This is a genomic window from Micromonospora sp. NPDC049275, assembly GCF_043197115.1.
Lineage (GTDB): Bacteria > Actinomycetota > Actinomycetes > Mycobacteriales > Micromonosporaceae > Micromonospora.
Genome location: NZ_JBICSN010000003.1, coordinates 112,489 through 168,799 on the forward strand (window position 1 = coordinate 112,489; position 56,311 = coordinate 168,799).

The following is a 56,311-nucleotide window of genomic DNA, read 5'->3' on the forward strand; positions in this document are numbered from 1 at the left end:
CCGAAGCGGAACCAGTCCGGGTCGAGCCAGTCCGGGCCGACGGTCTCGTTGACCATCACCAGGTACTTGATGGCGTCCTTGGTGGTCTTGATGCCACCGGCGGGCTTCACGCCCACCTGCCGTCCGGTCGCTTCGCGGAAGTCACGAACCGCCTCCAGCATCACCAGTGTCACCGGCAGCGTCGCCGCCACGGGAACCTTCCCGGTGGACGTCTTGATGAAGTCGCCGCCGGCCAGCATGGCCAGCCAGGAGGCACGACGGACGTTGTCGTACGTGGCCAGCTCGCCGGTCTCCAGGATGACCTTGAGGTGGGCGTCACCGCAGGCTTCCTTGGTGGCCACGATCTCGTCGTAGACCTCCTTGTACCGCCCGGCCAGGAACGCGCCCCGGTTGATCACCATGTCGATCTCGTCGGCGCCGGCCGCCACGGCGGCCCGGGTGTCGGCGAGCTTGATCTCCAGCGGCGCCTGACCCGACGGGAACGCGGTCGCCACGCTGGCCAGGTGCACCGCGCTTCCGCGCAGCACCTCGGCCACGTACGGGACCATGGCGGGGTAGACGCAGACCGCGCCGACGTGCGGGCAGGACGGGTCGGCCGGGTCCGGGCGCAGCGCCTTCGCGGCCAGCGCGCGCACCTTGCCGGGGGTGTCCGCCCCTTCGAGGGTGGTCAGGTCGACCATCCGGATCGCCAGGTCGATGGCCTGCGCCTTGGCGGTGGTCTTGATGGAGCGGGTGCCGAGCTGTGCCGCCCGCTGCTCCGCGCCGACCTGGTCCACGCCGGGCAGGCCGTGCAGGAAGGTCCGCAGAGCGGTCTCGGATCGTCCCAGCTCGGAGAGGTCCGACCGGGCCGACGTCGTTGTCGCCGTCATGGCGAGAAGTCTACGCACCGGACGGCTGAGTGATCTTGGTCACGGGAGGCTCGGCGTGAGCGACGTCGCCGGTCCGACCGCACCCGCACCGGCGGGCCGAACGGACCGGTAGGTTGAGCGATCGTGGACGTACACGTCATTGACCACCCGCTGGCCCAGTCCCGCCTGACCGCCATGCGGGACGCGCGCACCGATTCCTCGACGTTTCGGGCGGCGCTGCACGAACTGACCACCATGCTTGTGTACGAGGCGGCGCGCTCGTTCCCCGTCGAGCGGTACGAGGTGCAGACGCCTGTCACCGGCGCGGAGGGCACCCGGCTGGCCAACCCGCCGCTGCTGGTGCCGGTGCTGCGGGCCGGGCTGGGCATGGCGGACGCCGCGCTGGGCCTGCTGCCCGAGTCCTCGATGGGCTTCGTGGGCCTGGCCCGCGACGAGGAGACCTACGAGCCCCGCGCCTACATGGAGTCGCTGCCCCGCGACCTGGCCGGGCTGCCGGTGCTGGTGCTCGACCCGATGCTGGCCACCGGCGGCTCCCTGGAGCACTCCTGCCGGTTGCTGGCCGACCGCGGCTGCACCGACATCACAGTGCTCTGCGTGCTCGCCGCGCCGGTCGGCATCGAGCGGCTGAAGCGTTCGGGTCTGCCGTTGCGCCTGGTCACGGCCTCGATCGACGAGGGGCTCAACGACAGCATGTTCATCGTCCCCGGGCTCGGCGACGCCGGTGACCGCCAGTTCGGCGGCATGCCCCGATTCTGATCGTCCACCCGGTCGGTGCCGGGTGACGGCGGGTCCGCGCGCGTGACGCGTGGACCCGCTACCGTCTCGGGCCATGACTGGTGTTGCGCTCGCCGAGGAGTTGCTGCTCCTCGCCTACGACGACTCGACCGGCAAGGCCACCATGCCGCGGATCAGCCTGGACCTGGGCATGGCGGCCGCGGTGCTCGTCGAGCTGGCTCTGGCCGGCCGGATCGCGTACGACAACGGGAACCTTGCCGTCGTCGACCCGACGCCCACCGGCGAGCCGGTGACCGACGAGGTGCTGGGCCGGATCGCCGCCGACACGCCGCACACGCCGGCCTCCTGGGTGCAGCGCCTGCGGCACGGCCTGCGCGACCGGATCCTCGGTGACCTGTGCCGCCAGGGTGTCGTGCAGGACGTCGACGAGACCGAGTTGGGCTTCATCCACGTGCACCGCTACCCGGTCGTGGACGCCTCCGTCGAGGCGGACACCCGGCAGCGGCTGACCGAGGCGCTGACCGGCGCGGCGGCCCCGGACGAGCGGACCGCCGCGCTGGCCACCCTGGTCGTGGTGCTGCGGATGGAGTCCGCGCTGGGCATCAGCGGTCAGGAGGCCGCCGACGCCCGTCGCCGGCTCCAGGAGATCGCCACCGGCGCGGGATTCTCCGGCGAGGTGAGCACCGACGACTCAGTGGTCCGTCCCTCGGTGGGCCTGGTCGTCGCCGCCCTGGGCATCGCCGTCGACCAGGCCCTCGGCCCGCGCCGCTGACCCTGGGGCTCTACACCCCGAGGGCGGCGGCGATCTCACCGCGCAACCGCGCGATCGCCGCGCCGGCCCGGGTCCGGGCGGCCGCGACGCCATCGTCCACCACCGGCTCCACCACCTCGAGGTACGCCTTGAGCTTCGGCTCGGTCCCGGAGGGGCGGATCACCACCCGGGCCGTCGCGGTGCGCAGGATGACCACGTCCGCCTCGGGCAGCAGGTCCCGGGCACTGTCGAGGGGCTGCGCCAGCAGCGTGGTCGGGGTGGCCGCCCGGATCCGGGCCATCGCGTCGGCGATCTCCCGCAGGTCGTCGACCCGGACGGAGAGCTGGTCGGTGTGGTGCACGCCGAACTCGGCGGCCAGCTCGTCCAGCCGATCGGTGAGCGTGCGACCCTGCGCCTTCAGGCCGGCCGCCAACTCGGCCACTGTCAGCGCGGCGGTGATGCCGTCCTTGTCCCGGACGTGCTCCGGGGCGACGCAGTAGCCGAGCGCCTCCTCGTAGCCGAAGACCAGCGGCGCGCTTCCGCCGCCGGCCCGCACGATCCACTTGAACCCGGTAAGCGTCTCGTCGTAGGGCAGGCCCCGGGCCGCGCACATCGCCCGCAGCAGCGACGACGACACGATGGTGGTGGCGTAGAGCCCGGTCACCCCGCGCCGCATCAGGTGGTCGGCGAGCAGCACGCCCACCTCGTCGCCGCGCAGCATCCGCCAGCCCCGCCCGTCGGCGCCCTCCCGGACGACAACGGCGCACCGGTCCGCGTCCGGATCGTTGGCGATGGCGAGGTCCGCGCCGGTGGCGTCGGCCAGCGCGATCAGCCGGTCCACCGCTCCCGGCTCCTCCGGGTTGGGGAACGAGACGGTGGGGAACGCCGGGTCCGGCTCGGCCTGCTCGGGCACCACGCCGGGGATCGGGAAACCGGCCCGGGCGAACGCCGCCGTGAGCACCGCCGCGCCCACGCCGTGCAAAGGGGTGTACGCCACCGACAGGTCCCGCGGCCCGTCCGGCGCGATCACCGCGGTGGCCCGCTCGACGTACGACGCCACGAGGTCGTCGCCGAGCACCTCGCCGGGCCGGCCCAGTGGCACCTGGGTCAGCGGACCGACCGCCCGGATCGCGGCCTCGATACCGGCGTCGGCCGGCGGCACGATCTGCGCCCCGGCGCCCAGCTCACCGCCCAGCTCCGCGCCGAGGTAGACCTTGTAGCCGTTGTCCTGGGGAGGGTTGTGGCTTGCCGTGACCATGACACCGGCCACCGCGCCGAGCTGGCGCACCGCGTACGCGAGCACCGGGGTGGGCAGTGGGCGGGGCAGCAACAGCGCCGGCCGGCCGGCACCGGTGGCCACCTGGGCGGTGCGCTCGGCGAACTGGCGGGAGCCGTGCCGGGCGTCGTACCCGATCACCAGAGGGCCGGTGCCGCCCTGGGCGGCGAGCCAGCCGACCAGCCCTGCGGCGGCCTGGGTGACCACGGCGAGGTTCATGCCGTTCGGGCCGGCGCGCAGCGGGCCGCGCAGGCCCGCGGTGCCGAAGGTCAGCGGACCGGCGAACCGGTCGGCCAGCTCCGGCGCGCTCGCCGGCAGGCGGTCGAGCACCGCCGTCAGCTCGTCCCGGCTGGCCGGGTCGGGGTCGTCGGCCAGCCAACGTCGGGCTTGCTCGCGAATGTCGTCGATGTCAGTGGTGTCCGCCGCCATGCCCCTTGATAGCACGGCGGCGGTCCACCGCTGTCGGTTCCCTCCGGCTCAGCCGTTCCCGGTGAGCTGGAACGTCTTCACCATCTCGTCGAAGATCGGCTTGCTCTCGGCGAACACGTCCTCGGTGGCGGAGAGGTAGAACGAGTACGACTTGCCGTCCTTGACGACCGCGCGCCACACCCCGTGGCGCATCTCGCCACCGGAGCCGCAGGTGTACTCGAATTCGACGCCCGGGCTGCCCGCCAACTGCTGCTCGGCGATGGCCACCTGCTCGTACGGCTTCTTGCAGTTGGTGCTCTTGGTGCGGAGGAAGTTTTGCGCGCTCTCCGCCCAGCGGGTGGGCGTCCCGGTCCACTTCTCGGTGAGGATCCGGATCTTGCGACCGTCGTCCTCCGGGTCGATGTAGTCGGTGTACGAGCCGCCGGTGGCCTTCTTCCAACCCTTCGGCACCATCACCTGGACGCCGCGGGCCGTGTGCTCCTGCATCTCGACGGCCGGGCCCGCCGGGGCGGACGGGGTCGGCTGCGCCTGCGGGGTGCTCGGGGCGGGGTCGTCCCCGCCGGACAGCGCCACGATGCTGATCAGCAGCAGCACGGCCAAGCCACCGGCCGCGGCGAGCTGCATCTTGCGCGGCCAGCCCTTCACCGTGGTGACGAGTTGACCACCGGTCGCGCGGACCTTGTCCAGGGCACTGCCGCTGCCGGCGGCCGGGGGCGGCGTCGTCGTCCAGGGCTGGCCGGTGCCCGGCACCGACCATTGGTTGCCGCCGCCGTAGGTGCTGCCGCCGATGCGCTGGGTGGCCTCGGGCGCGCCGTAGCCGACCGGCTGCGTGGCGTCGGGCCGGCTGCCGTAGGTGACCCGCTGGGTGGCGTCGGGGTGCGCGCCGGCGTCCACCCGCTGGGTGGCGTCCGCGCTACCGCCGTAGGTGCGCCCGGCGGTGGGACGGCCGGGAGCGGGCATCGCACCGGTGGGCGTGTGCAGCGGACCGGCGAGCGCGTCGGCGCTGGTCTCGTCCAGAGCGGCGGCAGCGGCGGCGGCGGCCGTGCCGGTCGGCTGTGGGCGTTCGCCCCGGCGCAGCGCGGCGAGCCGGTCGGTGAGCGACTCACCCGGGGCGAGCATGGCCCGACCGCCGATCTGGTCCTCCGGCTTCGCCTCCGGCTGGGCAGGCGGGTGCACGGGGGCCGGGCGCTGCTGCACCGGCACCACTGCGTACGGGTCGGTGACCGAGTGCACGGCGGTGGCGGTGCTGCCCAGCGGGCCGGCGAGCAGCTCCCGCAGCATTCCCCGGGAGGTGTGCACGTCCAGCCGGCGGGCCGGGTCCTTCTCCAGCAGACCCATCAGCACCCGGGTCAGGGCGCCGCTGCGCTGCGGCGGGGCCGGCGGGTCCTCCACGACGGCGTGCATGGTCTCGATGGGGTCGCCCTTGTCGAACGGCGGACGCCCCTCGACCGCCGTGTAGAGCGTCACGCCCAGCGAGAAGAGGTCGCTCGGCGGGCCGAACTCCTGGCCCATGGCCCGCTCGGGCGAGATGAAGTGCGGCGAGCCGAGCACCATGCCGGGGGTGGTGAGCTGCACGTCGGTGGGCATCCGGGCGACACCGAAGTCGGTGAGCACGCACCGCCCGTCGGAGCAGATCAGCACGTTGGCCGGCTTGACGTCGCGGTGCAGCACGCCGATGGCGTGCGCGACCTCCAGGGCGCCGAGCAGCGCGATGCCGATCTTGGCGACCGCGCGGGGCGCGACCGGACCGTCCTCGATGACCATGTCGGCGAGGCTGCGGGCGTCCAGCAGCTCCATGACGATCCACGGCCGACCGGCCTCGGTGACCACGTCGTACACCTGCACCACGGCCGGGTGCTGGATGGCTGCGGCCGCGCGGGCCTCGCGCAGCGTCCGCTCGTACATGGCGTCGCGGTCGCTGGGCGCCAGACCCGGGGGAAGGACGACCTCCTTCACCGCCACGTCACGGCGCAGCAGGGTGTCTGTGGCGCGCCACACCGTGCCCATGCCGCCGTTGCCCACCGCGGACCGCAGCGAGTACCGGCCACCGATGGTGGTGCCGGGCGCCGCTCGTCCGCTGGCGGGACTTACCTGTCCGCCGCTCCACGTCGGGATCTGAGTCACAGAAAAGCCACCGGGGGAAATCGAGGGGGGCTGGGACACAACCCCCCTATCTTGCTGGTTCCGACGCCCGATGCGAAAGCCGACGCGGCGGACGTTTACCGAAGACCACAGATCGTGTCCAACCGTTCACCTCCCGTCGAGGTGTCGGGACGCACTGTGCGGTATCCCTCACGCGACCTTGAGCCGGCGCGTCCTACCATCCGGGGATGAGTGAACGGCGGTCGAGCGAGTCCGGTTTCCCGATCAAGGGCGTCTACACGGCGGCTGACCTTCCGGAGGACCTGGACTCCCGGCTGGGCGGCCCGGGCGAGTTCCCGTACACCCGGGGGGTCTACCCCACGATGTACACCTCCCGCCCGTGGACCATGCGCCAGTACGCCGGCTTCGGCACCGCCACCGAGTCCAACGCGCGCTACCACCAACTGTTGCGGGCCGGCACCATGGGTCTCTCGGTCGCCTTCGACCTGCCGACGCAGATGGGGTACGACTCCGACGACCCGATCGCGCACGGCGAGGTCGGCAAGGTGGGCGTGGCCATCGACTCCATCGAGGACATGCGGCTGCTCTTCGCCGACATCCCACTGGACCGGGTGTCCACCTCGATGACCATCAACGCGCCCGGCTCGGTGCTGCTGCTGCTCTACCAGCTCGTCGCCGAGGAGAACGGGGTGCCGGGCACGGCGCTCAACGGCACCATCCAGAACGACATCCTCAAGGAGTACATCGCCCGGGGGACGTACATCTACCCGCCGAAGCCGTCGTTGCGCCTGGTGGCCGACACCTTCGCGTACTGCCGCAAGGAGGTGCCGAAGTGGAACACGATCTCCATCTCGGGCTACCACATGGCCGAGGCAGGCGCCACGCCCGCGCAGGAGATCGCGTTCACCCTGGCCAACGGTGTGGAGTACGTCCGCGCCGCGCTGGCCGCCGGGCTCGCCGTGGACGACTTCGCGCCCCGACTGTCGTTCTTCTTCGTGGCCCGGACGACGCTGCTGGAGGAGGTGGCGAAGTTCCGCGCCGCCAGGCGGATCTGGGCTCGGCTGATGCATGACGACTTCGGCGCCAGGGATCCGAAGTCGATGATGCTGCGGTTCCACACCCAGACCGCCGGTGTGCAGCTCACCGCCCAGCAGCCGGAGGTGAACCTGGTCCGGGTCGCGGTGCAGGGGCTGGCCGCGGTGCTCGGCGGCACGCAGTCGCTGCACACCAACAGCTTCGACGAGGCGATCGCGCTGCCCACCGAGAAGGCCGCCCGGCTCGCGCTGCGCACCCAGCAGGTGCTTGCGTACGAGACGGACCTCACGGCCACCGTCGACCCGTTCGCCGGCTCGTACGTGGTGGAGGCGATGACCGCCGAGCTGGAGGCCGCCGCCGTGGAGCTGATGGAGCGGGTGGCCGACCACGGCTCGGCCGTCGACGCGATCGAGGCCGGGTTCCAGAAGCGGGAGATCGAGCAGTCGGCGTACCGGATCGCTCAGGAGATCGACTCCAGCGAGCGGGTGGTGGTCGGGCTCAACCGGTTCGCGATCGACGAGGAGGAGCCGTACGAGCCGCTGCGGGTCGACCCGACGATCGAGGCCGCGCAGGCCGAGAAGCTGGCCCGGCTGCGCGCCGAGCGGGACGCGGACGCGGTGACGCGGGCCCTCGCCGCGCTGCGCGCCGCCGCCGAGGGCTCGGACAACGTGCTCTACCCGATGAAGGAGGCGCTGCGCGCCCGGGCCACGGTGGGCGAGGTCTGCGGGACGCTGCGCGAGGTCTGGGGTCTGTACCGGCCCACCGACCGGTTCTGACCGGTTCCGACCCGGGTGTGTCCACCCGGCTTTACGGGTACGCCGACGGGGTGCGTGCCGGAACGCACAGGGTGTGCGGTCGTGGTGGGCGGGCGTATGTGAGCGTCCTGTCCGGCCCGTTGCGGAGAGTGGTCGGCTTATTGTCGGAGTGTCAGTTCATCACCCCGACTAATGCGACAATTCGCAGCGTGCGGTCCACGGGTCGCGTCTCGATTCGTGGCCACCCGGTCCGGTTACGCGTAGTAGGAGGTGAGGGGGCGGATGACGGCGTTCGAACGCGATCTACCTGCGGTCCCGCACCTTGACGAGCGCCCTCAGCAGGGCATACGTGACGCTACGCGGTCCGATCATCACCATAACGAGGTTGCGCAGCGTCACCGCCGGAGGTCTAGGCTGTCTGCTGTCCCCGATGATCCATCCATCTCTAGTGATCGAGAATTCGACGTGACGAGTGCGTTGACGCTGCCCACCGGCGGCCAGCTGGCGTCGTCCTGGCCGGAGACTCCGCCCGGGTCCCAGCCCCTGCCCCGCGACCTGGACCACCTCCTCGCCCTTCGTGTACCGGGGCTCATCGCCACGCGCCGTCACCTCCACTCGCACCCCGAGTTGTCCGGCACGGAGTTCGAGACGGCGGCCCTGATCGCCCGGGAGCTCTCCCTGGCCGGCCTGCACCCTCGGCTGCTGCCCAAGGGCAACGGCGTGATCTGCGACGTCAACGGCCGCCCCGACGGCCCGATCATCGCGCTGCGCGCCGACATCGACGCCCTGCCGCTTGACGACCCCAAGGACGTGCCGTACCGCTCCACCGTCGAGGGCGTCTGCCACGCCTGCGGCCACGACGTGCACACCACGATCCTGCTCGGCGTCGGCATGCTGCTGGCCCAGCTCGCCGACCTCGGCGAGTTGGACGGCCGGGTCCGGCTCATCTTCCAGCCGGCCGAGGAGATCCTGCCCTGCGGTTCGCTGGAGGTCATCGAGGCCGGCGGCCTGGACGACGTCGTGCAGATCTTCGCGCTGCACTGCGACCCGAACCTGCCGGTGGGCCAGGTCGGCCTGCGGGTCGGCCCGATCACGGCGGCCGCCGACAACGTCACCGTCCGGCTCTCCGGGCCGGGCGGCCACACCGCCCGCCCGCACCTGACAGTCGACCTGGTGGACGCCCTCGGCCGGTTGATCACCGAGGTGCCGGCCCTGGTCAGCCGCCGGGTGCCGGCCAACAGCGGGCTGCTGCTGGTGTTCGGCCACGCCTCGGCCGGCACCCGTTACAACGTCATCCCCTCCGAGGCCAGCGCCTCGGGCACCCTGCGCGTCATGGACCGCGACACCTGGGAGCAGGCTCCCAAGATCGTGGCTCAGGTGGTGCGGGACGTGATCGCCCCGACCGGCGCCACAGTCGACCTGGAGTACCTGCGCGGCAGGCCGCCGGTGAGCAACGACTCCCGCGCGATCCAGGTGCTGACCGCCGCCACCGGCGCCGCGCTCGGGCCGGAGGGGATCGCCGAGACGCCGCAGAGCATGGGCGGCGAGGACTTCAGCTGGTATCTGGAGTACGTCCCCGGCGCCCTCGCCCGCCTCGGTGTGGGCCGCGCCGGGCCCAACGTCGACCTGCACCGCGGGTCCTTCGACGTGGACGAGCGGGCCATCCCGGCCGGCGTACGCGTCATGGTGCAGACCGCGCTGCGGGCACTGGCGGCGGCGCGCTGACCCCGGCGGTGAGCGCCGGCGACTTCCGTCGCCGGCGCAGCACCAGCAGCAGAACCGCCAGCGGTACGCCGAACGCCACCAACCACGGCAGCAGCGCGCCCAGGACGGTGAGCAGGATCGTCATCGAGGTGACGAACGCCCCCCAGCCACCCTTGAGCCCGACCAGGAAGCCGGTCTCGGCCTTCTCCTCGCTGGTCTTCGCCGCCGGCCCGGCCAGTGACACGGTGATCGTGGACAACGCGGTCAGGTCGGCCAGCCGTCGCTTCTTGGCCTCCAGCGAGGCCAGGTCCGCCTCCCGGCGACCCAGCTCGTTCTCCAACGACACCAGGTCGGCGATCGAGCTGGCGCGGGCGAGCAGCCGCCGTGCGCTGTCCACGCGCGCCCGCTGAGTGATGATCCGGGCCTCCAGGTCGACTGTCTCCTCGGTGACGTCCTGGGTGTTGATCTCCCGGCTCTCCTGCCGGCCGAGCTTCGCGACCTCCTCGACGACCCCTGCGAACTTCGCCGCCGGCACGCGTAGCTGCAACTCCGCCACCGCGTCGGCCTCGGCGCTGCGCCGCTGGTCACCGCCGATGAAACCGCCGGCCCGAGTGACCACCGCGCTGACCTCACGGGCTGCGTCGTCCACATTGGCCACCTGCACCCGCATCGTTCCGGTGTAGATGATCGCCCGCTGGTCGACCCGCAGGTCGGGAGCACCGGCCCCGGCCCCCGCGTCCGCGGCGCGGCCCTTGTCGGCCGCCCCGCCCTCCGCCAGCGGCGCCTTGGCCGCCGGGGCCGCCGAGTCCGCCGACCCGCTGTCGCCGGCGCTGCATCCCGCGAGGGCCAGCGCCGCCGCGAGTGCCCCTGCCGCCAGTAGTGCGCCGCGGCGCCGTCCTGTCCGTCCGTCCATCCCCGCTCCCATCGTCGTCAGCTTCAGTGGCGATAGCTCGGACGTGACGCGCCCGCCGGCTGGTTCCGGCAGACTGCGCTGAGGACATCACGATTCGACAGCCGAGGAGTCACGATGCGGCTCACCAAGTACGCCCACTCCTGTCTGCGGGTGGAACACGACGGGGGAGTGCTCGTCATCGACCCCGGGATGTTCAGCGATCCCGCCAGGGCGTTGGACGGTGCGGACGCGGTGCTGATCACCCACCAGCATCCCGACCACCTCGACCTGGCGGCGGTGCGCCTGCAACTGGACCGGCAGCCGTTCCCGATTTTCGGGCCCGCCGCGCTCACCGAGGCCCTGGGCGACGCGGCCGAGGCGTTGCGCCCGGTCGACGCCGGCGAGTCGTTCACCGCGGCCGGGGTCGCCGTCCGCGCGTACGGCGGGCGGCACGCGGTGATCCATCCCGACATCCCGGTGGTGGACAACCTCGGCTACCTGATCAACGACGTGGTCTACCACCCGGGAGACTCCCTGGTGGTGCCCGACGAGACACCCGTCGACACGCTGTTCGCGCCGATCCACGCCCCCTGGTCGAAGTTCTCCGAGGTGGTCGACTTCATCCGCGCGGTCGCGCCCCGACGCGCGTACGCCCTGCACGACGCGTTGCTCAACGACAACGGGCTGGCCGTGCTCGACCGGCAGTACGCCGCGCTGTCCGGCACCGACTACCAGCGGCTGGAGCCCGGTAGCCGGGTGGACGTCTGACGCGATGCCGGGCCCCTCCACGGAGCTGGTGCAGCAGCTCTACCGCACTCCACCGGACCGGTTCGTGGCCGCCCGGGACGCCGCCGTGGCCGACGCCCGCCGGGCCGGCGACCCGACCACCGCCCGGGAGCTGGCCCGGCTGCGTCGCCCCACGGTCGCCGCCTGGCTGGTGAACCTGCTCGCGATCCGACGTCCCGAGCTGGTCGCCGACCTGGTCCACCTCGCCGACGCCCTGCGCGCCGCCCAGCGGGAGCTGCGCGGTTCCCGACTCCGGGAGCTGTCCGCCCAGCGCCGGGCGGTGGTCGGGGCACTGGTCGCCGAGGTCCGCAAGCTCGCCGCGGCGGAGCCGGAGGCCCCACCGGCCGGTCGACTGCCACTCGCCGAGGTGGAGGCGACCCTGAACGCGGCGCTCTCCGACGCCGAGGTCGCCGAGCAGGTCCGCGCCGGGCGGCTGCTCCGCTCGGCCAGCTACGCCGGCTTCGGTGAAGTGCCCCGACCGCAGCTGCGGCTGGTCACCGGCGACGAGGAGGAGCCGGAGGCCCCGCCCCCCACCCGTCGGCCCGGCGTCCAGCGCGAGGGCCGCGGCGCGGCCCCCGACCGGGCCGGGGAGCGGGCCGCGCAGGCCGAGCGTGCGGCGCAGCGGGCGGCTCGGGCCGAGCGCGCCCGCCGCCGCCGGGCGCTGGACCGCGAGTGGGATCGCGCCCGGGCCGACCAGCAGCGGGCCGAGGACGAGTTGACCGAGGCGACCGGGCAGGAACGCGACGGTGTCGCCGTCCTCGACGGGATCGAGACCGAGCTGGCCGAGCTGGAGCGACGGCGGGCGGTCGCCGAGCAGGACCTCAGCCGGGCCAGATTGGCCCGGCGGGCAGCCGAACGGGCGGTCACGGTCGCGCGGCGGCGGGCGGGCGAGATCGAGGCTGCCGTCGAGGCGTTGGCGGCCGAAGAGGGGGATGCGGACGCGGGCGGTGGCGCGGCAGACTGACGATCGATGGACGACGACGAGCGGGCGGGCCGTCCGGGGCCAGCCGACCCCGAGCGGAGCGCCGCCGCCGTGCCGCGACGCCCACGGGCGGCGCCTCGATGACGCCGGAGCAGGTCGCCGCCGCCAGCAAGCCCGTCATCCTCGATCTTGGCGACGGGTTCAGCAGGTGCCCGAGCACGCTGCGCCGGGCCCGACAGCTCGGCATCTCCGGCTGGGCCTTCTACATCACCGGTCGGGCCGGCGCTCTCGGAGACGTACGGGCGCAGACGGCCGCCGCCGCCATCGGCTTCGTGGCACCGGACGCCGTCGCCGACGGCTGGGACGCGGCCGCCCGGGTCCTACGACCTGCCGAGGTGGCAGCCGCGAGTCTCGTCGAGTGCTGCCGGTGGGGGACGCAGCAGCTCGAGGTGCTGCCGGGGGTCGAGCGCCTGGCCGGCCTCGTCGAACGGGCCGTGGCCGCCGCGGACGCCAGCGGCATGCCACTCTTCGCCGCGTGGCGGGCCATGCCGCTGCCGGATCTCTCCCCGGGCGCCCGGAGCGCCGCCGGGCTGCGACTGCTGCGTGAACACTTCACGGGCGCCTACCTGCTGGCGGTGCGCGCCTCCGGCATGACCCCGCTGGAGGCGGTGCTGGCCGGGCCGGAGGGCGAGGCCGGCGCGGTGGCGTGCGGCTGGCCGCCGCCGTACCCCCCGATCGGGCCGTTGGTGCGTCGGCGGCTCTGGGCGGAGGCGGTGACCAACCGGCTGGCCGCACCGGCGTTCGCGGCGCTCGGCCCCGCCGACGGTGGCGAGCTGGTGGAGCTGCTGCACCGCACCCGCGCCGGCCTCGCCGGCTGAGCCGCCCCGGCGGAAAATGGGCGGCGGCGTCGGCCGGCGGCTGCCAGGATCTTCTGCCGTGACGCTTCCCGCCGGCTGGACCACGCGCCGCCCCACCCTCGACGACGTACCGGCGATCCTCGCGGTGGTGCACGCGGCCGACACCTTCGCCATCGGCCATCCCGACTTCGACGCCGACGACGTCGAGGCGTCGCTTACCGCCCCCCACTTCGACCCGAGCCAGGACTCCTGGCTGGCGCTCGACCCGGACGGCACAGTGGTCGCCTGGGCGACGGTGGACAACCCGACCGGGGTCGGCCGGGAGTTCGTGGAGGTCTACGTCGACCCGCAGCGGGCCGCCACCCTCCGCGCGCCACTGCTGGCCCGGCAGCTCGACCGGGTCGCCGAGCGGGCCGCCGAGCGGCGACTGCCGGCGCTCACCGTCCGGTGCGCGGTGTGCGCCCCGGAACGCGACTGGGCCCGCGACCTGCGTGCCACCGGATTCACACTGGCCAAGCGGTACGTCCGGATGCGCCGTTCGCTTGCCGACCTGCCGGCCGAGCCGTCGCCGCCGCACGGGGTGACGGTGCGGCAGGTCCGCCCGGACGACGAGGCCGAGCTGCGGGAGTTCCACCGGATCCAGGACGTCGCGTTCGGCGACACCCCGGACCACGAGCCGCTGTCGTACGAGCGGTGGCGGGCCCGAATCGGTGACGTGACCGCCTGGGACGAGTGGTTCGTCGCCGAGGTCGACGGGGTGCTCGCCGGCGCGTTGCAGTCTTCCGACCAGGCGCTCGACCAGCAGCAGGGCTGGGTGAAGAGCCTGTCGGTGCTGCCCGCGTACCGCCGACGGGGTGTGGGTGTGGCGCTGCTGCGCCGCGCTTTCGCCCGCTACGCGGAGAAGGGGCGGACGTCGGCCGGTCTGGGGGTGGACCTCACCAACCCGACCGCCCCGCTGTCGCTGTACGAGTCGGTGGGCCTGCGGGAGACGCTCTGGACCGACATGTACGAGCGGGTCGTCCCGGCCGCCGGTGTGTGATTGACGACCCCGGCCGGGCCCGACGGGCCACGCGAGCCGCGACGGTTGCAGACTGGGGGCGTGGGATACGCGCTACGGGGACGCGGTGCCGGTGGGACGGGACCGCAGCTCGGTGACGTAGTCGTCAGGTGCGCCCGCCTTCTCGGCGGCGTTCGCGATCTCGGACAGGTACCACGAGGTCGGCAGGCCGCCCTCGTACCCGTCGAACACGTAGACCCACGCGGTCACGTCGCCGTCGAGGGTCGAGATCCGGACGTGCAGCTTGCGGTACGTGCCGGCGGTAACCCCCTCGATCTCGTCGAGCTGGGCCGCGTCGTACGGGTGGATGTCGTAGATCGCCACGAAGACCCGGTCGCCGGGGGACTCGACGACGGTGCTCACCGCGCCCTCCCAGCCGATCACGTCGGCGCCGGCGAAGGTCAGCCGCCACCCCTCCAGCCAGCCGGTGCCCACCATGGGCGAGTGCGGGCAGTAGGCCCGCATCCGGGCCGGGTCGAGGTTTGAGCCGTAGGCGGCGTGATGACGCACGGCGATGACGATAGCCCGGCGAGTGGGTGGGGGAGAATACGACTGTGCGTGTCGGACGCGTTCGGGAGAAGAAAGTCACTGTGAGAATCGATCGGGGGGCGAACGTGGTGAGCGCGAGGAGTGCAGCGGAGCGGAGCCCCGCAGTCGCGAGCGAAGGGATGGCTCTGTGAGCCGGATCGTGATCATCGGCGGTGGGCCGGCCGGGTACGAGGCGGCGTTGGTCGCCGCCCAACTGGACGCCGATGTCACAGTGGTCGAGGCCGACGGCGCGGGCGGGGCCTGCGTGCTCTCCGACTGCGTGCCGTCGAAGACGTTCATCGCCAGCTCACAGGTGGTCACCGGTTACCGGGACACCGAGGAGTTCGGGGTGCACTCGGACGGCCTGGAGGCGGTCACCGTCGACGCGCAGGCCGTGCACGAGCGGGTCAAGCGCCTCGCGCTGGCGCAGTCCGCCGACATCCACGCCAAGCTGCTCAAGGCAGGCGTCACAGTCGTGGCCGGCACCGCCCGGCTGGGCGAGGACGCCCTCGGGCACACCCACCTGGTCATCGTCACCCCGGCCGACGGCGGCGAGGAGTACTCGATCGCCGCGTCCACCGTGCTGGTGGCGACCGGTTCGACACCCCGCCAGCTGCCCACCGCCGTACCGGACGGGGAGCGCATCCTGACCTGGCGTCAGGTGTACGACCTGCCGGAGCTGCCCGAGCACCTGATCGTTGTCGGTTCCGGCGTGACCGGCGCCGAGTTCGCCAGCGCGTACCTGGCGATGGGGGTCGAGGTCACCCTGGTCTCCAGCCGGGACCGGGTGATGCCGCACGAGGACGCCGACGCGGCGTCGGCGATCGAGCGGGTGTTCCGTAACCGGGGCATGAACATCCTCAACAACTCCCGCGCCGACGCGGTCCGGCGTACCGCCGACGGGGTCGAGGTGGAGCTGTCCGACGGTCGCAAGGTCACCGGCTCGCACGCGCTGATCGCGGTCGGCTCGATCCCCAACACGGCGAACCTGGGCCTGGCCGAGTACGGCGTGGAGCTGGGCCGGGGCGGCTACGTCACCGTCGACCGGGTCTCCCGGACGAACGTGCCAGGCATCTACGCCGCCGGTGACTGCACGGGCGTGCTGCTGCTGGCGAGCGTTGCCGCCATGCAGGGCCGGATCGCGATGTGGCACGCCCTCGGCGAGGCGGTCCGTCCGCTGCGGTTGCGGACCGTCGCGGCGAACGTCTTCACCGACCCCGAGCTGGCCACCGTCGGTGTGTCGCAGGACGAGGTGGACGCGGGCAAGACCCCGGCCCGGCAGGTGATGCTGCCGCTGTCCGGCAACGCCCGCGCCAAGATGGACGACCTGTCGGACGGTTTCGTGAAGCTGTTCTGCCGGCCGGCGAGCGGCCAGGTCATCGGCGGCGTGGTGGTCGCACCCAAGGCCAGCGAGCTGATCCTGCCGATCACCATGGCCGTGGAGAACAACCTGACTGTCAACGAGTTGGCCCAGACCATCACGATCTACCCGAGTCTCTCCGGCTCGATCACCGAAGCAGCCCGCCAGCTCATGCTGCACGAGCTGGAGTGAGCCGTCGGGTCTGGATCACGGCGACGGTGGCGAGGACGGCCACCTCGGTGAGGATGAGCAGCCGTTCGGCCAGGCCGATGAGCACGCGCCCGCCGGGGTAGGCGGACCAGACCATCGCCGCCGCCAGGGCCAGGCTGAGCAGGGTGAGAGTGCGCAGCGTCCGGGCGGCACCCGCCAGGTCCGGCCGGCGGGCGAGCAGCCAGCCGCCGACCGGCAGCGCCAGGAAGGCGACCACCGACGCGTACCGATGCAGGTACGCGGACGTGGTCATGGCGGTGCCCGGCTCGTTCGTCGGCACCACCGCGGCCAGCAGCAGCCCTGCCGCCCACGCCCCGAGCAGCAGCTCGGCCGTCCGAGCGGTGCGCGCCCGGGGTGCGGGCCGGCGCAGCCCGTACAGCAGGGCGAGGCTGGCGAGCGCCAGCACCACCATGGCGACGTCGATGACGCCACCCCGGTCGGAGACCGCGAAATCGCTGATGGTCAGCGCCCACGGATTGAGGTCGTCGTTGACCTCGAGGTGACCGATCACGGTGAGCAGCGCCGCCAGGGCGATTCCGCCGAGCGCCAGCAGGCCGGTGTTCCGGGTTCCAGACATGCCTCAGCCTGGGGCCGACGGCACCCGAACCGAATCGGGGAAGCCCACTGAAATCGCCCGGAGGGCCCACCCCTAGATGAATGGGCTCGAAGAGCGCAGTGGATGTCCTGCCCGCCATCCGTGCCGCTCCGACGTACGATCTGGGCTGGGAGGTGGATAGATGGCCAGCGAATATGGAGCCCCCTCTGGGTCACGCTACGTGGACCAGCGGCACTTCGTGGTCGCCGAGTCTCTGTCCGGCCTGCGCGGCCCGGTCCGCGGAGTGGTGACGCTCGACCGCTGGCTCGACTGGTCCGGTGACAGCACCTACGACCTGGACGACGCCGGCGACCTGCAACTGATGTACCAGACGGTGCTGAACCAGGCTGGTTCGGCCGCAGACCTGAACCGATGGTTGCACGGACCGACTCTGCGTCACCTGTGGCCAAGTCTTTGGCTTCCGGCGCGGCTGCGAGCGCTGTGGCTGGCACGCTTTCCGGAACTGGCCACGCCGCCGCAGGCGCTGGCCGGGTAGGGATGGATGACGTTCATCTTCGCTTGGCGGAGATTGGGCTGCGGGTCGCTGCCCGTTACGGGTTCGCGTTGGCCGGCGGGTACGCGGTTGCCGTCCACGGCATCTTGGATCGGCCGAGCGAGGACGTTGACCTGTTCACGGCATGGGAACGTCGCGGCGAGTTTTCCGCAGCAGTGGACGCTGTGGTGGACGGTTACCGCAACGGCGGATACTCCGTTGAGGTAACGCAGCAGTTCGACACCTTCGCCCGGCTCACGGTTACCGATTCAGCTCTGCCCGAGCATCCGTACAAGGTCGAACTGGCGGCCAACTGGCGCGCGTTGCCGCCGGTGATGATGGACATCGGTCCGGTGCTGCACGCCGACGACGTCGTCGCGGGAAAGATGTCCGCCCTTTACACGCGCGCCGAACCCCGTGACTTCCTGGACATAGACGCGGCGCTGGTGTCCGGCCGCTACACGCGGACGCGGCTCTGCGAGTTGGCCGAACAAGCCGATGCGGGGTTCGATCGACGGATCCTGGCGGATCTGTTCGGCATGTTGGAACGTTATCCAGACCGTCGTTTCGCCGCCTACGGTGCCGCCGAGGTCCACATTCACGAGATGCGCAAGCGCTTCGCGCAGTGGTGCGAAGAACTCACCGACGACCTGCCGTAGAAATCCCTTACGAGGCGTTGGAACCGTCACCGTCGGATTGATCAATCTCTTCGGTGCGCAACGATTTCAACAATTGTTCACGCTGCTGAGCCCGGCGGGCAGCTCGGTCCGGATGGTCCCATGACGAAGGTTCCAGTGCCCGGGCTTTCGCCCGGACATCTCGCCAATCAACTCCGCTGAGCATCGTGTGCCTCCTTCGGGCCGGTGAGGTTGCGGCTCAGTCGATCGGGATGTCGGTTCCGGCGGCGGTGCGGGCGTGGCGGGCGCTGACCAGGGTCATGGCCCAGCCGGCCGCGGCGAAGCCGGCCGCGGCGGCGGTGGCGATGATGGCCAGCCGCCAGGCGGACTCGGTCAGCGCGGTGCCGCCCAGGTGACCGACCAGCGCGCCGTAGGTGGCCCAGCCGAGGGCGGCGATCGCCTCGTAGAGCGCGAACAGCCGGTACGGATAGCGGCTGCGGCCGGCCGAGAAGCAGGCCGCCATGCGTCCGCCGGGCACGAAGCGGCAGAGCAGGATGACGAGCGGCCCGGGTTGGCGTAATCCCTGCGTGACCCGGCTCGCCATCCGGCGGGCCCGGCTGGGCTCGGCGTGCCGTGGCGCCCGCCGGTCCGGGGCGCCACGTCCGAGCAGGTAGCAGGCGAGGTCACCGGCGAACACTCCGAGCGCGCCGACGGCGATGGTGACCGGCAGGCTGAGGCCGCCGTAGACGGTCAGCGCGCCACTGGTGATCATGACGATCTGGGTGGGTATCACCGGAACGAAGGCGTCCGCGACCAGGAGGCCGAGCAGCACCAGGTACGCCCACGTCGGCGACGCGACGTCAGTCAGTAGTTCGGGCACGCCTGCCACCTCGCCGGATGCGGCCGATTGGGTGTCTTGAGCCTGACGGCGTGGCCGGCATCACCGTGGACAGCCCCGTCCCGTCGTGACCGCCGACACCACTGGGCCACCCCGGTCCAACGAGGCGAACACCCCTCGGGTGACGGGTCGGCGAGCGTCCCACAGCGGCCCGAGGCGGTCGGCGGATCGGCGTCCGTCGGCGTACCGTTGTCGGCGCGGCCCAGCCCGTCGGGTCCCCCGTTCCTGACGATTGGGCTCGCCCAGGGCCGCCGGCGGGTCCCGCGCCGGCGGCCCGCCCCCTCTCCCACAGTCGCAAATCCGGGTGCGTCCCCGACCGCCCGAGGGCTACCGTCGCCGTATGCGCAGCGCGGTAGTGATGACGACGACGCCGGGTGTCCCCGGCGTGCCGCTCTGACGTAACCACAGTCGACCAGGCCCCGGGGCGATCCGCCCCCGAGGGCCGCGCGGCGTTCGGTGTCCAGGTCGCCTCCGGGTCGTCCCCGATCCAGGAGCCCGACATGATCGACCACCGTAGGCTCGGCCGTGAGCTGGACCTCTTCGTCTCCGATCCGCTGGCCGGCGCCGGCCTGCCGATCTGGCTGCCGGCCGGCGCCGCCGCCCGGCACGCCGTCGAGGAGTACGTGCGGGAGTTGGAGCGCCGCTCCGGCCACCAGCACGTCTACTCGCCGCCGCTGGGCAAGCGCGAGCTCTTCGAACTCTCCGGCCATCTCGGCTACTTCGCCGACGACATGTTCCCGCCGATGCGGCTCAGCGCCGACGACGAGTTCGTGCTCCGCCCGGCGCTCTGCCCACACCACGCGCTGGTGTTCCGGGCTCGGGGCCGCTCCTACCGGGAGCTGCCGCTGCGAATCGCGGAGCTGGGCGGGATGTACCGCTCGGAGCGCTCCGGCGTCCTCGGCGGGCTGTCCCGGGTACGTGCCATCTCGCTCAACGACGCGCACACCTTCTGCGCCCCCGAGCAGGTGGGTGCGGAGGTCGTCGAGATCCTCCGGCTGATCCGCGAGGCGCACGCCGCGCTCGGCGTCCGCCCGGCCGGGCTCCGACTGTCGTTGCGCGGACCGGGCGGGAAGTACGTCGGCGACGACGCGCAGTGGGCCCGCGCGGAGGACCTGCTCCGGGGCGCGCTGGACGGGGTGGACTACGTCGAGGCGCCCGGGGAGGCCGCCTTCTACGGACCGAAGATCGACATCCAGATCGTGGACGCGGCCGGCCGCGAGTCGACCATCTCCACCATCCAGGTGGACTTCGACAAACCCGAGCGGTTCGACCTGTCGTACACCGATTCCGACGGCAGCAGGCGTCGGCCGGTCATGCTGCACCGCAGCCTGGTCGGCAGCATGGAGCGGCTGTTCGCGTACCTCATCGAGGTGCACGAGGGCGCGTTCCCGGCCTGGTACGCGCCGGTGCAGTTGGTGCTGCTGCCGGTGGACGACGGGCAGGCCGGCGCGGCGGCCGAGCTGGCCCGGAGGGCCGTCGACGCCGGCCTGCGGGTCGAGGTCGACGCCGCCGGCTCGCTGGGCGCCCGGGTCCGGGACGCGGCCCGTCGCCGCGTCCCGTACCTCGGGGTGCTGGGTGCCCGGGAGGCGGCCGACGGACGCCTCGCGCTGCGCCTGCGTGGCGGCCGCGCCCTGGACCCGATGCCCGCCGCCGCCGCGCTCGCCCTGATCGGCGGGCAGGTCGCCGCCCGCGCGGCCGACCTGCTGCCGGCGGACTGACCCGCCCACCGGCCCGGGGCGGACCGTCGTCGATCGTGTGGCGCGCACGGCGGTCCGCCCTCAGACCGACGCCGGCTGGGCCCCGGCGGGCGCGGCCGGTTCCTCGTCGACCGCGGCGCCTGTGAACTGCGAGCGGTAGAGCCGGTGGTACGCACCCTGGGCGGCGAGCAACTGCTCGTGGGTGCCCTGCTCGACGATCCGGCCGTCCTCCATCATCAGGATCAGGTCGGCGTCGCGGATGGTGGAGAGCCGGTGCGCGATGACGAAGCTGGTCCGGTCCGAGCGCAGCGCGGCCATCGCCCGCTGGAGCAGCACCTCGGTGCGGGTGTCCACCGAGCTGGTCGCCTCGTCCAGGATCAGCAGGGACGGTTCGGCCAGGAACGCCCGGGCGATGGTGATGAGCTGCTTCTCGCCGGCGCTGACGTTGCTGCCCTCCTCGTCGATGACCGTGTCGTAGCCCTCCGGCAGGCTGCGCACGAACCGGTCCACGAAGGTGGCCCGGGCCGCGGCGACGATCTCCTCCTCGGTCGCGTCCGGCCGGCCGTACGCGATGTTGTCGCGGATGGTGCCGCCGAAGAGCCACGTGTCCTGGAGCACCATGCCGATGCGGCCGCGCAGGTCGTCGCGGCGCATCGTGGTGATGTCCACGCCGTCGAGCGTGATCCGGCCGGCGTCCAGCTCGTAGAACCGCATGACCAGGTTGACCAGGGTCGTCTTGCCGGCGCCTGTCGGGCCGACGATGGCAACCGTGTGCCCCGGCTCGGCGACCAGCGACAGGTCGTCGATCAGCGGCTTGTCCGGCGTGTACCGGAAGGAGACGTGCTCGAACTCGACCCGCCCGTGCGGGTCGACGACCCGGGCCGGCTCGACCGGGTCGGGGCTCTGCTCGTCGGCGTCGAGCACCGCGAAGACGCGCTCGGCCGACGCCACCCCGGACTGGAGCAGGTTGGCCATCGAGGCGAGCTGGGTCAGCGGCTGGGTGAACTGGCGGGAGTACTGGATGAACGCCTGCACGTCGCCGAGGCTCATCGTCCCGGAGGCCACCCGCAGCCCGCCGACCACGGCGATCGCCACGTAGCTCAGGTTTCCGATGAACATCATCGACGGCATGATGATCCCGGAGACGAATTGGGCGCCGAAGCTGGCCCGGAACAGCTCGTCGTTCTTCGCGTGGAACTCGGCCTCCACCTCGCGCTGCCGGCCGAAGACCTTGACCAGCTCGTGACCGGTGTACGCCTCCTCGATCTGGCCGTTCAGCTCGCCTGTGTGCTTCCACTGGGCGATGAACTGCTGCTGGGAGCGCTTGGCGATGCGCTGGGTGACAAGCACCGACAGCGGTACGGCGACCAGGGCGACCAGGGCCAGCAGCGGTGAGATCCAGAACATCACGACAAGCACGCCGACCACGGTCAGCAGCGAGGTGAGCAGCTGGCTCAGGGTCTGCTGGAGGCTCGTCGAGATGTTGTCGATGTCGTTCGTGACCCGGCTGAGCAGCTCACCGCGCGGCTGCCTGTCGAAGTAGGGCAGCGGCAGCCGGTTGAGCTTCTCCTCCACCTCGGCGCGCAGCCGCAGCACGGTGCGCTGGACCACCCCGTTGAGCAGCCAGCCCTGCCACCACGACAGCACGCTCGACGCCAGGTAGAGCCCGAGCGCCAGCAGCAGCACCCGGCGCAGCGCGTCGAAGTCGATGCCCACGCCGGGAACCACGTCCATCCGGGCCAGCATGTCGGCGAAGCTGTCGTTGCCGCTGGCCCGCGCCGCCGCGACGGCCTGCTCGGTGGTCGTGCCCGGGGCGAGTCGCCGACCGATCACCCCACTGAAGATCAGGTCGGTGGCGTGGCCGAGGATCTTCGGGCCGGCCACGCTGAACCCGACGCTCACCACGGCGAGGGTGATGATCGCGCTCAGGTGCAGCCGGTGCGGGCGCAGCCGACCGAGCAACCGGCGGGCCGACGGCCCGAAGTTCATCGACTTCTCGGCGGGCATCCCGGCGCTCATCCAGGGCGGGCCGCCGCCCGGGCGGCCGGCAGGCAGCCGCTTTGGCGTCGGAGCGCCGGCGCCGGGTTGCTGCGCGTCGCCGCCCGGCTTCTGACTGGGTACGGTCGCGGTCCGCGACTCGTCCGGCTCGCTCATGCCGCCACCTCCGTCGTCTGCTGGGAAGCCACGATCTCGGCGTACGTCGGGCAGGTCTCCAACAACTCCGCATGTCGTCCCACTCCGACGACCCCTCCGTTCTCGAGCACGATGATCTGGTCGGCGTCGACGATCGTGGACACCCGCTGGGCCACGATCACCACCGCCGACTGCGCGGTGACCGGCCGCAACGCCGCCCGCAGCCGTGCATCGGTGCCGAGGTCCAGCGCGGAGAACGAGTCGTCGAAGAGGTAGATCTCCGGCTGCCGGACCAGGGCCCGAGCGATGGCCAGGCGTTGCCGCTGCCCACCGGAGACGGTGCTGCCGCCCTGGGCGATCGGCGCGTCCAGACCGCCGGGCATCTGCGCCACGAAGTCGCGGGCCTGGGCGATCTCCAGCGCCGCCCACAGCTCCTCGTCGGTGGCGTCCGGGTTGCCGTAGCGCAGGTTGCTGGCAACCGTGCCGGTGAACAGGTACGGCCGCTGCGGCACCAGGCCGATGCGCCGCCACAGCTCGTCGGGTTCCAGCTCGCGGACGTCCACCCCGTCGACAAGCACCGCGCCGCCGGTGACGTCGACCAGGCGGGGGATGAGCGACAGTAGCGTCGTCTTGCCCGCGCCGGTGCTGCCGATGATCGCCGTGGTGGTGCCCGGGGTGGCGGTGAAGGAGATGTCGCGCAGCACCGGCTCGACCGCGCCCGGGTACTGGAAGCGCACCCCGCGCAGCTCCAACTCGGCCCGGGTGGGCAGGTCGCTGACCGGGGTGGCGGCGGGGACCACCGAGGAGTCGGTGTCCAGCACCTCGACGATCCGCTCGGCGCAGACCGCGGCCCGGGGCACCATCATCAGCATGAAGGTGGCCATCATCACGGCCATCAGGATCTGCATCAGGTACTGCAGGAACGCGGTGAGCGCGCCGATCTCGATCGCACCCGAGTCGACACGCTGCGCGCCGAACCAGAGGACCGCCACGCTGGACACGTTCAGCACCAGCATGACCACCGGGAAGATCAACGCCAACAACCGTCCGGTACGCAGGGCGGTGGCGGTCAGGTCGGCGTTGGCGACACCGAATCGGTCCGTCTCGTACGGCTCGCGGACGAACGCGCGGACCACCCGGATCCCGGTGATCTGCTCCCGCAGCACCCGGTTGACCGTGTCGATCCGGGTCTGCATCAGCCGGAAGCCCGGCACCATCCGCCTGATGATCGCGCTCAGCGCGACGGCCAGCACCGGCACGCTGACCAGCATCAGCCAGGAGAGCCCGATGTCCTCGCGCAGCGCCATGAACACGCCGCCGACGCTCATGATCGGGGCGGCGACCAGCATGGTGCAGCTCATCAGCACGAGCATCTGCACCTGTTGCACGTCGTTGGTGTTGCGAGTGATGAGCGACGGTGCGCCGAACCGGGCCACCTCGCGGGCGGAGAAGCGGTTGACGTGCGCGAACAGCCGGGCGCGGACGTCCCGGCCGAAGCCCATCGCCGTCCGGGCGCCGAGGTAGACGGCGGCGATCGAGCAGATGATCTGGACCAGGCTGACCAGCAGCATCCAGCCGCCGGTGTGCACGATGTAGCCGGTGTCGCCCCGGGCCACGCCCTTGTCGATGATGTCCGCGTTGAGGCTGGGCAGGTAGAGCGAGGCCATGGTGCCCACGAACTGGAGCAGCACCACTGCCAGCAGCGGTCGTTTGTAGGTGCGCAGTTGACCGCGCAACAGTCGGATCAGCACGACGGTTCCTTCGCGTCGGTGGGTCGTCCGGTCATCCGCGGGTCGTCCCCGCTGGCGATGACCTCGAGCAGGAACTCCCGGATCACCTGGGCCTTCGCCGGGTCGGCGTCGACCGAGGTGATGGGGCGCCCGGAGTGGATCATGGAGGTGAGTCTCGCCAGCCGCTCCCGCCCGGCGGGGGTGATGGCGAGTCGGATGCTGCGCCTGTCGTTGTCGTCGCGCTGCCGCTCGACAAGCCCGTCGCGGGCCAGCGTGTCCACGATGCCGGTCAGGGTCGCCGGGCGGACGAAGCCCATCTCGGCGACCTCGCGGTGCGGCAGCTCACCGTGTCGGGCGAGCGTTATCAGGGTCACCATGCCGGCATGGGTGAGGCCGTGCTCCTCGGCGAGGTACCGGTTCCACCGCTGCTCGACGAGGTGCCCGGCCACCAGCAGCAGCCGGCCGAGCGGCGCGTCCTGGAGGGTCACGAGTTCCACGAGGCGTACCTTAGCTCCCTGATAGTCAGGGGCCAAACGAAATAGCCGCAGCCGTGGCCAGGAACACGATCTGCAGGAGCGTGCGCTGTGGAAGCGGGGTCACCGGGCGTCCGGCGAGGGTCAGCTTCCGGCGGGCGGCCGAGACGTTGGCGGGGAACATCGCGAGCATGAGCAGGCCGAGCCCGGCCGCAGCCAGTCGGGAGGTCGCCGGGATCAGTAGCCCGACGGCGCCCGCCAGCTCCAGCGCGCCGGTGAGGGTGACCAGCAGGTCCGGCTGCGGCAGGCGGGGCGGAACCATCGCGATCAGGTCGGCGCGGCGTCGACCGGCGAAGTGCGCGAGGCCGGTCACCACGAACAGCAGGGCCAACCCGACCCGGAGTGCGGGGTGCCAGCCGTCGAGGGCGGCGACGCCGACCAGGCCGGCCAGCCGGGCCAGCGCGGTGCCGACGATCAGGGCGATCAGGGGTGCCATCGAAATCCTCCTCGGGGAAACTTGTCACTGGCAAGATTGCCCGTCGAGTGGAATCTTGTCAATGGCAAGATAGGATTCCGGGCATGACCGAGACGCGCGGATACCATCACGGGGACCTCCGTCGCACGCTGCTCGCGGCGGCGCTCGACGCCATCGAGGAGGACGGGTCGGCGGTGCTCAGCCTGCGCGACCTGGCTCGGCGGGCCGGCGTCTCGCACGCCGCGCCCGCCCACCACTTCGGCGACAAGGCCGGCCTGCGTACGGCGCTCGCCATTCAGGGCTTCGACCTGCTGACCCAGGCGCTGGCCGCGGCGGGCGACGACCTGCTGGCCGCCGGCGTCGCGTACGTCGATTTCGCGGTAGCGCACCGCGCGCACTTCGAGGTGATGTTCCGGCCCGAGCTGTACCGGGCCGACGACCCCGAGCTGATCGCCGCACGGGGCCGGGCCAGGGCCGCGCTGCGTGCCGGGGTGGCCACGTTGCCCACCAGCGGGACGCCTACCGACACCGACCGGGACGCGTTGGCGGCCTGGTCGATCGCGCACGGCTTCGCGACCCTCTGGCTGGCCGGGGCGCTCCCGGGCCGAGTGGGCGACAACCCCCGGGACGCGGCCCGCGAAGTCCTGAGCCGCCTAGCGCGCGAACCGTTCCAACCGGACCAGCCGATTGCCGGAAAATGATCATCCAGCGAGGGTCATCGCGCCTGATTCCCTCGCTCGCCCCGCGCCGGCAGCCGCTCTGCTCTCGGCTGCCGGCGCCGGCAGCCACCGGGCGGGCGCCCCGAGGCGCCCGCCCGTCCGGGCAAGATCAGAGTGTTTGACCGACTCGGTCGACGATGGCGAGAGCCAGCACGGCCGACGATCCCGCCGACCCACCCACGCCGAGGAAGGCGTAGGTCTCGGAATGGAAGACCAGCACGATCTGTCCCGGGCCGCCCGTCGACGACCAGGCGATCCCGATACCCGATCGGCCTGCGCCGTCCTTGGCGTGCTCCACAGCCCGCAGGCCCGGCGTCGCCGCTGCCGCCTCGTAGAGCGCCGCACGTGATCGAGGGCGTAGGTAGCCGTCGCTGAGGTAGTTGAGGACGTCCTTGCCGGCAGCATTGGCGTCACCCGGTTCACCGCTGCGGTTCTTCGTCAGGAAGGCCCGCATGGCGGCGGCGTCGGTGGGCACGTCGGCACGGTAGGCGGGCGTTGGAATGCACCGCTCGGTCTCGCCCGGCACCACCTGGCCGCCCTTGGTCACCGCGGACCTTCCGTTCCGGCAGCCGGGCAGGATGGTCTCCGTGCGGCCATCGGCAGAGGTCTCGATGATCAGACCGTCCCGGACTCCGTCCACCGACTGCCAACTTTCCCGGATTTCCGCACCCTCCTGGCTGCGTGAGTAGACAAACTGATCCGGCCGGGGATTGACATCGGGCAGCTCCAGCGCAGCGGCCGCCGCGTTCCGGAGAACCTGGGCCGCATCGGCCCGGGCGGCCGGCGTGCTGCCACCGAGCCGGTCCGGGGCAAGGACCAGTACGGCAGTCAGCGACGCAGCCACGCTGGCCGCCGCCACCCCGCTGAGCACGAGCCGCCAAACGGGCTGCCGCGAGCGGGGAGGCGCCGGAAGTACGGTCGTCGAAACGGGTACGGAGGCCAGGGTGGTCATCGCGGTCGTCAGCCGGGTACGGGCCGGCTCCAATCGCTCGATCGTCGGCAGCCCGGTCTCGCCACCGAGTTGCTGGAGCAGCCGCATCTCATCCATTGCTCAGTGCCTCCTTGATCGTGCCGGCCGGTTCGCCGCCCAACCGCTCACGGAGCAGCCGGCGGGCTCGGTTGAGTCGTGATCGCACGGTTCCGACCGGAATCGTCAGAGCGGCGGCAACCTCGTCGTAGGTCAGGTCCTCCCACGCGACCAGCAGCAACACGTCGCGGTCTCCGTCGGAGAGCACGGCCAACGCGTCCAGAAGGAGCCGACGTAGCGATTGCGCGGTCACCACACTGGCGACCCGGTCGGCGTGCTCCGTCTCGCTCGTCGGGGGGACGTACGCCTGCCGTAGCCGGTACTCCCGTTCCTCATTGCGCCAGTGTTGGCTGACGATGTTGGTGGCGATCCCATACAGCCATGGCCGGGCGTTCGAGTGGGTGACGTCGAATCGATCCCGACGACGAAACCCCGCGAGAAACGTCTCAGCAACCAGGTCGTCCGCCACCGGCACGCCGAGACGACGGGCCAGGTAACGATGGATGTGCGGCGCGTGTCGGTCGAAGATGACCGAGAAGATCTCCGGTTCCTGCACGGACCGGGCGATAATCGCTCCGTCCGCCATCGCACCGACATCGACATCATTTGCTCGCCGCAGGTGCCTCATCTGGAGCCTTTCGCGGAGCGGGATGGGTCACCTGTTATCCGCGTCCGGCGGCCAAACGGTTCATGGGCGGCGCGAGCAGCGCCGGCACGGCGCAGGTCGATCCCGCTCGCCGCGCAGCTCTCGGCACGCGGGCGCGTCGTTCATGGAGTGGTGGTGGTTTCACCCATTGCCGCCCGTCGAACGAGGCGGCGCAACTCCATCGTGACGCAGGCGGGGCCGGGGTCACCAGCTCGTGGGCAGGGGCATTCCCTCGGTGAAACCGGCGGCGCTCTGCACGCCGACGATCGCCCGCTCGTGGAACTGCGTCAGGTTGCGTGCGCCGGCGTAGGTGAACGCGCTGCGTACCCCGGCGATGATCTCGTCGATCAGGTCCTCGACGCCGGGCCGGGTGGGGTCCAGATACATCCGGGCCGAGGAGATGCCCTCCTCGAACACCGCCTTGCGGGCCCGGTCGTACGGGCTGTCGTCGGCGGTACGGGCGCTTACCGCGCGCGCCGAGGCCATCCCGAAGCTCTCCTTGTACCGCCGGCCGTCCGGCTCGGTGTAGAGGTCGCCGGGGGACTCGTAGGTGCCGGCGAACCAGGAGCCGATCATCACGTTCGACGCGCCGGCGGCGAGCGCGAGCGCCACGTCGCGGGGGTGCCGGACGCCGCCGTCGGCCCAGACGTGCCGACCCAGCTCACGGGCCGCCGTCGAGCAGTCGAGCACTGCGGAGAACTGCGGCCGACCCACTCCGGTCATCATCCGGGTGGTGCACATCGCGCCCGGCCCGACACCCACCTTGATGATGTCGGCGCCCGCATCGACCAGGTCGCGGACGCCCTCGGCGGTGACCACGTTGCCGGCCGCCACCGGTACGCCCGGGTCCAGCTTGCGGACCGCCCGCAACGCCGAGATCATCCGCTCCTGGTGACCGTGCGCGGTGTCCACGACAAGCGTGTCCACGCCCGCCTCCAGCAGCGCGGCGGCCTTGCCGGTGACGTCGCCGTTGATCCCGACCGCCGCCGCGATGCGCAGCCGACCCCTGTCGTCGACGGCAGGCGTGTAGAGGGTGGCCCGTAGCGCGCCCTGCCGGGTCAACACCCCGACCAGCCGGCCGTCCGCGTCCACCACCGGAGCGAGCCGGCGTCGACCGGCGGAGAGCAGGTCGAAGCCGGTTCGCGGGTCCGCGTCCGCCGGCACGGTGTGCAGCTCGGTGGACATCACGTGCCGCAGTTGGGCGAACCGGTCCACACCCAGGGTGTCCGCCTCGGTGACCACACCCACCGGCCGACCGACCTCGTCGACCACTATCACCGCGCCGTGCGACCGCTTCGGCAGCAGGTGGATGGCGTCGCCGACGGTCTCGGTGGGGCCCAGGGTGATGGGCGTGTCGTAGACCAGGTGCCGCTGCTTGACCCAGGCGACGACGTTCGCGACGACCTCGATCGGGATGTCCTGCGGGATCACGGCGATCGCACCGCGCCGGGCCACCGTCTCGGCCATCCGCCGCCCGGCGACCGCCGTCATGTTCGACACCACCAGCGGGATGGTGGTGCCGGTGCCGTCGCCGGTGGACAGGTCCACGTCCAGCCGGGAGCCGAGGTCGGAGCGGGCCGGCGCCATGAAGACGTCGGTATAGGTCAGGTCGTGCGCGGGGGCCGCGCCGTGAAGGAACCGCACCCGGCCATCATTCCCGGCCCCGGCCGCCCGCGCCCGCCTCGGTGCCGCAAACCACCCCCACCGCACTCCCGGCGGCGGGACGAAGTATCCGGGTCTGGGGCAAAGGCCTCAGGAGATGGTGCAGATGGGCGCCCCGGCGGTGATCACGGCGCCCACCTCGGCGGTGAGCCCGCTGACCGTACCCGCCTTGTGGGCGTGCAGCGGCTGCTCCATCTTCATCGCCTCCAGCACCACCACGAGGTCGCCCTCGGCCACCGCGTCGCCCTCGGCGACCGCGATCTTGACGATGGTGCCCTGCATGGGAGACGTGAGCGCGTCGCCGCCGACAGGTACGCCCGCCGTGGCCCCGCCCCCGCGCCGGGTCGGCTTACGGGAGGTGGGTGCCGCGGTGGTCGTACTCCCGCCGAAGCCGGCGGGGAGGCTGACCTCGAGGCGCTTGCCGCCGACCTCGACCACGACGGTGTCGCGTTCCGCCGGCGCCTCGGCGGCGCCGGCGGCGGCGGCGAACGGCGGCACGGTGTTGTGGAACTCGGTCTCGATCCACCTGGTGTGCACGGTGAACGGTTCGGCGGTGAACGCCTCGTCCCGCACGACCAGCCGGTGGAACGGCAGCGCGGTGGCCATCCCGTCGACGACCATCTCGTCCAGCGCGCGGCGGGCGCGCTCCAGCGCCTCGGTCCGCGTCTCACCGACGATGATCACCTTGGCCAGCAGCGAGTCGAAGTTGCCGCCGATCACGTCGCCGGCCGAGATGCCGGTGTCCACCCGGACGCCCGGGCCGCTGGGCAGGCGCAACGTGGTGACGGTGCCCGGCGCGGGCAGGAAGTTGCGGCCCGGGTCCTCGCCGTTGATGCGGAACTCGATGGCGTGCCCGCGCGGCGTCGGGTCCTCGGTGATCCGCAGCTTGTCGCCGTCGGCGATCCGGAACTGCTCGCGGACCAGGTCGATGCCGGCGGTCTCCTCGGTGACCGGGTGCTCGACCTGGAGCCGGGTGTTGACCTCCAGGAAGGAGATCGTGCCGTCCTTGCCGACCAGGTACTCCACCGTGCCGGCGCCGTGGTAGCCGGCCTCCCGGCAGATCGCCTTGGCACTGTCGTGGATCTGGGCACGCTGGGCGTCGGTGAGGAACGGCGCGGGCGCCTCCTCCACGAGCTTCTGGTGCCGGCGCTGCAGGGAGCAGTCCCGGGTGCCCACCACGATCACGTTGCCGTGCTGGTCGGCGAGGACCTGCGCCTCGACGTGCCGGGGCTGGTCCAGGTAGCGCTCGACGAAGCACTCGCCCCGGCCGAACGCCGCGACCGCCTCGCGGGTGGCCGACTCGAAGAGCTGGGGGATCTCCTCCATGGTCCGGGCGACCTTGAGGCCGCGCCCGCCACCGCCGAACGCGGCCTTGATGGCGACCGGCAGCCCGTGGTCGACGGCGAACGCCATCACCTCGTCCGGGCTGCCCACCGGGTCCGGGGTGCCGGGGACAAGCGGGGCGCCGGCGCGCTGGGCGATGTGCCGGGCGGTCACCTTGTCGCCCAGGTCGCGGATCGCCTGCGGGGTGGGGCCGATCCAGGTCAGCCCGGCGTCGATGACCGCCTGGGCGAAGTCGGCGTTCTCGCTGAGGAAGCCATACCCCGGGTGTACGGCGTCGGCGCCGGCCCGGGAGGCGACGTCGAGCAGCTTGTCGATGCGCAGGTACGTCTCGGTCGCGCTGTCCCCGCCGAGCGCGTACGCCTCGTCCGCGAGCGTCGCGTGCAGGGCGTCCCGGTCGGAGTCCGCGTACACGGCGACGCTGCCCAGGCCGGCGTCACGGCAGGCGCGGATGACCCGGACGGCGATCTCGCCGCGGTTGGCGATGAGTACCTTGCGCACCTTCGTGGCTCCTCCCGGCAGGTTACTGACGGGGAGTGTATCGGCCACGTGTGGTGGCCCTAACGATCGCTCAGTGTGGGATGGGGCACTGAGTTTAGTCAAACTTGCCTATTACGCTTGCTGGGTGTCTGCGACTCGGATGATGATTCTCGGCCTGGTGCGGTGGATGCAGCCCGTGCACGGGTACGACGTGCGCCGCGAGCTGTTGAGCTGGAGCGCCGACAAGTGGGCGAACGTGCAGCCCGGCTCGATCTACCACGCGTTGCGCAAGCTCACCGAGGAGGGGCTGCTCCGCGCCGTCGCCACCGAGCAGGTCGGTGCCCGTCCGGCCCGGACCACCTACGAGGTGACCACCAAGGGCGAGGACGAGTTCGAGACGCTGCTGCGCAACTTCTGGTGGAACCTCAGCGAACCGTCCGACCCGTTCGCGGTGGCCTTCTCCTTTCTGCCGGCCATGCCGCGGGCCGAGGCCGCCGCGGCCCTGCGTAACCGTGCCAATCTGCTGCGGGCCGGCGTCGAGTCGATGCGTGCATCCCTCGAGTCGGACTGGGTGCGTAACCGCAAGCCGGTGCACGTGGGTTGGATGTTCGAGCTGTGGGCGGTGCGGGCCGAGGCGGAGATGGGGTGGTGCGAGCGGATCGCGGAGCGGATCGACTCCGGAGTGTCGTACCTACCTGCTGAGCTGGAGAACGTCGAGGGCTGGTCGGGGTGGAAGGACGGCCCTGAGGCCACCAGGCCGAGCGCGGCGGAATAATCAACGTTGACTAAAAGAGTTATATCGCGTTAGCCTGCTGGCGGCACAGCGGGGGAGTGCGCCGTCCGGCGTCGTCCCACTCGACGGCCGGCACCGCCGGCCCGACCGACCAGGAGCAGAAATGATCGAGACCAGGGGGCTGCGGAAGTCGTTCCGCTCCCGCGCGGGTCGAGAGACGAAGACGGTTGACGCCGTGCGGGGCGTCAACCTCCAGGTCGCCGAGGGCGAGATCTTCGGCTTCCTCGGCCCCAACGGCGCCGGCAAGACCACCACGCTGCGGATGCTCGCCACGCTTATCGAGCCGGACGGCGGCGAGGCCACCATCGCCGGGGCCGACCTCCGCAAGGATCCGGCGGAGGTGCGGCGTCGCATCGGGTACGTCCCGCAGGGCGGCAGTACGTGGGACGAGTCCACCGCCCGCGAGGAGCTGGTCCTGCACGCCCGCATGTACGGCATCGGCAAGGCCGACGCGCAGCAACGCGCGGCTCGCGCGCTGGACGCCTTCCAGCTCACCGAGTACGCCGACCGCAAGTGCAAGACCTACTCCGGCGGTCAGCGCCGGCGCGTCGAGATCGCGCTCGGCATCATCCACGAGCCGAAGATCGTCTTCCTGGACGAGCCGACCACAGGCCTCGACCCGCAGAGCCGCGCCCACATGTGGGACGAGATCCGGCGACTGCGCAGCGACGGCATGACCGTCTTCATCACCACGCACTACCTCGACGAGGCCGACGCGCTCTGCGACCGGATCGCGATCATGGACAACGGCGAGGTCGTCGCCGAGGGCACCCCGGCCGAGCTCAAGCGGGAGATCTCCGGCGACGTCGTGCTCGTCGGTCTCGATCTGGCCGCCACCCCGCAGGCCGCCCAGGCGCTCGACGGCGAGCCGTACGTCAACAAGCTGGAGACCGCCGACGAGGGCGGCCTGCGCCTCTACGTCGACGAGGGCGCCACCGCCATTCCCCAGGTGCTGCGCCGACTCGACCACGCCGGGCTGGAGCTGCGCTCGATCGAGCTGCACCGCCCCAGCCTGGACGACGTCTTCCTCACCAAGACCGGCCGCTCGCTGCGCGAGTCCTGACCACCGGAGAGACGACTCATGAAATTCGCCCGTGACACGTGGCTGATCTTCCAGCGGCAGATCCAGCTCCTGCTGCGCAACCCGGTCTGGGTCTTCGTCGGCGTGTTCCAGCCGGTGATGTACCTGCTGCTCTTCGCCCCGCTGCTCAAGCCCGCCCTGAACGCGCCCACCCAGGCCGCCGCCTACAAGATCTTCGTACCGGGTCTGCTGGTGCTGCTGGCCATCTTCGGCGGCCTGTTCCAGGGCTTCGGCCTGATCGCCGAACTGCGTGCCGGTGTGATCGAACGCTCCCGCGTCACCCCGATCAGCCGGCTCGCGCTACTGCTCGGCCGCTCGTTGCGCGACGTGGTCTCGCTCATCGTGCAGGCGGTCATCATCACCCTGCTGGCGCTCCTGTTCGACCTGCGGGTGTTCATCGGTGACCTGCTGCTCGCGTACCTCATGCTCGCCCTCATCGCGCTCATGACCTCGGCCGTCTCGTACGGCGTCGCACTCAAGGTCAAGAGCGAGGACGCCCTCGCCCCACTGATGAACACCGTGGCGCAGCCGGTGCTGCTGCTCTCCGGCATCCTGCTCCCGCTGACCTTCGCACCGGGCTGGTTGCAGGGCATCGCCGACTGGAATCCGTTCTCCTGGGCGGTCGACGGCACCCGCGCGCTCTTCGCCGGCGACCTGGGCAGCGACAAGGTCTGGCAGGGCCTCAGCATCACCGCGGTCCTCGCCGCGCTGGGGGTCTTCTGGGCCGCCCGCCAGTTCGCCCGCAGCGTCCGCTGACGTCTTTGAACATCGGGGTGCCCCTCGTCCGGGGCACCCCGATTCCATGCTGTCCGGCTGTCGGCGCTCGCTCCGTGGTGCGCGGCGTTCCGCGCGGCCTTTCGGTGCTGCGCGGTGCCGGGCGGTGCTGCGCGGTGCCGGGCGGTGCTGCGCGGTGCCGCGCGATGCTGGGTGGTGCCGCGCGATGCTGGGCGGTGCGGGGTGGTCGCGACGGTCAGTGCACGCGGGCGAGGGTGAGCCCGTCGGCGATCGGCAGCATCACCGGGTCGACCCGCACGTCGGCGAGCACCTCGTCGTTGAAGGCGGCGATCGCCCGGTCGTTCGCGTCCCGCGGGGCGAGCACCCGTCCGCCGCGCAGCACGTTGTCGACGGCGATCACCCCGCCCGGTCGCATCCGGGGCACCAGCTCGGCCCAGTAGACCGGGTACCCGGTCTTGTCCGCGTCGATGAACGCGAAGTCCAGGTGACGCTCGTGCGGCAACTCCCGCAGCGTCTCGCCGGCCGGGCCGATGCGCAGGTCGATGCGATCCTGCACGCCCGCACGGGCCCAGTACCGCCTGGCGATGCCGGTGAACTCCTCGGAGATGTCGAAGCAGGTCAGCCGCCCGCCCTCGGGCAACCCCCGGGCGATGGCCAGCGCCGACAACCCGGTGAACGTGCCCACCTCGACGGCCTGCCGTACGTTCAGCAGCCGGGTCAGGAACGTCAGGAACGCGGCCTGCTCCGGCGCCACCTGCATGGTGGCGTGCTCAGGCAGCACCGACCGGGTCTCCTCGGCCAGATCCCGAATGATCTCGTCCGGTGGGGCGCCGTGCGCGACCAGGTAGGCATGCAACTCGTCGGTGAGCGGGATCGACTTGGTGGTCATGAACGGACGTTACCGAGCGGCTCGACCGATTGACCGCCAGGCGCGACAGTTGTCCACAGGTCGGTGATCTGCAGACCCAGTTCGGCGAGGAGTCGCCGCAGCAGCGGCATCGACAGCCCGACGACAGTCCCCGGGTCACCCTCGATCCGTTCCACGAACGGCCCGCCCAACCCATCGATCGTGAACGCGCCGGCCACCGCCAGCGGCTCGCCGGTGGCAACGTACGCGGCGATCTCGTCGTCGCTGATGTCCGCAAAGTGGACTGTCGTCGAGGCAACCGCCTCCGCGCGCCGCCCGGTGGCACCGTCGATCAGGCAGTGCCCACTGTGCAGGACGCCACTGCGGCCCCGCATCCGCAGCCAGCGCCGGGTGGCGTCCGCCGGATCCGCCGGTTTGCCGAGGATCTCCCCGTCGAACGCGAGCACCGAGTCGCAGCCGATGATCAGCGTCCGCTGCCCGGTCCCGCTGTCGGTGTTGGTGTTGGTGCTGGTGCTGGTGCTGGTGCTGGTGCTGGTGCCTGCCGTGCTGGTGCCTGCGATGCCGGTGCTGTTGGTGGTCGCGGAGGAGGTGGTGGCTGGCCCGTTCGCCGTGGCGGCCGGACTCAGCCGGGCCAGCACTGCCTGGGCCTTGAGCCGAGCCAGTTCCAGGCACAGATCCTCGGCCCGATCGGCCACGACCACGGATTCGTCCACCCCGCTGACCAGCACGTCAGGCTCGATGCCAGCGGCCTGAAGAGACTTGCGACGAGCGGGGCTGGCCGAGGCGAGCACGAGGCGGAGCGGCAGAGAGTCAGACACCCGCCCGACGTTACCGGCTCACCACCCACCACACGGTTCCACCCGGCCGCCTCGCGCGCTCCTCCTGCCCGCGCGACGCCATGCCCTTGATCCAGCGCGACGCCATGCCCTTGATCCACTCCACATCGCCGATATCGGCCCATCAATCACCAACGAAAGCCCCATATCGCCGACATGGAGCTGATCAGCCCACTCTCCCCACCGTGATCCACTCGACTTCCTGGAAATCGCGGTGTCCCGCTCGCCCGGACACCCCGATATCAAGAAACCCGAGTCGATCAAGGCCCGTCGGCCCGATCAGCGACTGATTCTGGGTGGCGGATCATCGCTACGCCGACGGCGGCGGGCCACGAGCGCCCATCCGGCGCCAATGGCCGCGATCGCGGCGAGGGTGGCAAAGCCGCGGACTTGAGCGCCATCATCGCTCGCTTCAGGCCGAGCGTCCGTCGCGGTCGGGCCAGTGCCGGCCGGAGCGCTGACCGACTCAAACCCCAACGGGGGTACGTCCGCCGTCAGCGCCGCGACAAGATCGATCACGCCGTACCCGTACTCGTCGTCCCGACCAGGCGGACCCTTGTCGATGGCCGTGGCCGTGAGCCGGTGCGCCACCTCCTGCGCCGGCAGGTAGGGGTACTTCGACCTGATCAACGCCGCCGCCCCAGCCACAATCGCCGTGGCGCTCGAAGTGCCGGTGCCCTTCGAATATTTTCCGCCGTAGCTAGTGCTGTAGATATCAACCGCTGGCGCGACCACGTCGATCTCTGGGCCAGTCACCGAAACGGCGGCATGCTGTCCGTCCCGATCAACGCCACCAACAGCAATCACGCCTTCTTCGGTCGCTGGAAAACGCACGCCGGTATCAGGCGGCCAGTTACCCGCCGCGGCTACAACGACAATGTCGGCATCCTCGGCGGCCCTCAATGCTCGCTGAAGTCGTATACTCGCACCTGCGGCAGCCGAGATGCTTATGACGTCTGCGCTGTTTGCGATGGCAAACTCGATCCCAGCCGCTAATGCATCAGGATCGCCATTGCCGCCGGCCGGGGTGTCGAGGATTGGTAAGATCTTCGCCTTCGGCGCGATTCCGAGTGCACCTTGATCTTTGTTCTTGCCGTGGCAAGCTATTAGGCCCGCCATAGACGTTCCGTGGCTGTCCCGATCTTGACGCCCGTCACCGGTTCCTCCGGAGATTACGTCAGTGCCTTTCAAGAGGTTATCTCGTAGATCGGGATGAGGGTCAACCCCAGTGTCTGGTACCGCCACGACTACCCCGGAACCCTGACTTATCAAATGCGCATCGGAGGCGCGTAGAAAACGCAGGTGCCACTGATCGGCTCGTATAAGGTCTGCATCTTGCGGTGTGGTCAACGAACCGGCAGGCAGCAGTGTCGCGACTAGAATGAGCCGAAGAATGCCGGATCGGAATGGCCTGATCACCTGTTGAAGCCGATAGCTGGTCCAGGATCGATTGGTCCTTCCTCCTCAGGGGGAAGGACCACCGGTGCGACACCGCGTTCCGTTTCCCATGGATGATCCGGATCCCAGCGGTGCAAATCCTGTTGCCCATCGTGCCGATCCCTCGGTCGGCTGGTGCTTCCGTGCGCTCCCGGGGCCCCGCCGATTGAAAGAGTAGGGCTTCCAACGAGATTGCGCGCCCCACTTGGCCGGCTACCTGCCGCGCCTGTCGGGGAAGTCCCGGCGGCGCCTCCACCGATGACCCCGCCGACCGGATTTACCCGTCGGATCGGGGCAGATTTATCGACGGATGAGCCGGGGATTAAGCCGGGAACCCCTCCGATAAGGCCCCCGGTGGAGGGGGTGGGGCGGATGGGGATGGCAGGGCGGGTGACATTTGTGTCCGCACCTCCGCTGGTCGGCCTGCCTGGGGCACCGGACGGTCCCCTGCGCAATTCTGTTGATGGCCCCATGCCGCCTGATATTAGGGGTGGCGCGGGTGTTGTTCCAGGGCCAACGGGGCTAAGTGACCCGGTTGTTCCCGGTGTCTGAATGCCAGACGGCGTTATGCTGGATGTTGGGAGGTTGGTAGCTGGAGCGCTACCCAATACCGGGCCGATTGGCGGCACCGATGAAGGTGAGGGTGTAATCGGATGTCTCGATTGCGTAGTCGGTGAGGTGTTGGTTGGGGCGGGCAAGGACACCGGTGTGATAGGCGGTATGACGGGCGCTACCACTCCGCCGTACGCATCGGGGTCTTCCGGCTGCCTCGGCGTTCTCGGCATTGCCGGGGGTTTTTGGAGGGTGGCTTGGGCTTGTTGGAGTTCGCCGCTGAGGTTGAACATCATGGACCGCGCCTGAACATTCAGCCGTTCCAGATCGCCGTCCGTCACCGGTGACTCGACGACCCGGTTGCCCATGATCGCTTTCGGGTCGGCGGCTGTGGCGTCGTACGCCTGCTTCTGGTGGAGTTTGGTCGCGTACTCCTCGTGGATTTTGCGAAGCTCGGCGCGGGTGCTGCCGATGGCCTGGGTGGCGGCGGACAGGGCGGCGTAGTTGGCGGCGGCGGCGTCGTGGGTGTGTCGCACCTTGATGATCAGGTCGTCGAGTTGGGCGAGGTACGTGCCGGAGGCGGCGCTGGTTTCCGGGGGCCACGCTTCGGCAAGGCCGCGCCGGTACTCCTGAAGTCGACCGAGGTGGATCTGGGCCAGGTCGCAGACCTTGCGCCAGCCGGCTACCTGTTTCCAGTGGTTGGTGGTGTCGTGGTCCTGGAGGCACGCCCACATGCTGTTGACGTCCATCAGATGCCAGTTGGTCTGGTCGCCGGTGCGGCCGTTGCCCCGTTCGATCATGGCAGGACCACCGGCCTCTGGCTCTCGGGGCCGGTGGGGTCGGTCAGCATCGGCGTCCGGCCGCCGGGCAGGACGGCTCCCGGGTCGGCGAGGGCCCGTTGGACGTCGACGGCGCGGGCGGCGGAGAAGGCGTCGCTGTCGGCGTACTGGGTGGCTACCCGGTCGGCGGCGGCGGCGAGGTGGCCGGTGGCGCCCCGGACGGCGTACACCATGTCGGTGGTGGCCTGCTGCGTCTCGTGGTGGGCGTGCAGGAAGGTGACCAGCTCGATGAACGCGTCGCAGGGGTTGGGCACCTGCGCGGACATGTCATCGGCGATGTACGACAGGTGGGGCGCGTAGTTGCTCTCGACCTCGGCGGCGAGCCGGTCGGCGAACTCGCGGAGCTGGCGGATGTCGGCCTCGATGCCGCCGTAGCCGCGTAGCCAGGGGGCCGGCTGGTCCTCTTCGGGGATCATCGATCCTCCCTATCCGTCACGACACCGTTTCCCTGAGTGAGGTTAACGGTTGGACGCCACTCTGGCAGCCCCCGCCCGGCGGGTCGGTCAGCGGGGAAGGCCGGAGGCGCGCCAGGTGTCGCGCCCGGCCGGCCGGGCGCTGCGGGCCCACGCGGACGTGCTCGCCGCGGCGGGAGCGGCGGCCCGGCGGGATCGCACGATGAGCGCACCGACCAGAGCGGCCAACTCCTCGGCGGTGGGCACGCCGCGAACGACCCGGAACAGGGGCTCTTCGGCAGACATGCCGCCAGCGTACGCGGCCCGAAGTCGTCCGAGGCGCACAGTGGCGTGCCGGCGGTGTGAGCGTCGGCGGGTCCGGGTACCGTCTCACCGATGTCGAACGCGCTTCCCCAACTTGTCGCTGACCGATACCGGCTTCTGTCGCCGCTCGGCCAGGGTGGCATGGGTCGGGTGTGGAAGGCGCGCGACGAGGTGTTGCACCGGGACGTCGCCATCAAGGAGTTGGTGCCGCCGCCCGGCCTCACCGACGAGGAACGCCGCGAGATGCGGGAGCGTTCGCTGCGCGAGGCGCGAGCCATCGCCCGGCTCAACCACATAAACGTGGTCCGCATCTTCGACGTGCTCCGCACCGACGGCGATCCGTGGATCGTCATGGAGTACGTGGCGTCGAAGTCGTTGCAGGACACCCTTGCCGAGGACGGGCCGGTGTCGGTGGCCCAGACCATCGAGATCGGCCTCGGCGTGCTGGGTGCTCTCAACGCGGCGCACAAGGCCGGCGTCATGCACCGCGACGTCAAGCCGGGCAACGTGCTGCTGGGCGACGACGGGCGCGTGGTGTTGACCGATTTCGGTCTCGCCACGATCCCGGGCGATCCGAATGTCACACGCACCGGGATGGTGCTTGGTTCGCCCGCGTACATCTCGCCGGAGCGGGCTCGGGAGGGCACCGCCGGTCCGGAGGCCGACCTGTGGTCGCTGGGCGCGACGCTCTACGCGGCGGTCGAGGGCAAGTCGCCGTACGCGCGGCCGTCCGCGATCGCCACGCTGGCCGCGCTGGCTACCGAGCCGATGCCGCCGCCGAAGAACGCCGGCCCGCTCAAGCCGGTGCTGAACGGGCTGCTCCAGAAGGACCCGAAGGAGCGGATCACCGCCGAGGTGGCCGAGCGGCTGCTGCGCCGCGCCGGGGGCAAGCGGGCGCGCGGCATCTCGCTGCTCGACGGCGTACGCCGGCCGGGGCCGAACGGTCCGCGCGAGCCGCGACCGCCGCTCGTGCCGGCGCCGCGCCCCGCCGAGGAGAGCGCCGCCCGCCCGGTGTCGCCGCCCGCGCCGCGTACCCCGCCGCCGGTTGCCGCCGCCGCGACGCCCGCTGTCGACGCCACGCCGACGGAGGTCGTGCCGGCTGACGCCGAGCCGACGGCGGCGGTGCCGGCCGAGCCGACCGCGACGATCGACCGCCCGTCCGAGGCCGAGTCGACCGCGACGGTGGCGGCCGCCGACGACAAACCCGATGACGGTACGACCCAAGCCGACGACGACGAGCCCACGGCCGTCGACGGCCCGCCGGTGGCACCGGAGCAGCGCAAACCCTCGACTCCCACGTCGGTGATGCCCCCGGTGGGTCCGGCCGGGCGCGCGGCGGTGCCGGCCTTCGACGGTACGAAGCCGAACAACACCCGCCGCAACGTGCTGATCGGGGCCCTGGTGGCCCTGCTGCTGATCGGCCTCGTGGTGATCGTGCCGATGCTGACCAAGGGCGACGACAACGAGACGCCGCAGGTCGCCCCGACGACCGGGGCGGCCGCGTCGTCGACCCCGGCACAGTCCTCGGCTCCGGCGGCCTCACCCAGCACGGGCGCACCGAGTGCGACGCCCTCGGCCACGCCGTCGGCCGACCCGAACGCGCTGCCGGCCGGCTGGAAGCTGCACAGGGGGGCGACCTTCTCCATTCCGCTTCCACCCGGCTGGAGCGGCGGTCAGACCAGCAAGGACACCTTCATCTTCAACCAGCCCAACGGGCCCGGCAAAATGCTGGTCCAGTGGACCTCCACCCCGAAGAAGGACGCGGTCGCCGACTGGAAGAGCAAGGAACGGGACCGTCGGGATCTGGTCACCAACTACCAGTTGGTGGGCAGCATCAAGGCCTGCGACTGGTACCGGACCTGCGCCGACTGGGAGTGGTTGGAGACCCGGGACAACACCCGCATCCATGTGCGCAACAGGGGCTTCGTAACCGCCACCAACCGGGGTTTCGCCATCCGGTGGGAGATCACGGAGAAGGACTGGCAGGCCAACCTCGCCAACTTCGACCAGGTCGTCAAGGGCTTCGTGCCCGACCGCAAGAACTGAGCGCCGCCGCGAGATCCATTCGCATGTTCTTGCGTCGTTCGGGGTATCTGATCTCCGACGACGGAGGGAGGTGCGACATGGGACACCGATACAGGAACGCCCGGCCCCGGCTGGCACTGTGGATGCTCGTCGCACTGGGCGATGTGGCACTGCTGCTGATCAGCGTTGGGCTTCCGGTACTCGTCGCGCTGTTGGGCGTCGTTGCCGTCACCGTTGGCGCGGTGGGCGTCCGGCGGCTCAGCCGGCGGGACGCGCTGGTCCGCGAGGATGTTCCGGTGATGGTGCCGGCGATGAGCCGACGGCGGGCCTGACCCGTACGCGGTGGCGTGGCGGCAGCCGGACCGATTGTCGACCGTTGTGGTGACCGTCGATCCCGCTGCCGCCAACCGCCCGATCAGGTGTTGTTGGCCAACGCGATCAGCCGGGTGCGGTCGCCGTTCCAGTAGTTGCGGTCCACATTGCCGCTGATTCCCGAGACGGCGCCGCTGCTCGTGTACTGCCAGAAGCTGTACACCGACGCGCCGGCGGGCAGGGCGCCAGGCGTGCTCGACCAGCGGGCCAGCCAGAGTGGGTGGTTGGCCCACGGGCCGGTCCAGCTGCCGGTGCACTGGTTCCACCAGCTCGTCGTGGTGTAGATGACCGCGTACCGGCCGGTGCGGGAGCGGTAGGTGTTCAGGAAGTCCTGCACCCAGTTGCGCATCCCGGTGGTGCTCAACCCGTAGCAGTAACCCCCGCTGTACGGGTTGGCCTCGATGTCCAGCGCCGCCGGGAGGGTGCGGCTGTCGGCCGACCAGGCACCGCCGTTGGACGCCAGGTAGTTGGCCTGGGTCGAGCCGGCGGAGATGTTGGGCCGGGCGAAGTGGTACGCGCCGCGGATGACCCCGGCGTTGTACGAGTTGACGTAGTTCGCGTTGAAGGCGGAGTCCTTGACGCTTGTGCCCTCGGTCGCCTTGATGAAGGCGAACTGGATGCCCGCGTTGCGGACGCTCGTCCAGTTGATGGTGCCCTGGTAGTGGGAGACGTCGACGCCGGGCGTGGTGGCTGCCGCCGCCGGGCCGGCGGTCGCGACCAGTGTCGCCGCCGCGGTGGCGAGGACGGTGAGGCCGGCCGCGAGCGCGCGACGAAGCGATGATCCGGTACGGGCCATGAGTGCCTCCAGAGAAGCGGTCTATTGACGACCATCTTTGGAGGTAACTGCCCTAGATCACAAGAGTTGTTGAAGAAAGTTTCATCGACGGGCGTCATTCCTCCAGGTGGCCGGGGCCGGAACAGTCAGCGCAGGATGGCCGGGTCGAGCTGCCAGCGGAAGGGTTCGACAACGGTCAGCGTCTCGCCGGGCTTGGCCACCTGGTCCTCGACATAGTGCTCGCCGTCCAGCCGGTAGAGCCGCAGCGAGTGACCGTCGCCGTCCTGCTCGACAAGCAGGTACCAGGGGATCCGCGCGATGGCGTAGAGCTGCATTTTGACTAGCCGGTCGGCGGCCGCGTTGCCGGGCGAGACGACCTCACCGACAAGCGTCACCTCGGTAGCCTCCACCACCGTGCCCTCGTCGTCGGTCTCCGCGACGACCAGGTCCGGGATCGCAATCCGATCCACCCCGAGCCGTACGTTTACCGCTCTGAAGACCGCGAGGCCGCCTGCGGCACGTTCGACGTGGTCGGCCAGGCGGCGAGACACCAACTGATGCCGCTTGCTCGGGACCGGGCTGAGGAGCAGGCTCCCGTCGAGTAGTTCGATCCGGTCCGGCGTCTCACCGAGAGCGAAGTAGTCGGCCTCGGTCCAGGGGCCGATGTGGTGTTCCAAGGGAACCGGTCTCATCTGCCATCACCTCAGTTCCCGCTCAGTCTGCTGCGTCACGAGCCGATGCCTCGCGAGCGACAGGGAACGCCGCCGGTAGGCTCGCGCCCCATGATGTCGATCGACGGGCTGGGCGAGAAGTGGGACACGCTGTTCGGCGCGCAGCCGGACCCGCCCCCACTGCTGGTGCTGATAACCGCAGCAGTCGCGCTGGTGGTGGTGTCCACCCGGCTGCCGTGGCGGATCGCCCGTAACGCCATCACCATCGCGCACGAGGGCGGGCACGCCCTGGTCGCCCTGCTCACCGGCCGCAAGCTGCGCGGCATCAGGCTGCACTCGGACACCTCCGGGCTGACGCTCTCCGCCGGTCGGCCCACCGGGCCGGGCATGATCCTCACGCTGCTCGCCGGCTACGTCGCCCCGCCGCTCGTCGGGCTGGCCGGCGCCTGGCTGCTCGGCGGCAACCGGATCACGCTGCTGCTCTGGGTGGCGGTGGTGCTGCTGCTCGCCATGCTCGTCATGATCCGCAATGCCTTCGGCGTGGTGTCGCTGCTGGTCACCGGGGCGGTGGTGCTCGCCGTCTCGTGGTACGCCACGCCGCAGGTGCAGGCGGCCTTCGCGTACGCCGGAGTGTGGTTCCTGCTGCTGGGCGGGGTGCGACCGGTGGTGGAGCTGCAACGGCTGCGCTCACGCGGCCGGATGCCCGCCTCCGACGCCGACCAGCTCGCCGGGCTGACCCCGTTCCCGGCGTTCTTCTGGGTGGTCCTCTTCGCCCTGGTCAACCTGGCCGCCCTGGTCGCCGGCGCGCTTCTCCTCACCGGCTCGATTCTCACCGACGCCGGCCTGACGCTCTGAGCGCGCCGACCGGGCCGGGCGGCCCGGGCACGGTCGCGGGTCGACAACGGCCGCGCCGGGCACAATGAGGTCATGCGATACGTGATCATCGGCGCGGGCGCGGTCGGCGGGACCATCGGCGTACGGCTGGCGGAGGCCGACCGGGACGTGACACTTGTGGCGCGCGGCGCGCACCTGGACGCGATCCGGGATCGTGGCCTGACGCTGCGACAGCCCGACGGTGACGTGACCGCCCGGCTCGCCGCCGTGGACGGTCCGGGCGACAGGCCGCTGCCGGCCGACACGGTGCTGGTGCTCACCGTCAAGTCGCAGGACACCGAGGCCGCGTTGGCGGGGTGGGTGGACGCGCCGGTCGCCGGTGGTGGCACTGCCGGCGAACGGCTGCCGCTGGTGACCGCGCAGAACGGGGTGGCGAACGAGCGGGCAGCCCTGCGGCTCTTCGCCGACGTGCACGCGGTCTGCGTCTGGTTGCCCGCCACCCACCTGGACCCGGGCGTGGTGGTGTCCAACGGGCATCCGCACCCCGGGATGCTCCACCTCGGCCGCTACCCGGGCGGGGCCGACGACACCGACCGGGCGATCGCCGCCGACCTGACCGCCGCCGGCTTCGTCGCGCCGGTACGGGAGGACGTGCTGCGCTGGAAGTACGGCAAGCTGCTCAGCAACCTCGGCAACGGTCTCCAGGCGCTGCTCGGGCGGGACGTCCCGGACGCGCTGGCCGAGCGGGTACGCGCCGAGGGTCTCGCCGCGCTCGCCGCCGCGGGCATCCCGCACACCTCCCCGGAGGAGGAGGCGGCCGAACGCGGTGATCGGGTCCAGCAGCGTCCGGTCGACGGCGCGGACCGCTCCGGCGGCTCCACCTGGCAGAGCCTCGCCCGGGGTGCCGGCTCGACCGAGGTCGACCACCTCAACGGGGAGGTCGCGCTGCTCGGGCGGCTGCACGGCGTACCGACACCGGCAAACGTGGCCGTGCAGCGGGCGGTACGCCGGGCGGTCCGGGAACGGATGGCGGCCGGCGCGTTCCCGCTCGCCGAGCTGGAGAAGATGATCGCCTGACCGGGGCAACCGACCGCCCCGCCCGGCGCGTGTTCCCTGCGACCGACACGGGGAGGTAGCGGGTGCCGGACGTCGACGGGTTCGACGAGTTCTACCGGGGGAGCCGACAACGGCTGCTCGGCTTCGTCTACGCCCTCACCGGCGACCGGGTCGAGGCCCAGGACGCGGTGCAGGAGGCGTACATCCGTGCCTGGCAGCGCTGGTCGACGATCAGCGGGTACGACGACCCGGAGGCGTGGGTGCGGGTGGTGGCCAGCCGGATCGCGGTCAGCCGCTGGCGCAGCCTGCGTAGTCGCGCCCGCGCGTACCTGCGGCACGGGGTCACCGAGACCGTTCCCGGGCCGGGCACCGACACGGTGGAGGTGGTGGCCGCGCTGCGCCGACTGCCCGAGGAGCAGCGCACCGCCATCGCCCTGTACTACCTGATGGGCATGCCCGTCGCCGAGGTGGCGCGGGAGACCGCCGCCCCGGTGGGCACGGTCAAGGCCCGGCTCTCCCGCGGGCGGACGGCGCTCGCCGGCCTGCTCGCCGTCTCTGACCTGGAGGAGGCCACCGATGCGTGAGGACGACCTGGCATTCGTCGAACGGGTCCACCGGGACCTGCGCGACGTCACATGGCTGGAGCCGGAGGAGATCCGGGCGAGGGCCCGCAGGCGTCGGCGTCGTACGGCCGCGTTGGCGGCGGTCGCGGTGCTCGCGGCGATGACCGGCCCGGCGTACGCCATGAAGGACCGGCCGGAACCTCCGCCCACGGTGGCCACGCGGGTGCCGGTCGACGCCAGCCCTCCCCGAGCGGATATCCCACTGGACTCCCTGCTGAGGGCCACCGACGTGCCGGTGAAGAGCGGCGTCCAGCTCGGCGATGCTGGTCTCGGCGAGGTCATGCCATTGGACCCGCTGCTCCGAAGGTGCGGCGGCGAGCGGGGCCTGCCGGTGGTCGACTCGTATTCCCGCTACAGCCGGTCGTTGACCCTGCTGTCGCCGGCCGACGCGGGCCGCACCCCGGTGACGGCGGTGCTCAGTCAGGACGTCTACCGGGTCGACCCGGCGGTGGGCAGGCAGTTCGTCGGTCAGCTGAGGACGGTTCTCGACGCCTGCCGTGAGTGGCGGGACCTCACGGTCACCGTCGCGTCCCGCGAGTCGGTGCCGCTTGAGATCGTGCACTCCTGGGCGGTGCCGGCGACCAACTTCGCGGGCGACGAGTCGATGGTCGTGCGCCACGATTCGAGCACGACGCCCGGCTCGGGCGACGGACGGGCGTCGGGGTCCGCCGTACCGGCCGAGATATCCGTCGTTGTTCGGGTGGGCGACCTGGTCACGGTGCTGGTACCCGGCCCAGGCGTCGCCACGGGCCGGGCCGACGGCACCGGATCCAGCCTCGGGTACGTGGACCTCGAAGCGCTGGGCCGCGCGGCCGCCCGGCGACTGTGCCCCGCCGCCCACTCGCCCTGCTGACCCTCCGTGATCCGCGCACCATCGGGGATGTTGCTGCCTCCCGGCGCCGGGAAGCAGCACTTTCCCCGAGGTTGCGCGGATCTGGGGGCCGGCGAGATCAGAGCGGGATGTTGCCGTGCTTCTTCGGGGGTAGGGTCTCGCGCTTGGTGCGCAGGACGCGAAGCGCCCGGACGATCTGGGTGCGCGTCTCGTGCGGCGGGATCACCGAGTCGACGTACCCGCGTTCGGCCGCCACGTACGGGTTGGCCAGGGTGTCCTCGTACTCGGCGATCTTCTCGGCCCGGACCGCGGCCGGGTCCTCGGCGCCGGCCAGTTCGGAGCGGTAGAGGATGTTCACCGCGCCCTGTGCGCCCATCACGGCGATCTGGGCTGTCGGCCAGGCGAAGTTCAGGTCCGCGCCGAGGTGCTTGGAACCCATCACGTCGTACGCCCCGCCGTACGCCTTGCGGGTGATCACGGTGACCTTCGGGACCGTCGCCTCGGCGTACGCGTAGATGAGCTTCGCGCCCCGGCGGATGATGCCGTCCCACTCCTGGCCGGTGCCGGGCAGGAAGCCGGGCACGTCCACGAAGGTCAGCACCGGGATGTTGAACGCGTCGCAGGTGCGCACGAACCGGGCCGCCTTCTCGGAGGCGGCGATGTCCAGCGTGCCGGCGAAGTGCATGGGCTGGTTGGCCACCACACCGACCGGCCGGCCCTCCACCCGGCCGTAGCCGACCACGATGTTCTGCGCGTAGAGCGGCTGGACCTCGAGGAACTCCCCGTCGTCGAGGACGTGCTCGATGACGGTGTGGATGTCGTACGGCTGGTTCGCCGAGTCCGGGACGAGCGTGTCCAGCTCACGGTCCTCGTCGGTGATCGTCAGGTCCGCGGGGGCGTCGAAGACGACAGGCTCGTCGAGGTTGTTCGACGGCAGGTACGACAGCAGGGCCTTGACGTAGTCGACCGCGTCGTCCTCGTCGCTGGCGAGGTAGTGCGCGTTGCCGCTGCGCGTGTTGTGTGTGCGGGCCCCGCCCAGTTCCTCCATGCCGACGTCCTCGCCGGTCACCGTCTTGATCACGTCGGGGCCGGTGATGAACATGTGCGAGGTCTGGTCGACCATCACTGTGAAGTCGGTGACCGCCGGGGAGTAGACCGCGCCGCCGGCGCAGGGGCCCATCACCAGCGAGATCTGCGGGATGACCCCGGAGGCCCGGACGTTGCGGAAGAAGATCTCCCCGTAGAGGCCGAGCGAGACGACGCCCTCCTGGATGCGCGCGCCGCCGGAGTCGTTGATACCGACCACCGGGCAGCCGATCTTCATGGCGAGGTCCATCACCTTGACGATCTTCTCGCCGAAGACCTCGCCGAGTGAGCCACCGAAGACCGTGAAGTCCTGCGCGAACACGCACACCTGCCGGCCGTCGACAGTGCCGTAGCCGGTCACCACGCCGTCGCCGTACGGGCGGTTGCGCTCCAGCCCGAAGGCCGTGGACCGGTGCCGGGCCAGCTCGTCCAGCTCGACGAAGGAGCCCTCGTCGAGCAGCATCTCGATCCGCTCGCGAGCGGTCTTCTTGCCCCGCGCGTGCTGCTTCTCGACCGCCCGCGCCGACCCGGCGTGCACCGCCTCGTCGACCCGGCGCTCCAGGTCCGCCAGCTTGCCCGCGGTGCTGTGGATGTTGGTCCCGGTCTCGGTAGTCACCCAGGGAATATAACGATGGTTCAGGTCGGCGCGTCTGTGCAGTACGCCTCAGTGCCTCCCACGATCACCGCCGTAGGCTGACAGGATGCCGGGCTCCCCGTACACCGATCTCGACCGACCGCCGCTGTCGGCGGCCCGGCTGCGGCGCGCGCTTGTCGCGCCGAACGGGCCGTGGGCCCGCCTGGAGCTGTACGCCGAGACCGGCTCGACAAACGCGGACGTGGCCGAGGCCGCCGCGGCCGGTGAACCGGAGGGCCTGGTCGTGGTGGCCGAGCGGCAGGCCGCCGGCCGTGGCCGGCGCGGTCGGGTGTGGCAGTCACCGCCGCGGGCGGGAATCACCACAAGCGTCCTGCTCCGGCCCGGCGAGGCCGCGCCGGACCGCGACTGGCCGGCGGTGCCCCCCACCGGGTACGGCTGGTTGCCCCTGCTCGCCGGTGTCGCGCTGGTCGAGGCGGTCGCCCGGTTGGCCGAGTTGGAGGCCACCCTCAAGTGGCCCAACGACCTGCTCATCGGCGACGCCAAGTGCGCCGGCGTGCTGGCCGAGGCGGTGCCCGGCCGCTCTCCGGCACAACCGCCGGCCATCGTCCTCGGCATCGGGCTCAACGTGACCCTGCGCGCCGACGAGTTGCCGGTCAACCCGACCGGGCTGCCCGCCACCTCGCTGCAACTGGCCGGTGCGGCGGCCACCGACCGGGACCCACTGCTGCGTGCCCTGCTGCGGGCCCTCGCCGAGTGGTACGACCGCTGGCGTTCCGCCGGCGGGGACGCCGTGGCCAGTGGCCTGCGCGAGGCCTACCTGGCGGCCTGCGCGACTGTCGGCCGCGAGGTGCGTGTCCTGCTTCCCGGCGGCGACGACCTGACCGGCACCGCCACCGGTGTGGACTCCGACGGCCAACTCCTGGTCACCACCGCTACGGGTAAGCGTGCCCTGGCCGCCGGCGACGTCCTGCATCTGCGCTGACGCCGCACAAGTGCAAGATCACGGACAGCGGGTGGGGCCGCGTGGCGGATGTCGGGGCGGGCTCGGGGGGTTTACGGTCGGCGCGTCGAGTAACTGGCGTTGGAGGTTGTCGTGGCGTTTCCCGAAGACGTGCTCACGAAGGACGAGCACGTCGTGCTGCACCTGCACCCGCACTGGAAGGCGCTGATCCGGCCGATCGCGGTGCTGGTGCTGGCCATCGCCGCGGTGGTGGTCGGCGTGCTCCTGCTGCCCGAGAGCAGCGGTGGTTCGATCGCGCTGGCCGTGATCGGAGTGATCGGCCTGATCGCGGTCCTCTGGCTCGGTCTGTGGCCGTTCCTGGTCTGGCGTACCACCCACTACCTGTTCACCAACGAGCGCGTGCTGTTGCAGCAGGGTGTCTTCTCGCGGGACCGGCGGGACCTTCCGCTCACCCGGATCAACGACCACTCGATGAACCAGCACTTCTTCGAGCGGCTGCTCGGCTGCGGCACCCTCACGATCGAGTCCGCAGGCGAGCGCGGTCAGTCGGTGCTGGCCGACGTGCCGGGTGTCAGCCGGGTGCAGACCACCCTCTACGAGCTGGTCGAGGCGCAGCACGACAAGCACTCGCTCGGCGACGGGGAGATGCGCGACATCCTCGCCGACATGCGCGAGGGCAAGCCGCTGCGCGACACGACTAGCTGATCGCGATCAGCACTGACCGTCCCGGCCCGAGCGCCGGGCGGGACGGTCAGGCGCGCTGTTCGGCCTCGGGCACCGTGGCCTCGGGCACCGTGGGCTGCGCCCCGGCCCCGGGCGGCCCGCTCTCGGCGGGGCCGCTCTCCGACGGCCCGCTCTCGGCGGGGCCGCTCTCCGACGGTCCGGTTCCGGCGGGGCCGCTCTCCGACGAACTGGTCTCGGGCGGTCCGCCTTCCGGTGGGCCGCCCTCTGCTGGTGGGTCGCCCTCGGCCGGTGTGGCGTCGGGATTCGTCTCGATTGGCCGGAGCGCGAACCAGCCACGAAAGCGGGTCCGCAGCACCTCCTGCTCGGGACGGTTGTCCGGGCCGAGGCGGAGCATGGTGCCGGTGAGGATGACGGTGCCGAGCCCGGGGCGGGCGGCCGACGGGCGGGCACCCATCACGTCCACCCGGACGGCGAGGCGGTCACCGGCGCGTACCGGGGCGAGCCACCGCAACTCCTCCAGACCGGGGGAGGCGTCCGCCGCCGCGCGCGACAGCAGGTGATCGACGTACGCCCGCATGAACAGGCTGACCGTGTAGAAGCCGCTGGCGATCACGCCGCCGTGCCTACTGGCCTCGGCCAGCTGCGGGTCGAGGTGATACCACTGCGGGTCGAAGCGACGGGCGAAGGCCAGCATCTCGTCGCCGTCGACGGTCACCGTCCCGAGGTCGACGGTGAGCCCCGGGACGAGATCCTCGAAGAACAGCTCGGCGGGCGCTCCGGTGCCGGAGCGGGTGGCGGGAGGCGTCACCGGCGGGGCGCGCGACGGGTGCCGGCGTGCAGCTCCGCGGCGAGTTCCGCGTCCAGGTCGGCGTGGAGGCCGGCGGTCATCGGTGTGGGCCGTTGCTGCGTGGGAGCGGCGCCGGTCGGGTCGGGTCGGTCACCGGACTGCGCCTCTTCCAGCTCGGAGACGGATTCGGCCAGCTCGGCGACCGGGTCCATCTCGGCGAGGGTGTCCCACTCGTCGCGCGGGATGTCGTGCCAGGTCGGCTCGGCCTTCGTCTTGTCCTCGGCCGGCGAGACGGGTTGGAAGACGAAGGTCCGGTACGACCAGAACCGGAACAGCGTGCCCAGCAGGACGCCTGCGGTCTTCGCCACGTTCAGCGCCAGCAGGCCGTGCACGCCGAGCCCGTACTTTGCCGCGGCCACGGCGCCCAGTTCGATGAGCAGTCCGGCCCCGTTGAAAAGGAAGAATAGGAGGTATTCCCGACGAAGCGCCGATTTCGGACGATCCCGGTACGTCCAATGACGATTCATCAGGTACGACGTGATCGTTGCGACGAGTGTCGCGATCACGTTCGCCTTCAACTGACCGTTCACGAAAACGGTAAGTGCAAGGGCATTGAACACCGCGTAATTGATGACGGTGTTGACGCCGCCGACGATGCCGAATTTGAGCGCCTCGTGGATGAACTTCTGCCAGCGCTCAGGTAGCAGACGGACAAGACGCATGCGAAACACCTTAGGGCAGTCGGTGAAGCCGGCGATCACCGGCCGGACGAGGTGGGCGGCAGGTCACGCCCCGTGATCCCGGTCGTGCTCCACCTGCGGAACGATCGGAGTTCCCGCTTCGACAAAGACGAACCGCCGGTAGGACCAGAATCGGAACAGCGTCCCGAGGCCCGTGCCGACGATGAAGCTGGCGATGTTGTCGGCGAGCTGCGTCTGGAACACGGCCGGCCAGATGCTGCCGAGCCCGTAGCGGCTGATCGCGAGGCAGGCCACCGCGATGCCGAGGCCGACGGCGTTGAAGAAGAAGAAGAGCGCGTACTCCCGCGCGGGGTTGCTGCGCTGGCGGTGCCGCCAGGTCCAGAACCGGTTGCCGATGAAGGCGAAGGTCGCCGCGATCACTGTCGAGATCGTCTTCGCGGTGACCTGTTCCATGCCCCGCGCGGTCGTCAGGTAGTTGAAGAGCGCGAAGTCGATGAGGAAGGCGATCCCGCCCACGGTGGCGAACTTGCTCAGCTCGCGCACGAGGTGACCGAAACGGTCGAAGAGTCCGCGGATCAGACCCGGGCGGGTCTGCCGGGGACCCGGTTGCTCCCCGGTCATCGTGGCGGCCACGGGGCGAGCCTACCGGCTCTCGGCCAGTCGGCGGGGTAGCAACGGCGACCGGACATCGTCGCTCGTGCCGGCCCTTTCGTCCAGTACACCGCAGTTGAACGCAGCGTAACCACAGGGGAGGACTGATGCGCCTCGGAACGGGAATCCCCGCACCGGTCGGCCGGGGGGTTGACGGTCCGACCGGAACGCGCGTCGACCGGGGTGCACAACAAGATTTGCGTGAAACTGCGCAGGAAAGCGGGTATCAGATCGTGATGCCGCAGCGTGGCCGTATCTTGTGCAGTTCTTCACAACCCGTCCCACTGTCTAGGAAGGCTGCCCGGTTTACGCTGAGGCCAATCCCAGGTTTCCACGAAGGCGGCGCGCGGCGTCGCTGAGACTCGTGCATCCCATAGATCGGTCAGCGTCGACCACAAGGAGATGTGTCATGGTTGCTCCGGCTGTAGTGCGGGGTATCGATCAGGCCCCGACGTCCCATCCGAAACTGCTTGCCTGGGTCCGTGAGGTCGCGGAACTGACCACCCCCGACCGGGTCGTGTGGGTGGACGGGTCGGACGAGGAGTGGCGTCGCCTCACCGATGAGCTGGTCGAGGCCGGCACCCTCATCCGGCTGAACCCGGAGAAGAAGCCGAACTCGTTCTACGCGCGCACCGACCCGACGGATGTCGCCCGGGTCGAGGAGCGCACCTACATCTGCTCCGTCGACGAGGCGGACGCCGGCCCCACCAACAACTGGATGGCGCCGGCCGAGATGAAGCGGACGATGACCGAGCTGTACCGCGGTTCGATGCGCGGTCGCACCATGTACGTCATCCCGTTCGTGATGGGCCCGGTCGAGGCCGCGAGCCCCATGTTCGGTGTCGAGATCACCGACAGCCCGTACGTGGTCGCCTCGATGCGCATCATGACCCGGATGGGCACGCGCGTCCTCGAGGCGATGGGCGACGACGCCGACTTCGTGCACGCGCTGCACTCGATCGGCGCCCCGCTCGCCCCGGGCCAGCAGGACGTGGCGTGGCCGTGCAACGAGACCAAGTACATCTCGCACTTCCCGGAGACCCGGGAGATCTGGTCGTACGGGTCCGGGTACGGCGGCAACTCGCTGCTCGGCAAGAAGTGCTACTCGCTGCGGATCGCCAGCGTGATGGGCCGGGACGAGGGCTGGCTCGCCGAGCACATGCTCATCCTCAAGATCACCTCGCCGGAGGGCAAGGTCCACCACATCGCCGGCGCCTTCCCGTCCGCCTGCGGCAAGACCAACCTGGCGATGGTGGAGCCGACCATCCCGGGCTGGAAGGTCGAGACGATCGGCGACGACATCGCCTGGATGCGGTTCGGCCCGGACGGCCGGCTCTACGCGGTCAACCCGGAGTACGGCCTCTTCGGCGTGGCGCCCGGCACCGACTGGAAGACCAACGCCAACGCCATGCGGACGCTGGACCGGGGCAACTCCGTCTTCACGAACGTCGGCCTCACCGACGACGGTGACGTCTGGTGGGAGGGCATGGGCGAGCCCCCGGCGCACCTGATCGACTGGAAGGGCAACGACTGGACGCCGGAGAGCGACGGCCTCTCCTCGCACGCGAACAGCCGGTTCTGCACCCCGATCACCCAGTGCCCGATCCTCGCCGACGAGTACTTCGACCCGAACGGCGTGCCGATCGACGCGATCCTCTTCGGTGGTCGCCGCAAGGACACCATCCCGCTGGTCACCGAGGCTCGCGACTGGGTGCACGGCGTCTACATGGGCGCGACGCTCTCCTCGGAGACCACCGCCGCCGCGTCCGGTGCGGTGGGCGTGGTCCGCCGCGACCCGATGGCGATGCTGCCGTTCATCGGCTACCACGCGGGTGACTACTTCCGGCACTGGATCGAGATGGGCAAGGGCACCGACGGCGACGAGGCCAAGCTGCCGAAGATCTACTACGTGAACTGGTTCCGTAAGGACCCGGACGGCTCGTTCCTGTGGCCGGGCTTCGGGGAGAACTCCCGGGTGCTCAAGTGGGTCGTCGAGCGGATCGAGGGCACGGCCGACGCGGTCGAGACCCCGGTGGGCATGGTGCCGACGCCCGACTCGCTGGACGTCGAGGGCCTGGACATGACCCCGGAGGACGTGCGGATCGCGCTGAAGGTCGACCCGGACGAGTGGCGCAACGAACTGCCGATGATCACCGAGTGGTTCGAGAAGTTCGGTGACAAGCTGCCCGGCGTGCTCTGGGCCGAGTTGGACGCGCTGCGCGCCCGCCTGGACGCCGCACCGACGCGCCAGGTGTGAAGAGCGCCCACCGCGGGCAACAACGGATCCCATGAGGACGGCCGCCGAGACCGAGGTCCGGCGGCCGTCCGCCGTCCGGGTGCTCACCTTCCTGCTCGCGACGACGGCGGCGGCCACCGTCGTGGTCGAGCTCCTCAACTGGTGGTACGCCCCGGAGCAGGGTTTCGGACTGGCCGTTCGCACCGGCTGGGCGATGCTGCGCTCGTTCGGTTTCCTGCTGCTGATCGGGCACGTCCGCCGGGGCCGCACGGTGGCCCGCCCGTTCGGGTTGATCCTCGCGGTCACCACGATCTTCGCCGTCGGCCGGCTGATCGTGCCCCGGCAGGGGGTGCCGCCGCTGCCCGGACTGCTCGGCTTCGCCGTCCTGACCGCGCTCTGTGTGACTGTGGTCTGGCTGCTCTACCGCTCGTCGGCGCTCGCCGGGCATCTCGTCCGGCACCGACCCCGGCTGGTCATCGACAAGGCCGGCATCTCCTGGCGGGAGACCCCGCCGCGCCGACCGCACGCCAGCGGTTGGCTGCTGACCAGTCGGGTGGCCGCGTTCACCTACAGCCCGCTGATGCTGGTGCCGGCCCTGGTGGCGACAGGCGCCATCCTGGACGATCGTCTGTCCGCCGTACCTGCCGTGCTGTTCTGGTTCGGCGCGGGCATCGCGGCCAGCTACGCGGTGCTGTTCTGCACCGCGTTCCTGATGCGCGGCAAGCACTGGGCGCGTGGCCTGCTGGTCGTCGTCACGCTCGCCGTCCTCGCCGTGGACCTGCCGCTGTGCTGGTGGCTGCTGGGCCTGGACGGCCTGGTGCGCGACGGTGCGCCGCTGGTCGCCGCCGCCGGCCTGGCCCTCTACGGCCTGCGCCGCGCGGCCCGCGCCCCGGACGCAGCCGCCCCGGTCTGAGGGTCGCGCAGGGCGTCCGCCCGTGCCCTGAGGCGAGTGGGTCGGGCCCTTCGCGGATGCTGTAGAGCTGCCCCAGTCGTGGGGCGGCTTCCGCCGCGCGGGAAACCACCGTTCGCTCTCTCCAGATCCGGCGTCGACCTCCCCCCGCGAAAGCTGTGCCCGTCCGCGCCGGTGCCCCGGTTGTGGGGCAGCTCGACAGGCGCTCCCCGGTCCTCCGGCCCCCGCGCAGGTCGCGCTTCGGCGCGGCTCGGCCGTGCGACATCGGTCCGGCAGCGCCGGCAGGGGGCAGGATGGCGGATGGCGTCGGTCACAGCGGTCGACGTCGGCGACGCGGGCGGACCGCCGGGCGGGGCAGGAGCGGGCCGCCCACCGAACGGAGGGAGGCGCGCCGTGAGCGACGAGTTCGACGTGGTAGTGGTGGGAGCGGGACCGGCCGGGGCGGCTGCCGCGCTCACGGCCCGCCGGGCGGGCGCCAGCGTGCTGCTGCTGGACCGGGCCGACTTCCCCCGGGACAAGGCGTGCGGCGACGGGATCGCGGCGCACTCGGTGGACGTGCTCGCCGAGCTGGGCGTCGCCGAGGCGGTCGCCGGGTACGCTCCGCTGCCCGCGCTGCGGATGGTGTCGCCGGGCGGCCAGGCGGTCGCTCGGGCGCTGCCCCGGCCCGCGTACACAGTGCCTCGGGAGGTCTTCGACGCACGGCTGGTGGCGGCGGCGGTGGCCGCCGGGGCGCAGTTGCGGCGGCACAACGTCCGCCGGGTCCAGCCGCGCGCCGACCGGGTGGTGCTCGACGGGGAGCTGTCCGGGCGGGTGGTGGTGGGCGCGGACGGCGCCGGGTCGGTGGTGCGCCGCGCCCTCGGCCACGAGGTGAACCCCGACCGGCACCTGGCGCTTGCCATCCGGGGGTACGCTCCGGCGCTGCCCGGCCCGCCCGAGCAGCTCATCGTCACGTCGAAGGCGCGCTGGCCGGCGTACGCCTGGTCGTTCCCGATCGGCGACGGGCGGGCGAACGTCGGGTACGGGGAGGTCCTGCGCGGCGAGCCGCTGAGCCGGGCGTACCTGCTGGATCGGCTGGCCGCGTTGCTGCCCGGCACCGACCTGTCGACGGTGACCGCGCTGCGTGCCCACCACCTGCCGCTGTCCACGCACCGCCCGGCGCCGGGTCGGGACCGCACCCTGCTGGCCGGCGACGCCCTGTCGCTGATCAACCCGTTCACCGGGGAGGGCATCTTCTACGCGCTGCTCTCCGGTGCGCTGGCCGGGGCCGCGGCGGCCCGTACGCCCGAGGCGGCCGCACGTCGCTACGCCGTGGGTCTGCGTCGTCGTCTCGGCACCCACCTGCGGCACAGCTCGGTGGCCGCGTGGCTGGCGCGACGGCGGCGAGTGGTCGACGCGGCCGT

The 56,311-nt window shown here is 71.3% G+C and carries 53 protein-coding genes (2 of these 53 running past the window's edge); 27 read left to right on the plus strand and 26 right to left on the minus strand.

All coding sequences use genetic code 11. The features are described 5' to 3' along the window. Positions 1-869 carry the 5' portion of a deoxyribose-phosphate aldolase gene (gene deoC, locus ACGFIE_RS11030; RefSeq protein WP_393293391.1) on the minus strand. 91 nt of this gene lie to the left of the window's left edge, so the window shows 869 of its 960 coding nt (coding positions 1-869); the start codon lies at positions 867-869; its stop codon lies off the left edge, out of view. A 123-nt stretch (positions 870-992) separates the two neighbouring features. On the opposite strand from deoC, the gene upp reads away from it, so the two are divergent. Together upp and ACGFIE_RS11040 are read left to right on the plus strand one after the other, a co-directional pair. Next, positions 993-1,625, plus strand: coding sequence for a uracil phosphoribosyltransferase (upp, locus tag ACGFIE_RS11035; protein WP_393293393.1), 633 nt, complete (start codon positions 993-995; stop codon positions 1,623-1,625). Between the two features lie 73 nt (positions 1,626-1,698). Then, positions 1,699-2,376 (plus strand): GPP34 family phosphoprotein, encoded by a 678-nt coding sequence (locus ACGFIE_RS11040; RefSeq protein ID WP_393293396.1) that lies wholly within the window; start codon positions 1,699-1,701, stop codon positions 2,374-2,376. A 10-nt stretch (positions 2,377-2,386) separates the two neighbouring features. On the opposite strand, the gene ACGFIE_RS11045 is transcribed toward ACGFIE_RS11040, so the two are convergent. Next, complete coding sequence (locus tag ACGFIE_RS11045; protein ID WP_393293399.1) at positions 2,387-4,060, minus strand: phospho-sugar mutase; 1,674 nt, start codon at positions 4,058-4,060, stop codon at positions 2,387-2,389. Between the two features lie 48 nt (positions 4,061-4,108). Further along, positions 4,109-6,184: a protein kinase gene (locus tag ACGFIE_RS11050; protein WP_393293401.1), complete on the minus strand. Its 2,076-nt coding sequence runs from the start codon at positions 6,182-6,184 to the stop codon at positions 4,109-4,111. 206 nt (positions 6,185-6,390) lie between these two features. On the opposite strand from ACGFIE_RS11050, the gene ACGFIE_RS11055 reads away from it, so the two are divergent. Beyond that, a complete protein-coding gene (locus tag ACGFIE_RS11055; protein ID WP_393293403.1) occupies positions 6,391-7,974 on the plus strand; it encodes a methylmalonyl-CoA mutase in 1,584 nt (527 codons plus the stop codon). A gap of 444 nt (positions 7,975-8,418) precedes the next feature. Next, complete coding sequence (locus ACGFIE_RS11060) at positions 8,419-9,678, plus strand: amidohydrolase (RefSeq protein WP_393293405.1); 1,260 nt, start codon at positions 8,419-8,421, stop codon at positions 9,676-9,678. On the opposite strand, the gene ACGFIE_RS11065 is transcribed toward ACGFIE_RS11060, so the two are convergent. After that, a complete protein-coding gene (locus ACGFIE_RS11065; protein WP_393294617.1) occupies positions 9,635-10,591 on the minus strand; it encodes a DUF4349 domain-containing protein in 957 nt (318 codons plus the stop codon). The two genes, ACGFIE_RS11060 and ACGFIE_RS11065, sit on opposite strands and share 44 nt — an antisense overlap. A 93-nt stretch (positions 10,592-10,684) precedes the next feature. On the opposite strand from ACGFIE_RS11065, the gene ACGFIE_RS11070 reads away from it, so the two are divergent. From ACGFIE_RS11070 to ACGFIE_RS11085, 4 genes are all read left to right on the plus strand, one after another. Further along, on the plus strand, positions 10,685-11,317 hold the full coding sequence (locus ACGFIE_RS11070; protein WP_393293407.1) for an MBL fold metallo-hydrolase: 633 nt from the start codon (positions 10,685-10,687) through the stop codon (positions 11,315-11,317). A gap of 4 nt (positions 11,318-11,321) precedes the next feature. Next, positions 11,322-12,299: a hypothetical protein gene (locus ACGFIE_RS11075; RefSeq protein ID WP_393293409.1), complete on the plus strand. Its 978-nt coding sequence runs from the start codon at positions 11,322-11,324 to the stop codon at positions 12,297-12,299. Between the two features lie 98 nt (positions 12,300-12,397). Then, on the plus strand, positions 12,398-13,135 hold the full coding sequence (locus ACGFIE_RS11080; protein WP_393293412.1) for a hypothetical protein: 738 nt from the start codon (positions 12,398-12,400) through the stop codon (positions 13,133-13,135). 58 nt (positions 13,136-13,193) lie between these two features. Beyond that, complete coding sequence (locus ACGFIE_RS11085; protein WP_393293415.1) at positions 13,194-14,153, plus strand: GNAT family N-acetyltransferase; 960 nt, start codon at positions 13,194-13,196, stop codon at positions 14,151-14,153. A 72-nt stretch (positions 14,154-14,225) separates the two neighbouring features. Here ACGFIE_RS11085 and ACGFIE_RS11090 read toward each other — a convergent pair whose 3' ends face one another. Next, positions 14,226-14,681: a gamma-glutamylcyclotransferase gene (locus ACGFIE_RS11090; RefSeq protein WP_266248834.1), complete on the minus strand. Its 456-nt coding sequence runs from the start codon at positions 14,679-14,681 to the stop codon at positions 14,226-14,228. 166 nt (positions 14,682-14,847) lie between these two features. Between ACGFIE_RS11090 and ACGFIE_RS11095 the strand changes: the two genes are divergently transcribed. Beyond that, complete coding sequence (locus ACGFIE_RS11095) at positions 14,848-16,251, plus strand: NAD(P)H-quinone dehydrogenase (RefSeq protein ID WP_393293417.1); 1,404 nt, start codon at positions 14,848-14,850, stop codon at positions 16,249-16,251. Here the strand turns inward: ACGFIE_RS11095 and ACGFIE_RS11100 are convergent. Next, positions 16,229-16,846 carry a DUF998 domain-containing protein gene (locus ACGFIE_RS11100; RefSeq protein ID WP_393293420.1) on the minus strand — a complete coding sequence of 206 codons (618 nt, stop codon included), beginning with the start codon at positions 16,844-16,846 and terminating at the stop codon, positions 16,229-16,231. The two genes, ACGFIE_RS11095 and ACGFIE_RS11100, sit on opposite strands and share 23 nt — an antisense overlap. A gap of 160 nt (positions 16,847-17,006) precedes the next feature. Here ACGFIE_RS11100 and ACGFIE_RS11105 point away from each other — a divergent pair, with 160 nt between their 5' ends. After that, positions 17,007-17,360, plus strand: coding sequence for a hypothetical protein (locus tag ACGFIE_RS11105; protein ID WP_393293423.1), 354 nt, complete (start codon positions 17,007-17,009; stop codon positions 17,358-17,360). 2 nt (positions 17,361-17,362) lie between these two features. Next, positions 17,363-18,016, plus strand: a complete 654-nt coding sequence (locus ACGFIE_RS11110) for a nucleotidyl transferase AbiEii/AbiGii toxin family protein (RefSeq protein WP_393293426.1) — start codon at positions 17,363-17,365, stop codon at positions 18,014-18,016. Between the two features lie 217 nt (positions 18,017-18,233). Here the strand turns inward: ACGFIE_RS11110 and ACGFIE_RS11115 are convergent, their stop codons facing one another. Continuing rightward, positions 18,234-18,854, minus strand: coding sequence for a DedA family protein (locus ACGFIE_RS11115; RefSeq protein WP_393293428.1), 621 nt, complete (start codon positions 18,852-18,854; stop codon positions 18,234-18,236). A gap of 518 nt (positions 18,855-19,372) precedes the next feature. Between ACGFIE_RS11115 and thrS the strand changes: the two genes are divergently transcribed. Then, the gene (gene thrS / locus ACGFIE_RS11120; RefSeq protein WP_393293431.1) at positions 19,373-20,590 is read left to right on the plus strand and encodes a threonine--tRNA ligase; all 1,218 of its coding nucleotides are present in this window, start codon (positions 19,373-19,375) and stop codon (positions 20,588-20,590) included. A 60-nt stretch (positions 20,591-20,650) separates the two neighbouring features. Here thrS and ACGFIE_RS11125 read toward each other — a convergent pair whose 3' ends face one another. Genes ACGFIE_RS11125 through ACGFIE_RS11140 form a run of 4 tightly spaced genes read right to left on the minus strand, consistent with a single transcriptional unit; the run spans position 20,651 to position 25,401 of the window. Continuing rightward, entirely contained in the window at positions 20,651-22,723 is a 2,073-nt protein-coding gene (locus ACGFIE_RS11125) for an ABC transporter ATP-binding protein (protein ID WP_393293434.1), read from the minus strand. Continuing rightward, complete coding sequence (locus ACGFIE_RS11130) at positions 22,720-24,453, minus strand: ABC transporter ATP-binding protein (protein ID WP_393293437.1); 1,734 nt, start codon at positions 24,451-24,453, stop codon at positions 22,720-22,722. The genes ACGFIE_RS11125 and ACGFIE_RS11130 overlap by 4 nt, the downstream gene beginning before the upstream one ends. Beyond that, a complete protein-coding gene (locus ACGFIE_RS11135) occupies positions 24,447-24,929 on the minus strand; it encodes a MarR family winged helix-turn-helix transcriptional regulator (protein WP_393293440.1) in 483 nt (160 codons plus the stop codon). Before ACGFIE_RS11135 ends, ACGFIE_RS11130 begins: the two co-directional genes overlap by 7 nt. Before the next feature lie 25 nt (positions 24,930-24,954). Next, on the minus strand, positions 24,955-25,401 hold the full coding sequence (locus ACGFIE_RS11140) for a DoxX family membrane protein (protein ID WP_393293443.1): 447 nt from the start codon (positions 25,399-25,401) through the stop codon (positions 24,955-24,957). Between the two features lie 83 nt (positions 25,402-25,484). On the opposite strand from ACGFIE_RS11140, the gene ACGFIE_RS11145 reads away from it, so the two are divergent. Then, entirely contained in the window at positions 25,485-26,081 is a 597-nt protein-coding gene (locus ACGFIE_RS11145; RefSeq protein ID WP_393293446.1) for a TetR/AcrR family transcriptional regulator, read from the plus strand. A 127-nt stretch (positions 26,082-26,208) separates the two neighbouring features. On the opposite strand, the gene ACGFIE_RS11150 is transcribed toward ACGFIE_RS11145, so the two are convergent. From ACGFIE_RS11150 to ACGFIE_RS11165, 4 genes are all read right to left on the minus strand, one after another. Further along, the gene (locus tag ACGFIE_RS11150; RefSeq protein WP_393293448.1) at positions 26,209-27,138 is read right to left on the minus strand and encodes a CU044_5270 family protein; all 930 of its coding nucleotides are present in this window, start codon (positions 27,136-27,138) and stop codon (positions 26,209-26,211) included. 1 nt (position 27,139) lies between these two features. Further along, positions 27,140-27,754 (minus strand): RNA polymerase sigma factor, encoded by a 615-nt coding sequence (locus ACGFIE_RS11155; protein ID WP_393293450.1) that lies wholly within the window; start codon positions 27,752-27,754, stop codon positions 27,140-27,142. A gap of 222 nt (positions 27,755-27,976) precedes the next feature. Continuing rightward, positions 27,977-29,416, minus strand: a complete 1,440-nt coding sequence (locus ACGFIE_RS11160) for a GuaB1 family IMP dehydrogenase-related protein (RefSeq protein WP_363678445.1) — start codon at positions 29,414-29,416, stop codon at positions 27,977-27,979. Between the two features lie 108 nt (positions 29,417-29,524). Continuing rightward, positions 29,525-31,276, minus strand: a complete 1,752-nt coding sequence (locus ACGFIE_RS11165) for an acetyl/propionyl/methylcrotonyl-CoA carboxylase subunit alpha (protein ID WP_393293453.1) — start codon at positions 31,274-31,276, stop codon at positions 29,525-29,527. Between the two features lie 139 nt (positions 31,277-31,415). Between ACGFIE_RS11165 and ACGFIE_RS11170 the strand changes: the two genes are divergently transcribed. From ACGFIE_RS11170 to ACGFIE_RS11180, 3 genes are all read left to right on the plus strand, one after another. Beyond that, positions 31,416-32,030: a PadR family transcriptional regulator gene (locus ACGFIE_RS11170; RefSeq protein ID WP_393294619.1), complete on the plus strand. Its 615-nt coding sequence runs from the start codon at positions 31,416-31,418 to the stop codon at positions 32,028-32,030. A gap of 121 nt (positions 32,031-32,151) precedes the next feature. Continuing rightward, positions 32,152-33,111, plus strand: a complete 960-nt coding sequence (locus ACGFIE_RS11175; RefSeq protein ID WP_355062909.1) for an ATP-binding cassette domain-containing protein — start codon at positions 32,152-32,154, stop codon at positions 33,109-33,111. 18 nt (positions 33,112-33,129) lie between these two features. Beyond that, positions 33,130-33,885, plus strand: a complete 756-nt coding sequence (locus ACGFIE_RS11180) for an ABC transporter permease (protein ID WP_363678449.1) — start codon at positions 33,130-33,132, stop codon at positions 33,883-33,885. 214 nt (positions 33,886-34,099) lie between these two features. Here the strand turns inward: ACGFIE_RS11180 and ACGFIE_RS11185 are convergent, their stop codons facing one another. From ACGFIE_RS11185 to ACGFIE_RS11205, 5 genes are all read right to left on the minus strand, one after another. After that, positions 34,100-34,753, minus strand: coding sequence for an O-methyltransferase (locus ACGFIE_RS11185; protein WP_363678451.1), 654 nt, complete (start codon positions 34,751-34,753; stop codon positions 34,100-34,102). Then, positions 34,750-35,550, minus strand: coding sequence for a Maf family protein (locus ACGFIE_RS11190; protein ID WP_393293457.1), 801 nt, complete (start codon positions 35,548-35,550; stop codon positions 34,750-34,752). Before ACGFIE_RS11190 ends, ACGFIE_RS11185 begins: the two co-directional genes overlap by 4 nt. Positions 35,551-35,847: 297 nt before the next feature. After that, positions 35,848-36,987, minus strand: a complete 1,140-nt coding sequence (locus ACGFIE_RS11195; protein WP_393293460.1) for a S8 family serine peptidase — start codon at positions 36,985-36,987, stop codon at positions 35,848-35,850. A gap of 1,366 nt (positions 36,988-38,353) precedes the next feature. Then, a complete protein-coding gene (locus ACGFIE_RS11200; protein ID WP_393293462.1) occupies positions 38,354-38,812 on the minus strand; it encodes a hypothetical protein in 459 nt (152 codons plus the stop codon). 87 nt (positions 38,813-38,899) lie between these two features. After that, a complete protein-coding gene (locus ACGFIE_RS11205) occupies positions 38,900-39,094 on the minus strand; it encodes an acyl-CoA carboxylase epsilon subunit (protein WP_393293464.1) in 195 nt (64 codons plus the stop codon). Positions 39,095-39,184: 90 nt separating this feature from the next. On the opposite strand from ACGFIE_RS11205, the gene ACGFIE_RS11210 reads away from it, so the two are divergent. Together ACGFIE_RS11210 and ACGFIE_RS11215 are read left to right on the plus strand one after the other, a co-directional pair. Continuing rightward, a complete protein-coding gene (locus ACGFIE_RS11210; protein ID WP_393293466.1) occupies positions 39,185-41,158 on the plus strand; it encodes a protein kinase in 1,974 nt (657 codons plus the stop codon). Positions 41,159-41,235: 77 nt separating this feature from the next. Then, positions 41,236-41,469 (plus strand): hypothetical protein, encoded by a 234-nt coding sequence (locus ACGFIE_RS11215; RefSeq protein WP_393293468.1) that lies wholly within the window; start codon positions 41,236-41,238, stop codon positions 41,467-41,469. Between the two features lie 83 nt (positions 41,470-41,552). Here the strand turns inward: ACGFIE_RS11215 and ACGFIE_RS11220 are convergent, their stop codons facing one another. Both ACGFIE_RS11220 and ACGFIE_RS11225 read right to left on the minus strand, forming a co-directional pair. Continuing rightward, complete coding sequence (locus ACGFIE_RS11220) at positions 41,553-42,305, minus strand: GH25 family lysozyme (RefSeq protein ID WP_393293471.1); 753 nt, start codon at positions 42,303-42,305, stop codon at positions 41,553-41,555. A 125-nt stretch (positions 42,306-42,430) separates the two neighbouring features. After that, positions 42,431-42,976 carry a Uma2 family endonuclease gene (locus ACGFIE_RS11225; RefSeq protein ID WP_393293473.1) on the minus strand — a complete coding sequence of 182 codons (546 nt, stop codon included), beginning with the start codon at positions 42,974-42,976 and terminating at the stop codon, positions 42,431-42,433. 90 nt (positions 42,977-43,066) lie between these two features. Between ACGFIE_RS11225 and ACGFIE_RS11230 the strand changes: the two genes are divergently transcribed. The 4 genes from ACGFIE_RS11230 (at position 43,067) to ACGFIE_RS11245 (ending at position 46,321) form a co-directional block, all read left to right on the plus strand. Then, a complete protein-coding gene (locus tag ACGFIE_RS11230) occupies positions 43,067-43,810 on the plus strand; it encodes a M50 family metallopeptidase (protein ID WP_363678473.1) in 744 nt (247 codons plus the stop codon). Between the two features lie 72 nt (positions 43,811-43,882). Beyond that, complete coding sequence (locus ACGFIE_RS11235) at positions 43,883-44,866, plus strand: ketopantoate reductase family protein (protein WP_393293475.1); 984 nt, start codon at positions 43,883-43,885, stop codon at positions 44,864-44,866. A 62-nt stretch (positions 44,867-44,928) separates the two neighbouring features. Further along, on the plus strand, positions 44,929-45,429 hold the full coding sequence (locus ACGFIE_RS11240; RefSeq protein ID WP_363678477.1) for a SigE family RNA polymerase sigma factor: 501 nt from the start codon (positions 44,929-44,931) through the stop codon (positions 45,427-45,429). Next, positions 45,422-46,321, plus strand: coding sequence for a hypothetical protein (locus ACGFIE_RS11245; protein ID WP_393293478.1), 900 nt, complete (start codon positions 45,422-45,424; stop codon positions 46,319-46,321). The genes ACGFIE_RS11240 and ACGFIE_RS11245 overlap by 8 nt, the downstream gene beginning before the upstream one ends. Before the next feature lie 97 nt (positions 46,322-46,418). Here the strand turns inward: ACGFIE_RS11245 and ACGFIE_RS11250 are convergent, their stop codons facing one another. Next, positions 46,419-48,002 carry an acyl-CoA carboxylase subunit beta gene (locus ACGFIE_RS11250; RefSeq protein WP_363678481.1) on the minus strand — a complete coding sequence of 528 codons (1,584 nt, stop codon included), beginning with the start codon at positions 48,000-48,002 and terminating at the stop codon, positions 46,419-46,421. A gap of 85 nt (positions 48,003-48,087) precedes the next feature. Between ACGFIE_RS11250 and ACGFIE_RS11255 the strand changes: the two genes are divergently transcribed. Further along, a complete protein-coding gene (locus ACGFIE_RS11255) occupies positions 48,088-48,963 on the plus strand; it encodes a biotin--[acetyl-CoA-carboxylase] ligase (protein ID WP_393293480.1) in 876 nt (291 codons plus the stop codon). Between the two features lie 111 nt (positions 48,964-49,074). After that, positions 49,075-49,647: a PH domain-containing protein gene (locus tag ACGFIE_RS11260; protein ID WP_393293482.1), complete on the plus strand. Its 573-nt coding sequence runs from the start codon at positions 49,075-49,077 to the stop codon at positions 49,645-49,647. Positions 49,648-49,693: 46 nt separating this feature from the next. Here ACGFIE_RS11260 and ACGFIE_RS11265 read toward each other — a convergent pair whose 3' ends face one another. The 3 genes from ACGFIE_RS11265 to ACGFIE_RS11275 form a co-directional block, all read right to left on the minus strand. Further along, complete coding sequence (locus ACGFIE_RS11265; protein ID WP_393293484.1) at positions 49,694-50,434, minus strand: MaoC/PaaZ C-terminal domain-containing protein; 741 nt, start codon at positions 50,432-50,434, stop codon at positions 49,694-49,696. Further along, positions 50,431-51,135: a GtrA family protein gene (locus tag ACGFIE_RS11270; protein WP_363679538.1), complete on the minus strand. Its 705-nt coding sequence runs from the start codon at positions 51,133-51,135 to the stop codon at positions 50,431-50,433. Before ACGFIE_RS11270 ends, ACGFIE_RS11265 begins: the two co-directional genes overlap by 4 nt. A 63-nt stretch (positions 51,136-51,198) precedes the next feature. Next, the gene (locus tag ACGFIE_RS11275) at positions 51,199-51,735 is read right to left on the minus strand and encodes a GtrA family protein (protein ID WP_393294621.1); all 537 of its coding nucleotides are present in this window, start codon (positions 51,733-51,735) and stop codon (positions 51,199-51,201) included. A 439-nt stretch (positions 51,736-52,174) separates the two neighbouring features. On the opposite strand from ACGFIE_RS11275, the gene ACGFIE_RS11280 reads away from it, so the two are divergent. The 3 genes from ACGFIE_RS11280 to ACGFIE_RS11290 all read left to right on the plus strand — a co-directional run. Continuing rightward, complete coding sequence (locus ACGFIE_RS11280; protein WP_363678489.1) at positions 52,175-54,022, plus strand: phosphoenolpyruvate carboxykinase (GTP); 1,848 nt, start codon at positions 52,175-52,177, stop codon at positions 54,020-54,022. Between the two features lie 31 nt (positions 54,023-54,053). Continuing rightward, entirely contained in the window at positions 54,054-54,914 is an 861-nt protein-coding gene (locus tag ACGFIE_RS11285) for a hypothetical protein (protein ID WP_393293487.1), read from the plus strand. Positions 54,915-55,211: 297 nt separating this feature from the next. Continuing rightward, positions 55,212-56,311, plus strand: partial view of an NAD(P)/FAD-dependent oxidoreductase gene (locus ACGFIE_RS11290; RefSeq protein WP_393293489.1) — the 5' portion only. 136 nt of this gene lie beyond the right edge of the window; the window shows 1,100 of its 1,236 coding nt (coding positions 1-1,100); its start codon is at positions 55,212-55,214; the stop codon falls past the right edge of the window.

Coding starts and splice junctions, on each gene's coding strand:
- ACGFIE_RS11040 (WP_393293396.1), top strand. CDS start 1,699: ATGACTGGTGTTGCGCTCGCCGAGGAGTTGCTGCTCCTCGCCTACGAC.
- ACGFIE_RS11045 (WP_393293399.1), bottom strand. CDS start 4,060: ATGGCGGCGGACACCACTGACATCGACGACATTCGCGAGCAAGCCCGA.
- ACGFIE_RS11055 (WP_393293403.1), top strand. CDS start 6,391: ATGAGTGAACGGCGGTCGAGCGAGTCCGGTTTCCCGATCAAGGGCGTC.
- ACGFIE_RS11070 (WP_393293407.1), top strand. CDS start 10,685: ATGCGGCTCACCAAGTACGCCCACTCCTGTCTGCGGGTGGAACACGAC.
- ACGFIE_RS11075 (WP_393293409.1), top strand. CDS start 11,322: ATGCCGGGCCCCTCCACGGAGCTGGTGCAGCAGCTCTACCGCACTCCA.
- ACGFIE_RS11080 (WP_393293412.1), top strand. CDS start 12,398: ATGACGCCGGAGCAGGTCGCCGCCGCCAGCAAGCCCGTCATCCTCGAT.
- ACGFIE_RS11100 (WP_393293420.1), bottom strand. CDS start 16,846: ATGTCTGGAACCCGGAACACCGGCCTGCTGGCGCTCGGCGGAATCGCC.
- ACGFIE_RS11105 (WP_393293423.1), top strand. CDS start 17,007: ATGGCCAGCGAATATGGAGCCCCCTCTGGGTCACGCTACGTGGACCAG.
- ACGFIE_RS11110 (WP_393293426.1), top strand. CDS start 17,363: ATGGATGACGTTCATCTTCGCTTGGCGGAGATTGGGCTGCGGGTCGCT.
- thrS (WP_393293431.1), top strand. CDS start 19,373: ATGATCGACCACCGTAGGCTCGGCCGTGAGCTGGACCTCTTCGTCTCC.
- ACGFIE_RS11125 (WP_393293434.1), bottom strand. CDS start 22,723: ATGAGCGAGCCGGACGAGTCGCGGACCGCGACCGTACCCAGTCAGAAG.
- ACGFIE_RS11140 (WP_393293443.1), bottom strand. CDS start 25,401: ATGGCACCCCTGATCGCCCTGATCGTCGGCACCGCGCTGGCCCGGCTG.
- ACGFIE_RS11145 (WP_393293446.1), top strand. CDS start 25,485: ATGACCGAGACGCGCGGATACCATCACGGGGACCTCCGTCGCACGCTG.
- ACGFIE_RS11150 (WP_393293448.1), bottom strand. CDS start 27,138: ATGCGGCTGCTCCAGCAACTCGGTGGCGAGACCGGGCTGCCGACGATC.
- ACGFIE_RS11155 (WP_393293450.1), bottom strand. CDS start 27,754: ATGAGGCACCTGCGGCGAGCAAATGATGTCGATGTCGGTGCGATGGCG.
- ACGFIE_RS11170 (WP_393294619.1), top strand. CDS start 31,416: ATGATGATTCTCGGCCTGGTGCGGTGGATGCAGCCCGTGCACGGGTAC.
- ACGFIE_RS11175 (WP_355062909.1), top strand. CDS start 32,152: ATGATCGAGACCAGGGGGCTGCGGAAGTCGTTCCGCTCCCGCGCGGGT.
- ACGFIE_RS11180 (WP_363678449.1), top strand. CDS start 33,130: ATGAAATTCGCCCGTGACACGTGGCTGATCTTCCAGCGGCAGATCCAG.
- ACGFIE_RS11185 (WP_363678451.1), bottom strand. CDS start 34,753: ATGACCACCAAGTCGATCCCGCTCACCGACGAGTTGCATGCCTACCTG.
- ACGFIE_RS11200 (WP_393293462.1), bottom strand. CDS start 38,812: ATGATCCCCGAAGAGGACCAGCCGGCCCCCTGGCTACGCGGCTACGGC.
- ACGFIE_RS11205 (WP_393293464.1), bottom strand. CDS start 39,094: ATGTCTGCCGAAGAGCCCCTGTTCCGGGTCGTTCGCGGCGTGCCCACC.
- ACGFIE_RS11210 (WP_393293466.1), top strand. CDS start 39,185: ATGTCGAACGCGCTTCCCCAACTTGTCGCTGACCGATACCGGCTTCTG.
- ACGFIE_RS11215 (WP_393293468.1), top strand. CDS start 41,236: ATGGGACACCGATACAGGAACGCCCGGCCCCGGCTGGCACTGTGGATG.
- ACGFIE_RS11220 (WP_393293471.1), bottom strand. CDS start 42,305: ATGGCCCGTACCGGATCATCGCTTCGTCGCGCGCTCGCGGCCGGCCTC.
- ACGFIE_RS11225 (WP_393293473.1), bottom strand. CDS start 42,976: ATGAGACCGGTTCCCTTGGAACACCACATCGGCCCCTGGACCGAGGCC.
- ACGFIE_RS11230 (WP_363678473.1), top strand. CDS start 43,067: ATGATGTCGATCGACGGGCTGGGCGAGAAGTGGGACACGCTGTTCGGC.
- ACGFIE_RS11235 (WP_393293475.1), top strand. CDS start 43,883: ATGCGATACGTGATCATCGGCGCGGGCGCGGTCGGCGGGACCATCGGC.
- ACGFIE_RS11245 (WP_393293478.1), top strand. CDS start 45,422: ATGCGTGAGGACGACCTGGCATTCGTCGAACGGGTCCACCGGGACCTG.
- ACGFIE_RS11255 (WP_393293480.1), top strand. CDS start 48,088: ATGCCGGGCTCCCCGTACACCGATCTCGACCGACCGCCGCTGTCGGCG.
- ACGFIE_RS11270 (WP_363679538.1), bottom strand. CDS start 51,135: ATGCGTCTTGTCCGTCTGCTACCTGAGCGCTGGCAGAAGTTCATCCAC.
- ACGFIE_RS11275 (WP_393294621.1), bottom strand. CDS start 51,735: ATGACCGGGGAGCAACCGGGTCCCCGGCAGACCCGCCCGGGTCTGATC.
- ACGFIE_RS11280 (WP_363678489.1), top strand. CDS start 52,175: ATGGTTGCTCCGGCTGTAGTGCGGGGTATCGATCAGGCCCCGACGTCC.
- ACGFIE_RS11285 (WP_393293487.1), top strand. CDS start 54,054: ATGAGGACGGCCGCCGAGACCGAGGTCCGGCGGCCGTCCGCCGTCCGG.